Annotated in this window: 38 protein-coding genes and 2 tRNA genes; 27 read left to right on the top strand and 13 right to left on the bottom strand. The window is 64.6% G+C overall.

Annotated features, from left to right (window positions below; genetic code table 11):
* From B3H47_RS14715 to B3H47_RS14680, 8 genes are all read left to right on the top strand, one after another.
* Nucleotides 1-475 (top strand): DUF2202 domain-containing protein (locus B3H47_RS14715; protein WP_286987792.1); only part of this gene is annotated, 475 nt, incomplete at its 5' end.
* Between the two features lie 26 nt (nt 476-501).
* Complete coding sequence (locus B3H47_RS14710; protein ID WP_156052881.1) at nt 502-1,131, top strand: DUF2202 domain-containing protein; 630 nt, start codon at nt 502-504, stop codon at nt 1,129-1,131.
* Nucleotides 1,132-1,246: 115 nt separating this feature from the next.
* Complete coding sequence (locus B3H47_RS14705) at nt 1,247-1,855, top strand: TetR/AcrR family transcriptional regulator (protein ID WP_156052882.1); 609 nt, start codon at nt 1,247-1,249, stop codon at nt 1,853-1,855.
* On the top strand, nt 1,852-3,000 hold the full coding sequence (locus B3H47_RS14700) for an efflux RND transporter periplasmic adaptor subunit (RefSeq protein WP_286987791.1): 1,149 nt from the start codon (nt 1,852-1,854) through the stop codon (nt 2,998-3,000). Before B3H47_RS14705 ends, B3H47_RS14700 begins: the two co-directional genes overlap by 4 nt.
* Nucleotides 2,997-4,211, top strand: coding sequence for an ABC transporter permease (locus B3H47_RS14695; RefSeq protein WP_286987786.1), 1,215 nt, complete (start codon nt 2,997-2,999; stop codon nt 4,209-4,211). Before B3H47_RS14700 ends, B3H47_RS14695 begins: the two co-directional genes overlap by 4 nt.
* Before the next feature lie 2 nt (nt 4,212-4,213).
* Complete coding sequence (locus tag B3H47_RS14690) at nt 4,214-4,924, top strand: ABC transporter ATP-binding protein (RefSeq protein ID WP_286987784.1); 711 nt, start codon at nt 4,214-4,216, stop codon at nt 4,922-4,924.
* A gap of 23 nt (nt 4,925-4,947) precedes the next feature.
* Nucleotides 4,948-5,265: a DUF1971 domain-containing protein gene (locus tag B3H47_RS14685; protein WP_286987783.1), complete on the top strand. Its 318-nt coding sequence runs from the start codon at nt 4,948-4,950 to the stop codon at nt 5,263-5,265.
* A gap of 17 nt (nt 5,266-5,282) precedes the next feature.
* Nucleotides 5,283-6,821, top strand: coding sequence for an efflux transporter outer membrane subunit (locus B3H47_RS14680; RefSeq protein ID WP_286987782.1), 1,539 nt, complete (start codon nt 5,283-5,285; stop codon nt 6,819-6,821).
* On the opposite strand, the gene B3H47_RS14675 is transcribed toward B3H47_RS14680, so the two are convergent.
* From B3H47_RS14675 to B3H47_RS14665, 3 genes are read right to left on the bottom strand one after another with little or no spacing between them, the layout of a single operon-like run.
* Nucleotides 6,802-7,122 carry a c-type cytochrome gene (locus B3H47_RS14675; RefSeq protein ID WP_286987781.1) on the bottom strand — a complete coding sequence of 107 codons (321 nt, stop codon included), beginning with the start codon at nt 7,120-7,122 and terminating at the stop codon, nt 6,802-6,804. The two genes, B3H47_RS14680 and B3H47_RS14675, sit on opposite strands and share 20 nt — an antisense overlap.
* A gap of 30 nt (nt 7,123-7,152) precedes the next feature.
* Nucleotides 7,153-8,397, bottom strand: a complete 1,245-nt coding sequence (locus tag B3H47_RS14670) for a hypothetical protein (RefSeq protein ID WP_156052892.1) — start codon at nt 8,395-8,397, stop codon at nt 7,153-7,155.
* A gap of 4 nt (nt 8,398-8,401) precedes the next feature.
* On the bottom strand, nt 8,402-9,883 hold the full coding sequence (locus B3H47_RS14665) for a cytochrome ubiquinol oxidase subunit I (protein WP_013122793.1): 1,482 nt from the start codon (nt 9,881-9,883) through the stop codon (nt 8,402-8,404).
* Nucleotides 9,884-10,390: 507 nt separating this feature from the next.
* On the opposite strand from B3H47_RS14665, the gene B3H47_RS14660 reads away from it, so the two are divergent.
* Entirely contained in the window at nt 10,391-10,882 is a 492-nt protein-coding gene (locus tag B3H47_RS14660) for a hypothetical protein (protein WP_286987780.1), read from the top strand.
* 20 nt (nt 10,883-10,902) lie between these two features.
* Here the strand turns inward: B3H47_RS14660 and uvrC are convergent, their stop codons facing one another.
* The gene (gene uvrC, locus B3H47_RS14655; protein ID WP_286987779.1) at nt 10,903-12,846 is read right to left on the bottom strand and encodes an excinuclease ABC subunit UvrC; all 1,944 of its coding nucleotides are present in this window, start codon (nt 12,844-12,846) and stop codon (nt 10,903-10,905) included.
* 5 nt (nt 12,847-12,851) lie between these two features.
* Nucleotides 12,852-13,409: a uracil-DNA glycosylase gene (locus B3H47_RS14650; RefSeq protein ID WP_286987778.1), complete on the bottom strand. Its 558-nt coding sequence runs from the start codon at nt 13,407-13,409 to the stop codon at nt 12,852-12,854.
* A gap of 130 nt (nt 13,410-13,539) precedes the next feature.
* Between B3H47_RS14650 and earP the strand changes: the two genes are divergently transcribed.
* A complete protein-coding gene (gene earP, locus B3H47_RS14645; RefSeq protein ID WP_156052896.1) occupies nt 13,540-14,706 on the top strand; it encodes an elongation factor P maturation arginine rhamnosyltransferase EarP in 1,167 nt (388 codons plus the stop codon).
* A gap of 35 nt (nt 14,707-14,741) precedes the next feature.
* Nucleotides 14,742-15,296, top strand: coding sequence for an elongation factor P (efp, locus tag B3H47_RS14640; RefSeq protein WP_013105420.1), 555 nt, complete (start codon nt 14,742-14,744; stop codon nt 15,294-15,296).
* Nucleotides 15,297-15,371: 75 nt separating this feature from the next.
* On the opposite strand, the gene B3H47_RS14635 is transcribed toward efp, so the two are convergent.
* From B3H47_RS14635 to B3H47_RS14625, 3 genes are all read right to left on the bottom strand, one after another.
* On the bottom strand, nt 15,372-15,665 hold the full coding sequence (locus tag B3H47_RS14635) for a high-potential iron-sulfur protein (protein WP_286987776.1): 294 nt from the start codon (nt 15,663-15,665) through the stop codon (nt 15,372-15,374).
* Nucleotides 15,666-15,736: 71 nt separating this feature from the next.
* Nucleotides 15,737-16,192, bottom strand: coding sequence for a group I truncated hemoglobin (locus B3H47_RS14630; RefSeq protein ID WP_286987774.1), 456 nt, complete (start codon nt 16,190-16,192; stop codon nt 15,737-15,739).
* A gap of 27 nt (nt 16,193-16,219) precedes the next feature.
* Nucleotides 16,220-17,263, bottom strand: a complete 1,044-nt coding sequence (locus tag B3H47_RS14625; RefSeq protein ID WP_286987772.1) for a DUF3034 family protein — start codon at nt 17,261-17,263, stop codon at nt 16,220-16,222.
* A 214-nt stretch (nt 17,264-17,477) separates the two neighbouring features.
* Between B3H47_RS14625 and B3H47_RS14620 the strand changes: the two genes are divergently transcribed.
* The 11 genes from B3H47_RS14620 (at nt 17,478) to B3H47_RS14570 (ending at nt 35,021) form a co-directional block, all read left to right on the top strand.
* Entirely contained in the window at nt 17,478-17,987 is a 510-nt protein-coding gene (locus B3H47_RS14620; RefSeq protein WP_286987771.1) for a MaoC family dehydratase, read from the top strand.
* A 238-nt stretch (nt 17,988-18,225) separates the two neighbouring features.
* Nucleotides 18,226-19,716, top strand: a complete 1,491-nt coding sequence (gene zwf, locus B3H47_RS14615; RefSeq protein ID WP_286987770.1) for a glucose-6-phosphate dehydrogenase — start codon at nt 18,226-18,228, stop codon at nt 19,714-19,716.
* Nucleotides 19,717-19,719: 3 nt separating this feature from the next.
* Entirely contained in the window at nt 19,720-20,409 is a 690-nt protein-coding gene (pgl, locus tag B3H47_RS14610) for a 6-phosphogluconolactonase (RefSeq protein WP_286987794.1), read from the top strand.
* Between the two features lie 57 nt (nt 20,410-20,466).
* Nucleotides 20,467-21,981 carry a 4-alpha-glucanotransferase gene (gene malQ / locus B3H47_RS14605; protein WP_286987769.1) on the top strand — a complete coding sequence of 505 codons (1,515 nt, stop codon included), beginning with the start codon at nt 20,467-20,469 and terminating at the stop codon, nt 21,979-21,981.
* A gap of 14 nt (nt 21,982-21,995) precedes the next feature.
* Nucleotides 21,996-24,191 (top strand): 1,4-alpha-glucan branching protein GlgB, encoded by a 2,196-nt coding sequence (glgB, locus tag B3H47_RS14600; protein WP_286987766.1) that lies wholly within the window; start codon nt 21,996-21,998, stop codon nt 24,189-24,191.
* 4 nt (nt 24,192-24,195) lie between these two features.
* A complete protein-coding gene (gene glgX, locus B3H47_RS14595) occupies nt 24,196-26,385 on the top strand; it encodes a glycogen debranching protein GlgX (RefSeq protein ID WP_286987765.1) in 2,190 nt (729 codons plus the stop codon).
* Nucleotides 26,386-26,387: 2 nt separating this feature from the next.
* Nucleotides 26,388-28,019, top strand: coding sequence for an alpha-D-glucose phosphate-specific phosphoglucomutase (locus tag B3H47_RS14590; RefSeq protein WP_286987764.1), 1,632 nt, complete (start codon nt 26,388-26,390; stop codon nt 28,017-28,019).
* 50 nt (nt 28,020-28,069) lie between these two features.
* The gene (glgC, locus tag B3H47_RS14585; RefSeq protein ID WP_156052907.1) at nt 28,070-29,398 is read left to right on the top strand and encodes a glucose-1-phosphate adenylyltransferase; all 1,329 of its coding nucleotides are present in this window, start codon (nt 28,070-28,072) and stop codon (nt 29,396-29,398) included.
* Nucleotides 29,399-29,483: 85 nt separating this feature from the next.
* On the top strand, nt 29,484-30,965 hold the full coding sequence (glgA, locus tag B3H47_RS14580) for a glycogen synthase GlgA (RefSeq protein WP_286987793.1): 1,482 nt from the start codon (nt 29,484-29,486) through the stop codon (nt 30,963-30,965).
* Nucleotides 30,962-33,445 (top strand): glycogen/starch/alpha-glucan phosphorylase, encoded by a 2,484-nt coding sequence (locus B3H47_RS14575; RefSeq protein ID WP_286987763.1) that lies wholly within the window; start codon nt 30,962-30,964, stop codon nt 33,443-33,445. Before glgA ends, B3H47_RS14575 begins: the two co-directional genes overlap by 4 nt.
* Before the next feature lie 67 nt (nt 33,446-33,512).
* Nucleotides 33,513-35,021 (top strand): phosphoglucose isomerase, encoded by a 1,509-nt coding sequence (locus B3H47_RS14570; protein WP_013122775.1) that lies wholly within the window; start codon nt 33,513-33,515, stop codon nt 35,019-35,021.
* Between the two features lie 51 nt (nt 35,022-35,072).
* On the opposite strand, the gene B3H47_RS14565 is transcribed toward B3H47_RS14570, so the two are convergent.
* The 3 genes from B3H47_RS14565 to queG all read right to left on the bottom strand — a co-directional run bounded on the left by B3H47_RS14565 (nt 35,073) and on the right by queG (nt 36,452).
* Nucleotides 35,073-35,149 (bottom strand) — tRNA-Arg (locus B3H47_RS14565).
* Nucleotides 35,150-35,232: 83 nt separating this feature from the next.
* Nucleotides 35,233-35,309, bottom strand: a tRNA-Pro gene (locus B3H47_RS14560).
* A gap of 15 nt (nt 35,310-35,324) precedes the next feature.
* Nucleotides 35,325-36,452, bottom strand: a complete 1,128-nt coding sequence (gene queG / locus B3H47_RS14555; RefSeq protein ID WP_286987761.1) for a tRNA epoxyqueuosine(34) reductase QueG — start codon at nt 36,450-36,452, stop codon at nt 35,325-35,327.
* A 24-nt stretch (nt 36,453-36,476) separates the two neighbouring features.
* Between queG and tsaE the strand changes: the two genes are divergently transcribed.
* Nucleotides 36,477-37,001, top strand: coding sequence for a tRNA (adenosine(37)-N6)-threonylcarbamoyltransferase complex ATPase subunit type 1 TsaE (tsaE, locus tag B3H47_RS14550; RefSeq protein WP_286987759.1), 525 nt, complete (start codon nt 36,477-36,479; stop codon nt 36,999-37,001).
* A gap of 49 nt (nt 37,002-37,050) precedes the next feature.
* Nucleotides 37,051-38,445, top strand: a complete 1,395-nt coding sequence (locus tag B3H47_RS14545; RefSeq protein ID WP_286987757.1) for an N-acetylmuramoyl-L-alanine amidase — start codon at nt 37,051-37,053, stop codon at nt 38,443-38,445.
* 24 nt (nt 38,446-38,469) lie between these two features.
* On the opposite strand, the gene rraA is transcribed toward B3H47_RS14545, so the two are convergent.
* Nucleotides 38,470-38,979, bottom strand: a complete 510-nt coding sequence (gene rraA, locus B3H47_RS14540) for a ribonuclease E activity regulator RraA (protein WP_286987756.1) — start codon at nt 38,977-38,979, stop codon at nt 38,470-38,472.
* Between the two features lie 129 nt (nt 38,980-39,108).
* Here rraA and B3H47_RS14535 point away from each other — a divergent pair, with 129 nt between their 5' ends.
* From B3H47_RS14535 to galU, 3 genes are all read left to right on the top strand, one after another.
* Entirely contained in the window at nt 39,109-40,008 is a 900-nt protein-coding gene (locus B3H47_RS14535) for a polysaccharide deacetylase family protein (RefSeq protein ID WP_286987755.1), read from the top strand.
* Complete coding sequence (locus tag B3H47_RS14530) at nt 40,005-40,226, top strand: DUF1289 domain-containing protein (protein ID WP_276731404.1); 222 nt, start codon at nt 40,005-40,007, stop codon at nt 40,224-40,226. Before B3H47_RS14535 ends, B3H47_RS14530 begins: the two co-directional genes overlap by 4 nt.
* Before the next feature lie 114 nt (nt 40,227-40,340).
* The gene (gene galU, locus B3H47_RS14525; RefSeq protein WP_013106180.1) at nt 40,341-41,228 is read left to right on the top strand and encodes a UTP--glucose-1-phosphate uridylyltransferase GalU; all 888 of its coding nucleotides are present in this window, start codon (nt 40,341-40,343) and stop codon (nt 41,226-41,228) included.
* Between the two features lie 131 nt (nt 41,229-41,359).
* Here the strand turns inward: galU and B3H47_RS14520 are convergent, their stop codons facing one another.
* Entirely contained in the window at nt 41,360-41,629 is a 270-nt protein-coding gene (locus B3H47_RS14520) for a sulfurtransferase TusA family protein (RefSeq protein WP_156052935.1), read from the bottom strand.
* Between the last annotated feature and the right edge of the window lie 68 nt (nt 41,630-41,697).

Raw genomic sequence — 41,697 nt, 5'->3', positions numbered from 1 at the left:
GATGGGTTCGCAGGACGCTTACTATCAACTGCTCTACACGCAGTGGGGACAGAAGGTGTTCAGCAATATTGCGGCCAGCGAGCAGCAGCACATGGACGCCGTGGCGCTACTGCTGACGCGCTACAACCTGCCCGATCCTGCGGCCGCAACGGCAACCGGCGTGTTCCAAGATCCGCACGTGCAGGAGTTGTTCAACGCCCTGATGGCGCAAGGCCAGACTTCACTGATCGCCGCGCTCACCGTGGGGGCGACGATCGAAGACCTGGATATTCAGGACCTGCAGACGCGCATCGCCGCCACCGACAACGCCGACATCGCCCTGGTGTTCAACGAATTGATGAAGGGCTCGCGCAACCACATGCGCGCCTTCATCTCGCAGCTGACCAAGCAAGGCGTGACCTACACGCCGCAGTACATCACGCAGGCCGAGTTTGACGCCATCATCAACAGCCCGACAGAAACCGGCGCGATTTGATTCCTTCCATCACAGACTTCGAACCGATGAAAACCCCCACCTACTTTTCCAAAGCCATTCTCGCCCTGGGCGGCGCGCTGATGGTCACCGCGGCCTTTGCTGGCAATGGCCGCAGCGGCGGCGACAGCACCCGCACCCTCGACAACACTGAAGCCGCCAGCATCGTGTTCATGCGTGAAGAAGAAAAACTCGCCCGCGATGTCTATCAACTGCTCTACACCCAGTGGGGACGGCCCATTTTCAACAACATCGCGGCCAGCGAGCAGCAGCACATGGACGCCGTGGGCACTCTGATCACCCGCTATAAATTGCCCGACCCCGCCTCGCATACCGGCACGGGGGTGTTCGTCGATCCCGAGCTGCAGACCCTGTTCAACGCGCTGATGAGCCATGGGCAGACCTCGTTGAATGCAGCGCTGCAGGTCGGCGCCGCCATCGAGGATCTGGACATCAAAGACCTCAACGAGCGTATCGCGCAGACCGACAACCCAGACGTCAAGCTGGTTTACATGAATCTACTGAAGGGATCGCGCAATCATCTGCGCTCCTTCGTCTCGCAGTTGACCGCGGCAGGCGTCAGCTACACACCGCAGTACATCACGCAAGCCGAGTTTGACGCCATCATCAACAGCCCCAAGGAGACCGGCCGGGTCTGACCCGAGTCGCCTTCCCCGACAAAGCACACCGGGTGTCATCAGCATCGACCTGGGTGTGCTTTTCTGCGATGTGCGATGTTAGTATTCACTTACTTACTTTAATTCTGCGCTCAAATTGAATACTCGTCCCCCGCATCTGCCTGCCGAAGAACGCCGCGAGGCCACGGTCGAATCCGTCATCGAACTGGCCGCGCAACGTAATCCGAGCGACATCACGACCAGCGCCATCGCCCAGCACATGGGGCTGACGCAGGGCGCGCTGTTCCGTCACTTCCCCACCAAAGACGCCATCTGGGAAGCGGTGATGCAATGGGTCGCCACGCGGCTGATGGCTCGGGTCGATCGCGCCATCGCCAGCCACGACAGCGCGCTCGATGCGCTCGAGGCGGTATTCCTCACGCATGCCGCCTTCGTGGCCGAGCACCCGGGCGTGCCGCGCATGTTGTTCGGTGAACTCCAGCGCGCCGAGGACACGGCGGCAAAACGCGCGGCCCGCACGCTGCTGGCCGCCTACGGCAAGCGCGTACGCCAACTCATCGTCAAAGGACAACAGCGCGGCGAATTGAGCCAGGACATCGAGCCCGACGCGGCCGCCGCCATGTTCGTCGGGGCCATACAAGGTCTGGTGATGCAGACCCTGCTGTCTGGCGAACCACAACACATTCGCAGCGCGGCGCCCGGTGCGTTCGCGCTGTATCGCCGCTGTATCGGGAGCACAAAATGAATTTCTCCGCCCTCAATCGCCGCACCCTGCTGTTGCTGACGGTGCTGATTCCTCTCCTCTTGCTGCTGGGCTATGTGGCGCTGCGCACCGGCCCGCTGGCAGCGGTGCCCGTTACCGTGACCACGGTTGAAAGCCATGCGATCAACCCGGCGCTGTTCGGCATCGGCACGGTGCAGGCCCGGTATGCCACCCTGGTCGGCCCGACCGTGGCCGGACGGGTCAAAAGTCTTGATGTCCATGTCGGCGACCGGGTGCGTGCCGGCCAGGTGCTCGGCGAAATGGATCCGGTGGATCTGGACGAGCGCATCCGCTCGCAACGGGCGGCCTTGCTGAGCACCGAGGCGCAGTTGCGCCAGGCGCAGACCCAGCGCGATTTCGCCCGGACGCAGGCGACACGCTATGCCCAGTTGCTTGCCGCGCACGGCACCACCGAGGAACTGCTCGCCACCCGCCAGCAGGAGCTGCAGTCGGCCGAAGCCGCGCTACAGGCAGCGCAGGATGCGGTCGAGCGCGCCCGCGCCGACCTCGCCGCGCTGCAGGCCCAGCGCAGCAACCTCAAGCTGGTTGCGCCCACCGCCGGTCTGGTCAGCGCGCGCGACGCCGACCCCGGGTCGACGGTCGTCGCTGGCGCCCCGGTGGTCGAACTGATCGCGCCCGATAGCCTGTGGATCGACACCCGCTTCGACCAGCTCACGGCCACCGGCCTGGCCGCCGGTCTGCCGGCGCGCATCGTGCTGCGTTCGCGCTCGAACCAGACTCTGGCCGGACGGGTGCTGCGGGTCGATCCCGTGGCCGACGCGGTGACCGAGGAGACCCTGGCCAAGATCGTGTTCGACCGCTTGCCGCAGCCGTTGCCGCCGATCGGCGAGCTCGCCGAAGTCACCGTCGCCCTGCCCGCATTACCGGCGCGTCCGACCGTGCCCAACGCCAGCCTGCAGCGCGTGGACGACCAGCTCGGCGTGTGGCGCGTTCAGGCGGACAAGCTGGAGTTCGTGCCAGTCAAGGTGCTGGGCAGCGACCTCGACGGGCACGTCCAGGTCGAGGGACTGAACACCGGCGAGCGCGTGGTGGTCTACAGCCAGCGCGCACTCAGCGCGCGCAGCCATATCAGCATCGTCGACCGCATTCCCGGGGTGTCGCCATGATCAGCCTGGCCGGACGCGACATTCTGCATGCCTGGGGCAAGTTCGTGTTCACCGGCATCGGCCTGGGGCTGTTGATCGGCGTCACCCTGGTCATGGCCGGGGTGTACCGCGGCATGATCGACGATGCCATGGTGCTGCTCGACAACAGCGGCGCCGATCTGTGGGTGGTGCAGAAGGACACGCAAGGCCCTTACGCCGAATCGTCCAGTCTGTATGACGACACCTGGCGCGGCATCGCCGCCATGCCCGGCGTGGCCAGCGCCAACAACATCACCTACCTCACCATGCAGGTGCGCGCCACGAATCACGGCGAGCCGCGCGATGTGCGCGCCATGGTGGTGGGCATCGCCCCCGACGGCCCCGGCAGCGCGGGCTGGCCGCCGTATCTGGTGGCCGGACGGCAGATCACCCGCAGCCATTACGAGGCGGTGGCCGACATCGCCAGCGGCTTCAAACTGGGCGATACCCTGCAGATCCGCCGCAACCGCTACACCGTGGTCGGGCTGACGCGGCGCATGGTCTCTTCCAACGGCGACCCGATGGTGTTCATTCCGCTCAAGGACGCGCAGCAGGCGCAGTTCCTGAAGGACAACGAGGCCATCCTGCAGCAGCGCCGCCGTACCGCCGAGAACCCGGCGTTCAACCGCCCCGGTGTGCCCGGGCTGCTCGACGCCGTGATCGCCTCGCAAAGCACCAATAACTATGTCAATGCCGTGCTGGTGCGCATCAAGCCCGGCTATACCGCCGACGAAGTGGCCGCGCCCATCCGGCGCTGGAAACGCCTGACCGTGTTCACCCGCGCGCAGATGCAAGACATTCTGGTCAACAAGCTCATCGCCACGGCGGCCAAGCAGATCGGCATGTTCATGGTCATCCTGGCCATCGTCAGCGCCGCCATCGTCGCCTTCATCATCTATACGCTCACCATGGACAAGATCCGCGAAATCGCGGTGCTCAAGCTCATCGGCACGCGCAACCGCACCATCGCCGCGATGATCATGCAGCAGGCGCTGGCGCTGGGCCTGATCGGCTTCGCCGTGGGCAAGATCACCGCCACCTTCGCCGCGCCGCTGTTTCCCAAGTTCGTGCTGCTCATGCCGGGCGACTCCATCGCCGGGTTCTTCGCGGTGATGGTGATTTGCGCGCTGGCCAGCCTGGTGGCCATCCGCATGGCGCTCAAGGTCGACCCGGCCGAAGCGATCGGAGGTTGACCATGACAGGCAGAGGCATCCGCATCGAAGGACTGAAAAAGCGCTACGGCAGCGGCGACACCGCGGTGGACGCGCTCAAGGGCGTGGACATGGAGGTCGCGCCGGGCGAGGTGGTCGGGCTGGTCGGCCCCTCGGGCTCGGGCAAGAGCACCCTGCTGAAGTGTCTAGGCGCGGTGATCGAGCCGACCGCCGGGCGCATGACTCTGGGCAACGAGGTGATCTACGACGACGGCTGGAAGATTCGCGACCTGCGCGCCCTGCGCCGCGACAAGATCGGCTTCGTGTTCCAGGCGCCGTATCTCATTCCTTTCCTCGACGTCACCGACAACGTCGCGCTGCTGCCCATGCTCGCTGGCGAACCCAACAGCGAAGCGCGCCAGCGTGCGCTGGAACTGCTCACCGCGCTCGACGTGCAGCACCGCGCCAAGGCCATGCCCTCGCAGCTCTCCGGCGGCGAGCAGCAGCGCGTGGCCATCGCCCGCGGCCTGGTCAACCGTCCGCCGGTGATCCTCGCCGATGAGCCCACTGCGCCGCTCGACAGCGTGCGCGCGCTGGCGGTGATCCGCATCCTGGGCGACATGGCCAAGCGCTACCAGACCGCCATCATCGTCGTCACCCACGATGAAAAGATCATCCCCACCTTCAAGCGCATCTATCACATCCGCGACGGCGTGACCCACGAGGAAGCCGGCGAAGGACGGGGCTTCGACTGAACCGCATAGGAAGGAGTTCTCCCATGTTGAAAAACCTACCCGCAGATGTGCGCCCCTACCGCCGCACGCCCGAGTTCACCGAATCCACGATACCCAAGGGCCTGCTCAAGGAACACACCACCAAACCCGGCGTCTGGGGCGTGATCCACGTCACCCAGGGCTTGCTGGAATACCGCATTCTCGCAACCGTGCCCGAACGACATCTGCTCACGCCCGACAAACCCGGCATCGTCGAGCCGACCGTACCGCATGAGGTGGCCCCCATCGGCCCGGTGCGCTTTTATGTCGAGTTTCATGCCCATCCCGATGTGACCCAACCCCCTGCCGAAAGCCCTGCATGATGCGTACCGCGCCTTTGATGCCTTTGATTCCCCACGCTCCGCGGCCCTGGCCGCTCATCATCGTCTGCGCCTTGCTGGCAGGCTGCGCCGCTGGGCCGGATTTCAAAACGCCGCCAGCTCCACAGGCCAGGTCGTACACCAGTGGTAAGCCGCCCGCCCGCACGGCTTCGACGCCCGGCGAACTGGGTGGCGCGCAGCAGTTCATCGCGGGCCAAACCGTGGCCGCAACGTGGTGGAAGGCATTTGCTTCATCCAAGCTCGACGCCCTGGTCGTGCAGTCTCTGCAGCACAGCCCGACCATCGCCGCGGCGCAGTCCACGCTACGACAGGCGCGCGAAACCTATGCCGCGCAAAGCGGCTCCACCCTTTATCCGCAGGTCAGCGCCACGCTCGGCGCGCAGACCTTGCAAAACAACAGCGCGGCCATGGGGCTACCCGGCGGGGAGCGGCGCTACGACTTGTACAACGCGGGGGTTGGCGTGAGCTACGCCTTTGATCTTTCCGGCGGCAACCGTCGCGCGCTCGAAGCACTGGCGGCACAGACCGAATGGCGGCGTTACCAGCTCGATTCTGCGCAACTCAGTCTGGCTGGAGCCGTGGTCGCCACGGCCGTGAAGCAGGCACTGCTGGCCGCTCAGATCGACGCACTGCAGAAAATGCTGGCAGCGCAGCAGGAGCAGCTTGAAATCACCCGCGCGCGCGAACGTCTCGGCGTGGCCACGGCCTCGGACATCGCCACGCTGCAAACCCAGATGGAACAAACCCGCGCCAGCATCGCCCCGCTGCGCAACAGCGCTGACCAGGCGGTCCATCTGCTGGCCGTGCTCAGCGGGCAAGAACCCGGCACGGCGAAGAATCCGCGTTTCACCTTGGACGACTTCAACTTGCCCGGCGATTTACCGCTGAGTCTGCCGTCCGAGCTGGTGCGTCAGCGGCCCGACATCCTCGCGGCCGAAGCCTTGCTGCACGCCGCCAGCGCGCAGATCGGCGTAACGGTGTCCAAACAATACCCGCAGCTCACCCTGAGTGCGAACATGGGCAGCCAGGCGCTGACCGCGGCCAGTCTGTTCGGCAGTGGTTCATTGATCTGGGGAGTGGCCGGGCAGTTGGCCCAGCCTTTGTTCAAACCCGGGCTGAAGGCAGAGGCACGCGCCGCAGAAGCCGGCTTTGATGCCGCGGCCGCCAACTACCGCGAAACTGTGCTGCAAGGCTTGCGGCAAGTGGCTGATGTGCTGCGCTCGCTGGAACACGACGCCCAAGCCTTGCAGGCACAGAGCGCAGCCGTTGCCTCGGCGCAAACTTCGCTGCAACTGGTGGAGCAGCAATACGCGCTGGGCAAAGCCAGCGCGCTGCAACTACTCACCGCGCAGCAGCAGCGACAACAGACCCGCATCGGTCTGATCGCCGCGCAGGCTGCGCGCCTGAACGACACCGCCCTGCTCTATCAGGCGCTGGGCGGCGGGCTGCAGCTACAGAAGCAGGCGCGGGTGCAAACGCAGACCCATGCGCCTGCGCCTGCCGCATCGTCTGCTGGGCTTACTTCTTCCCCGGTTTGATGTCGGCGAAGTACATTGCCACTTCGTCGATATCGTTGTTGCTCAAGGACTTGGCCATCGGCCCCATGACATCATTGGGACGCTTGCCGTCGCGGAATTCCCTGAGGGTCTGAACCAGATAGTCTTTGTTCTGGCCCGCCAGGTTGGGATAGGTCGGCAGGATGGCATGACCATCAACGCCGTGGCAGGCAAAGCACACGCCGAATTTGGCGCTGATCGCGGCCGACGGTGCGGCCTGGGCCATGCCGACGGTGAACAAGACGCCCGCGACGGTCAGGGAGAGAGATTTCAAAAGAGTCATGATGGAGAGTTCCAAATTCAGGGGCGCACATCAAAGGATGTTGCGCACATAGGCCCACACGCCAATGGCGAAGAATGAGGCCATCCAGGTCCAGTTGATCCAGACCGCCACATCGCCCAGACGGGATACGGTGCGATCTGCGGTGTAAAGCCCTTTGACCTTGCCGGCTTTCCACAGCATGGTGGTGTAGAACGCCACGAGAGAGCCGCCCACCCCGACAAAAGTGGCGAAGAACCAGACCACCGCGCCCCACTCGTAGTGCGGTTTCGAGGCGAGGTCGTAATGGAATGGAGCCAGATACGCCACGCGCAGCGCCTCGCGGTCCACCGAGACAACCAGGGCCATCAAGGCGTAAAACGCCATGGCTGAATACGCCTGCAGGGCGGATCCCCCCACGGGCACTTGCCGCGCGTAAAGCACCACGCCGACGATCAGCAGCAGGGTGAGCCAGAACAGCGGCTGGGTGAACACCTGCATGTAGGCAGGTAGCCCCCAGGCCCAGAGCAGGCCGGTGATGAGTTGCAGCGCCACACCCCAGTAAGCGGTCTTCACACCGATACGGTGCGCCAGGTCCAGATAGTCACTGGGAAAGTCGTCTCGGGCGCGGAAATAGCGTGCGTAGCCCAGCAGAAACACCCCGGTCATGGTCAGCGACATGACGATGAAGAACGCGAAGCGCGGCAGCTCGAAGGCGTGAATGCCCATGCCGTTCATCACCGGCACGCCCTGCGGGGCGTACCACTGCATCCACTTCTGCGGAAACAGCCCCTGATACGACAGCACATGCATGATGAAGCCGTCGAAAATCAGCAGGGAGAGCGCGCCGGTGGCCCACCACACGGTGGTGTCCGGGGCTTGGGCGGCATGCGACACGTCGTGGTTCTTGAAATAGAACACGAACCACATGGTGTAGCCAATCCCCAGGGTGAAGATGAAAAAGATCACCCAGAATGCCGACAGCACATTGCTGGTGTACCAGGACGGGTCATAAATCGTCTGGGTGAACAGCAGCGGCGCCACACCCAGCACGATGGCCATCGACACGGCGATCTTGGCCACCCCGGTCATCGCCACCGACAGCCGCGCCCAGGCGGGCTGCTGGCGGCGCATGAAAGCGATGATGGCCAGCAGTCCCGAGCCGAGAGACAGGTTGACGAAGGCGATGTGAAACGACCAGGTCAGCACATTGAGATACTGGAAAATCCACGCAGGCGCTGGCAGACCAGCCGGGTCCTGCAAGGCGTGCAGCATGGCGGAAACGGAAGCGTTATCCATGATGTCAGTCCTTTGCTTGGGTAGGTTGCTGGTCAGCGGCCTGCGCCACTGCGGTGCGCAGCGGCGCCGCAACGGGCGCACGAGCGATCAGACGACCCTCGGCGTCCACCGTGCCGGCATTGACGGCAGCCAGGAAGGTGGCGAGGGCCTTTTGCTCGTCGCCGGGCAGATCGATCTTGGGCATGTAAGGCACGGTGCCATGAGCGAGCGGCCCGGCAAGGAAGCCCTGGATCATCGCCACGTCCGTCGTGCCGTGCAGCAGCTTGGGCAACGGGCGCAGCGGACCGTCCTTGTTGATCGAGTGGCAGTTGGCGCAGGACATCACCGCCAGCAATCGCCCGGCCTCCATCTGGTTCTGCGGTGTGATCACCCTCAGATCGGCCGGCACGAAGGCTGCCGCCTTGAGCAGACCCTCTTTGGCGATGATGGGCACTTCGTCCTTGATGCCCAGGCCCGGCACGTCGCGCCCGATGGTCTGGTTGGAGTACATATATTGCCCCACCACCCAGGGTTTGCGCAGGGTTTCGCGGGTGCGTTCTTCCGGCCAGATTCCCGCGACCAGCAGGATGACCACCATGGCTGCAGCCAAGGGCACGCGCACCGCTTGCGGCTTGAGATAGATCCAGAGCAGATAGGCGCCAATCAGCAGCGACGTGACCATCAGCGGCACGAAGGTGGTGACGCGGACATCGACATAACCAAACCAATGCGGCATCCGGTCCTTGAGGATGACCAGCGCATTGGGCGGCAGCGTGGCGACGTACCACATGAATGACAGCGCCCCGCCGATCAGACCGGTGAGACCGAGTCTGGCTACAGTCTGCCCCACGTCTCGCCGCAGCGGATCCCCTTTGGGGATGGCGGCGACGATGATGCTACCCACCACTGCGGCCGAGGTGAGCATCAGGAAGCCCCGATCGGCAAGCTGCGCGGCAAAGTTCAGGTTGTAGAACGCATCGAACACCGAGCCGGTGAGATACCAGCGGTCGCTGCCCGGCCACATCATGAACGACAGGATGCCGATGATCAGCACCAGCGTGGCCACAGAACTCACCACGAATGTCCAGGTGATTTTCAGGTGCGTTTTCGGATCGATCTTGCCGATGGTGTAGACCAGCGCGTAAACCCCGATCACCTCCACGGTGAAAAACACCCACTCGGTGGCCCAGGCCCAGACGAAATTGTGGATCAGCGCGGAAATGCCGCGCGGGCTGGCAACCGTGGTGGAATACCAGATGCCCGGACCGGTGACCGAGCCCCAGATGTACGAGAACACCAGCAGAAACATGCCGTACTTCTTGATGTACTGCATGATTTCCGGCTTGTTCTCGCGCACCGACCGGCTCTCCAGCAGGGCAAACAACACAGCGGCGCCAACCGAGGTGTTGGACGCCAGCACATGAATCGTGCCGATGATGCCCATCACCCAGGCCGTGCCAATTTGGGGCACGTACCACGTCGGGTAAATGCCAAGCAACTCAGACATACAAACTCCTTCAAGCAATGTGTCGACGGTGGATCACGGTCTTGACGCCGCTGGCCGTCAGGTCTCTATCCGTACATCAGTATTCGCTGATATAGATCAGGGAACAAGATGACAAAACGCCGCTGGGAAAACCCTGAATGCCCGGCCGAAATGACCCCGATTGACGCCGCCGCTAATCCACACGCGACGGTTCACCACACTGGAGTTCAGGCTTCAGCAACGCACCCTCCTGATGCAGGCAGGGCGAAGCCTAGACGGGTTGCGTGCCGTAGCGGCGGCAGCACAAAACGGGCGCTTGATCTATATCAATTCGGAATTCGGGATGGGGGGGGAATTTCAACCGCAACGGATATCCCCAAGGCGCTTTTACCGTATCGATGAACAAACCTGCGGCCCTTTGCCGCACAACTCCGGTTTTTGTGTGAGATCAACAGACAATCTGATACATCTAATTACATTCATGTTTACGTGCTGCCTTTTGCAGCAACAGAGTCATAGGAGATTGCAATGCTGACTTCCACCCAACAACGCTTCAAGCGCAGCGCCGCCGCGTTCTTTCTCTGTTCCTTACTCGGCTTCGTCGCCCCGATGCAGTCCGCCCGAGCCGAACGCCCCGCCTATGACCTGGGCGAGCCGGTCATCGCGCTGGTTCCCATCATCAAACAGCACGAAAAAGCGCTCAAGCTCGATGCCGCCCAGCAAGAGCAGTTTGCCCAATGGCTCAAGACGGCACCCGCCAAACGCCAGGCCGCTGAAGACAAGCTGGCCAACACCCGCCTGCAACTGCGCGCTGCGCTGTTGGATGGCATGGGAGACACCCCCGAGCGTCAAGCCCTGATCGAAGAGATCGGCAAGCAGGAAGCCGCGCTGGTGGCCATGCGCGCGGGCTGCGTGGACAGGATGCGCACTCTGCTGAACCCCGAGCAGTTCAAGGAAGTCGTCGCTTTGTACAAGGCCTCGCTGCACAAAACGCACGCGACCCAGTCAGCAGCCCGATAAGTCACGATGCGCTCACTTTTTTAGTGCAGCGCCTTGTAAAGCAGGTGGGCGAGTTCGCGGGAGATGCCGTCCACCGTCATCAGGTCGTCTTCGCTGGCGGCCTCGACGCCGCGAATGCCGCCAAACCGCGCCAACAGCTTGGCGCGGCGCTTGGGGCCGATGCCGGGAATGTCTTCGAGCCGCGAACCGCCCGTGCGCACCTTGGCGCGCGCCGCTCGCATGCCGGTGATGGCAAAGCGGTGCGCCTCGTCGCGGATTTGCGCCACCAGCATGAGGGCGGCGCTATCGGCCGGTAGCGTCAGCTTGGGGCGGCCGTCGGCAAACACCAGTTCCTCCAGACCGACCTTGCGGCCCTCGCCTTTTTCCACGCCAACGATCACGCTGAGATCCAGACCGAGCTCGGTGAACACCTCGCGCGCCATGGTCACCTGCCCGCGACCGCCATCGACCAGCACCAGATCGGGCAGGCGTGCATCGCTAGGCGTTTCGCCGTCGGCAGCAAGCGCCCCTTGGGCCTGCGCCTCGGCAACGCGCTTGTAACGTCGGGTGAGCACCTGGCGCATCGCGGCGTAGTCGTCGCCCGGCGTGATGTCGTTGATGCGAAACCGCCGGTATTGCGACGGCTGCATGGCGTGTTCGGCGTATACCACGCAAGACGCCTGCGTGGCCTCGCCCGCGGTATGGCTGATGTCGAAGCATTCCGCGCGCAAGCCTTCGGCCTGTTCGGCGTCCAGGCCAAGCGCCTGCGCCAAGGCAAAGGTGCGCTCGCGCTGCGAGCCTTCTTCTGCGAGCAAGCGTGTCAGCGCGATCTGCGCGCCTTTTTGTGCCATCTCCAGCCAGTCGCGCCGCTGACCGCGCGGCTGCGTGATCTGCTGCATGCGATGCCCAGCGTGTTCGCCCAGGGCATCGAGCAATTCCGGCTCGACGGGCAAGTCGCACACCAGAACCGGCGGCGGCGCCATCTGCAGGTAGTGCTGCGCGACAAAAGCCTGCAGCACCCGCTGCGCGGCCTGGCCGGGAGCGCCCTGTTCGGGGGCGACGCCATCCGCCAGGTCGTCGCCCAATTCCAACGCCGCCTGAACCTGGCTGGGGAAGTAGGCCCGGTCGCCCAGATGCCGACCGCCGCGCACCATGGCGAGGTTGACGCAGGCCCGACCTCCCCTGAGCGCCACGGCCAGAATGTCCACGTCTTCGGCGCTGCCCACTTCCATGCTTTGCTGCTGCAGTACGCCTGAAAGCGCGGCGATCTGGTCGCGCAGCACAGCGGCCTCCTCGAAACGCAGCGCGTCGGAGAGCGACTGCATCTGCAACTGCAGATCGCCCATCACCACCCCGTGATCGCCGCGCAAAAAGCGCACCGCGTGCTGCACGTCGCGCGCATAGTCCGCCGCGCTGATCTTGCCCACGCAGGGCGCCGTGCAGCGGTGGATCTGGTGCAGCAGGCAGGGCCGACTTCGGTTGGAAAACACCGTGTCCTCGCAAGTGCGCAACTGAAACACCTTTTGCAGCACCGCGATGCTTTCCTTCACCGACCAGGCATTTGGATAGGGACCGAAATACTGCTGCTTGCGGTCGGTCGCACCGCGGTAATACGCCACGCGCGGGTATTCGTGCGCCGTGGTGATCTGCAAATACGGGTAAGACTTGTCGTCGCGGAACAGAATGTTGTAGCGCGGATGCTGCGTCTTGATCAGGTTGTTTTCGAGCAGCAGCGCCTCGGCCTCGGTGCGGGTGACCGTGGTGTCGAGCCGATGAATGCGCGACACCATCAGCCCGATGCGCGTGCCGCCGTGATCTTTCTGGAAGTAGCTCGACACGCGCTTGCGCAGATCGCGCGCCTTGCCCACGTAGAGCAAACTGCCATCGGCCGCGAAGTAGCGATAAACGCCGGGCAGATGCGGCAACGCCGCGACCTGCGCCAGCAGCGCCGCGCTGTGCTCCGGTTGGGGGGAATCGGATGCCATGAGTCTCAGTTCACAAGGTGCAAGGCCTGCTCGAACACCGCGCGAAACATCGGGGCGGTCAAGCGGCCGGTGTTCTGGTTGTAGCGGCTGCAGTGGTAGCTGTCGATCAGCATATAGTCGCCCAAGCGATGCTCTGCGGCATGGGCGAAGCGGGCCGATGTCGCTTTGCGCCCCAGCGCCATGAGCACCGCGTCGTGCGCTACCTTGCCCAGAGCGACGATCACCCGCAGATTCGGCATGGCCGTGATCTCTGCGGCGATGAATCGATTGCAGGTGCGAATCTCCGCGGGCAAGGGTTTGTTTTCAGGCGGCAGACATTTCACCGCGTTGCTGATGCGACAGCCGTGCAGTTGCAGGCCGTCGTCGGCCCGCAGCGTCGAGGGGTGATCGCCGATCCGCACGGGTACGGGCCGCGAGGCCAGACCCAGTTCGGTGAGCGTGCCGAACAGCAGCGGCCCGGCGCCATCTCCCGTGAACGGGCGCCCCGAGGCATTGGCCCCCTTCAGGCCTGGCGCTAGGCCCGCGATGAGCAGCGGCGCATCCAGCGGGCCCAAAGGCGGCACAGGCAGACAGGCAAAATCGGAATGATCTTGTTTGACTTGGTGTAAAAAGGCCGCTAGTCGTGGGCACAGACGACAATGCGGATCATAAAAAAGTGAGCTCGAAAGCGGTGCGTCGTCACCTTGCATATTCATGAAAGTCCAACATCGGTGGGATTTGTTTTGCCATGTCGTCGATAACCTCGGCGATATCGGCGTGACTTGGCGACTTGCTCGGCAACTCGCCGCGGAGCACCAGCAACAGGTGCGATTATTCCTGGACGACTTCAAGGCGTTCGCCCATATTGCGCCGCAGGTTCAGCTCCGTGCTGCGGAGCAGACCCTGGCCGGGGTGCAGATTGTGCCTTGGGCCCGGCAGGCCCAGGCCACGCCGGGCGATGTGGTCGTCGAAATGTTCGGCTGCCACCTCAGCGACGCCTTCATTGCGCAGATCGGCAAGGCCTCGCCCCAGCCCGTCTGGCTGAACCTCGAACACCTCAGCGCAGAAAAGTGGGTCGATTTGCATCACCTCAAACCTTCGCCGCAAAGCGGCGGGCTGATGAAGTATTTCTACTACCCCGGCTTTACCGACAAATCCGGCGGTCTGCTGCGCGAATCCAATCTGATCTCGCAGCGCGACAACTGGCAGATGCAGCCCTCGGCCAAACGCATCGCCCTGCGCGCCCTCGGCCTGCCGCCCCCGCCCGACCATGCGCTCACCGTGCTGCTGTTCAGCTATGCCCGCCAGCGGCTCGATGGCTGGCTGCACACCATGGCCGCTTCCGAGCGTCCGGTCGCGCTCTGGGTCTGTCCCGGCCCGGTGATGACGGCCATCAACACCTGGCTGGACATGACGCTGCAAACCGGCCAGATCACCTCGCGCGGCAGCCTGAGCATCTACGCCCTGCCTTACATCCCGCAGCAACGCTTCGACGAACTGCTCTGGGCGGCCGACGTTTGCATCGTGCGGGGAGAAGATTCCTTCGTCCGCGCGCAATGGGCAGCCAAGCCCTTCGTCTGGCACATCTACCCACAGGAAGACAGCGCCCACGACCGCAAGCTGGATGCCTTCCTCGATCTCTACCTCAATGAAGCCGACAGCGAACTGCGCGACACCGTGGTGCATTTCTGGACCGCCTGGAACCGGGGCCTCGACCTGGCGCCCGCCTGGATGGAGTTTGTGAGCAGCCTGCCCGCCTTGCAGCGCCATGCGCTCAAGTGGTCTCGCAGCCTGCAAACCCAAGCCGATCTGGCCAGTCAACTGGTCGATGAAGTGCAGCAACTCGCCAGCAATCGGCCCTCCCTTGCACCCGCCCGGTAGAATGAGCGTTTATTTGAAACCCCACAGACTGTTCAATGAAGATCGCACAAGAAATCCGCGCCGGTAATGTCATCATGGTTGGCGACAACCCGATGGTGGTGCAAAAGACCGAATACAGCCGCGGTGGCCGCAATGCCGCCACGGTGAAAATGAAACTGAAGAACCTGCTCACCAGCGGCGGCACCGAAGTGGTTTACAAGGCCGACGACAAGATCGACTCGGTCACGCTGGAGCGCAAAGAGTGCACTTACTCTTACTTCGCCGACCCGATGTACGTCTTCATGGACGCCGACTACAACCAATACGAAGTCGAAAAAGACAATATGGGCGACAGCCTGAACTACCTCGAAGACGGCATGTCGGTCGAAGTGGTGTTCTACGACGGCAAGGCCATCTCGGTTGAAATGCCCACGACCGTGGTGCGCGAAATCATCTACACCGAACCCGCCATCAAGGGCGACACTTCCGGCAAGGTGCTCAAGCCCGCCAAACTCGCCACCGGCTATGAGGTGCCCGTCCCCATTTTTGTCGCCACCGGCGACAAGATCGAGATCGACACCCGCACCGGCGAATACCGCAGCCGCGTCTGACGCCAGATCGAGCCGATCGGCTCACATTGACAAAGCCGCCCGAGGGCGGCTTTGTTGTTTCAATCCAGCCCTAACTTAAGAGGAGAACCGCTGGCACCAGCCGTTCGGAAAGATGGTTCCCGCAACCAGTCGGCAAGACCCGCTGGCCGTGGCCGATGAGCCCGGAATGAAGTAGGCGCAGTTGCTGCACTGCTGGCCGCTGTGCGGCATGTCCTGATAGTGCACGGCCGCCTTGCTCAGCATGCCGTCGTCGGCCTGTGCCGGCACGATGGCCGCAGAGCCGACCACCGCGAGCAGCAGGCCGCCTCGGAGCAACAGACTGCGCCGTTGGGGGTTGGTCAGGGAAAGTGGCGATTTCGGGTTATGCATGAGTGATCTCCTGTGACGCGATACCGAAGCGGAGGCCCGCGAGCCTCCGCAAAACCAGACGACCCTGCGCCTTATTGATGGACGACGTGAGGCTCCATCGGCGCCAGAATCGCCAACAACTGGTTCTGCAGCCCCAGGGGCACGTGATTGCTGTCCATGGACTTCTGCAGATCTTCGACCAAGGCATTGAAATCGGCCGTGCTCAGATTCATGCCTTTGTGCGCCTGCCGCATATTCAGCCCGGTGTACTTACACGGGCCGCCGGTGCCTTCGCACACCTGAGTGACCAGTTCCATCTGCAGATGCGGAATATTGGTCTTGGCGAAGAAATGGTTGATGCGATTGTCTGCGGCGATGTTGACGATCATGTCGTGCACGACCTTGGTGATGGCCGGTTTGCCGCCGAGTTGTTCATACAGCGTCTGACCTGAGGTCATCTGAGCATGCGCCAGCGCCGGAAATGCCAGCGCGCAAGTCAAAGCGACGCTGCCGAGATGGCGTGCCATAGGGAAAGATTGCAGTTTCATGGATGTTTCTCCTGAGAGGGTTGGGAATCAGAACGTGCCGTTGAGCGAGAGGTAGAAGCCCTTGTTGCTGGCCTGGAACGGCAAGGGGCCGAGATCGGCATAAGCCGCAGTCAACGACAGGCTCTTGTTCGGGAAGTAGGCGATGAACACGTCTTTCATCGTGCCGGGCGAACCGATGGCCGTGGCGCTGGAATTGATCGGGTACTTCATGTTGTCGGGCTGCTGTCGGAACTCGCCGCCCACGGCCACATCCGGGCGTAAGAACACCGCCGCCGAGCCCTCGAGTTCGGCGTGGTAGCGGTCGTTGCTCTTGGTTCCCAGCGCCCCGGCGATGCCGTTGTTGGCATTGGTGCCGAAGCCCAGCAGACCCATGGCGTTGGCCTTGGTGCCGCGCAAGGTCAGGTTGACCAGCGTGACGCGATGGAACAATCCGTTGAGAAAAACCTTGGTCGCAGCGACGTAGAAATCGGTGCCCGAATCGCTGGCCGCACCGAAAAATTTCGGAATACCGATAGGGCCCAGCCCGGAGAAGTTGCTGTCGAAATCGTTGTTCTTCTTGTATTTGATGCCCACGGATACCTGCGGGTAGGGCGTGTAGAGCACATCACCAAACAGCCGGGCCTTCAGCCCCAGCACGTCCATGCTGATGGTCTGGTTGCCCAGATTGATACTCGGCGCCACGCCGCCGCTGTTGACCACGCCGAGCCCACCGGGCTGATTGCCCAGCACGCCCAGACTGGACAGGCCACCCAGATTGACGTTGAGGTTCTCGTGGGCCACAGAGATCTCGAAGCGGTTGTGAATGCCCACAGCCGCGCCCAGGGTGGTCAGCCCATAGTTCGGCACGGTGACGTAAGTGCCGGTGACCGAGCCGCCGACCTCGTCGCCCGTGTCATAACCGGCAATCACCGCCCAGGGAGTGATACCGCCCCCCGTGGAGCCGCCCACCTCGGTGACCCCGCTGGTCGCCAGCAGTCGACTGCCCTGCGCATGCGCTGCGCTCATTCCCCAGACCCCCAGCCCTGCCACGGCTGTGGCCGCGAGGGTTCTCTTCCAACGATGTGCACTCATGGTCTCGCTCCTTATGGTCAGACGTTCCATCCCACGCGCGTGAAATGACCGCAGCCTCAAGCCGACCCCTGCCGGTTTTCGTCTGCGATATGAGCGATACGCCGCGTCGGAGGCGGTGGATTCAGAAAACTCGAACAAAACACCGAGGGAGATGTAACTCTTTGAATCTTTATCCCGCGCTGCATCACTTTTGGAGTGCGTTTAGCATCAAGCTATGAACACTTCGCCCATCCCACCCGAGTCCGACGTACTGTTTTGGGAAGACTTTCCCGCAGGGGCCGTGCGCGACTGCGGCAGCACCCTGGTCAGCCGTGAAGCCGTGCTCGACTTCGCCCGCCAGTTCGACCCGCAACCTTTCCACGTCGACGATGAAGCGGCCAAAATCTCGCTTTTCGGCGGGCTCGCCGCCAGCGGCTGGCATACCTGCAGCATGGCGATGCGGCTGATGTGCGACGCCTACCTGCTGCGTTCGACCAGCCTGGGCTCGCCCGGCATCGACGAATTGCGCTGGTTGAAGCCCGTCCACCCGGGCGATCGGCTGCGCCTGCGCATGACGGTGCTGGCCGCGCGCCCCATGCGCAGCAAGCCCGATGTCGGGCTGGTGCAGTCGCAATGGGAGCTTTTCAATCAACACGATGATTGCGTGCTGAGCATGAAGGGCTGGGGCATGTTCAAACGGCGCGCACCGAGCGCCGAGGGCCCAGAGGCTGGCGCGCAACCCTGATCGTCAGGCGAGCGCGCTGGAGTAGGCCGCAGCGTCACCGCGCTGCGTGGCAGCCAGATGGCCGGAAAATTGCTTGCGGATTCGGCCCCGGCAAGTTGCTGACATACGAGCGACCTACCATTCGACCCGCGCTTGGCGCATACGGTTTCAATGATGTGCGTCAATTTTTCGTGGCCAGGCGGGTTTTTCAGCCCTATGTCGGCCGCGCTTCTCCCTACACTGAATCTGGATTTTTCTCATGGCCACTCCGACACCGACAGAACACACTATGGGCGCTACTCCCTCTTTCGACATGGTGTTGTTCGGTGGCACCGGCGATTTGGCCATGCGCAAGCTGCTGCCCGCGCTGTATCAGGCGCACCAATCCGGCACCTTGCATCCGGCCGGGCGCATCGTCGCCCTCGGCCGGGGCGCACTGACGCTGGATGACTATCTGGCGCAGGTGCGCACCCAATCGGGCCCGCACCTCAAGGCGGATTTCAGCTCTCCGGTCTGGGCGACCTTCGCCGCCCGCATCACCTACCTCAAGCTCGACGCCGCCCACCCGGCCGATTTCGACGCCCTGGCCGAACTGCTGGGCAAAGGCGGCGAGCGAGTCACGGTCTGCTACCTCGCTACCGCGCCGTCCCTGTTTGCCGACATCTGCGCGCAACTCGCCCGCGTCGGGCTCAATCATCCCGACGTGCGCGTGGTGCTGGAGAAACCCCTGGGCCACGACCTGGACTCTTCCGACGCCATCAACGCGGCGGTAGCTCAGTCCTTTGCCGAGAGCCAGCTCTACCGCATCGACCACTATCTGGGCAAGGAGTCGGTGCAAAACCTCATGGCCATGCGCTTTGGCAACGTGCTGTTCGAGCCGCTGTGGCGCCGCGAGTGGGTGGACAACGTGCAGATCACCATCGCCGAAGACCTGGGCGTGGAGGGGCGCGGCGAGTTTTACGACAAAACCGGCGCGCTGCGCGACATGGTGCAGAACCACTTGCTGCAACTGCTATGCATGGTGGCCATGGAGCCGCCGGCCAGTTTGCAGGCCGATGCCATTCGCGACGAGAAGCTCAAGGTGCTGCAGGCGCTCAAGCCCTTCACCGAATCCGACGTGGCCATCCGGACGGTACGCGGACAATACCGCGCCGGCGCCATCGACGGCAAACCCGTGACGGGCTATCTGCAAGAGGCCGACATCGATCCGGCCAGCCGCACCGAAACCTTCGTGGCGATCAAGGCCGAGGTCGTCAACTGGCGCTGGGCCGGGGTGCCCTTCTTTTTGCGCACCGGCAAGCGGCTGCAGGAACGGTTGGCGGAAATTGTCATCAACTTCCGCGCGGTGCCGCTGTCGCTGTTTGGCGGCCCGGTCGGGCTGCAGGGGGCCAACCGCCTGGTCATCCGGCTGCAGCCCGATGAGAGCATCAGCCTGCATTTTCTCGCCAAGGAACCCGGCGACGGCATGCGGCTGCACCCCACCCAGCTCGATCTGGATTTCGAGTCCACCGCGCAAAAGCGCCGCGCCGATGCCTATGAGCGGCTGCTGCTCGACGTAATCCGCGGCCAGCTGGGGCTGTTCATGCGCCGCGACGAACTCACCGCCGCCTGGCGCTGGGTGGAGCCCATTCTGGACTGCTGGGAACGCAATGGCGAGGCGCCCAAGACCTACACCGCGGGCACTTGGGGGCCGGCCGCCTCCAGCGCCCTGCTCTCGCGCGATGGCGCTTCATGGCATGAGGAACTGTGAGTGATGCTGCACCTCTGCACCACCCCGCAGGAGCAAATCGACCGACTGGTGCGCGTTCTAACCGACGCGCTGGCGCAGGACATCGCCCAGCGAGGACGGGCCGTGCTGGCGGTCTCGGGCGGGCGCTCGCCCATTGCCTTGTTTCAAGCGCTGGCGCGGGCGCCGATCGACTGGCCGCGCGTCACCCTCACTCTGGTCGATGAGCGGCTGGTGCCGCCCGGCCACGCCGACAGCAACGCCGCCCTGGTGCGCGCCCATTTGCTGGCGGGCGCCGCCGCGCAGGCCCGGTTCCTGCCCCTGGTCGATGATGCTTCCGATCTGGCCGGATGCGTGGACCGTGCCAACGCGCAATTCCGCGATCTCGCGCAACCCCTCACCGCCGCGCTGCTGGGCATGGGCGATGACGGCCACACCGCCTCGCTGTTTCCCGGCGCGGCCGAACTGCCCCTCGGGCTTAGCCCAGACTATGCCCTTCCCTACCTGGCCGTGACGCCTCCGCACGCCGCGCACACGCGCATCAGCCTGAGCCTGGCCGCGCTGCTCGGCGCGGGTCGGCTGCTGCTGTCGATTTCGGGCGAGACCAAACGCGCCGTCTATGCACGCGCCAGCGAACCGCCGCCCACTCCGCATCTGCCCATTGGCTACCTCATCCAGCAGTCCCAAACACCGTTCGACGCCTATTGGGCGCCCTGATTCCGTCTGCCTGATGGGCGCCCTGATTCCGTCTGCCTGATTCTGTCCCCCTGACTCATGACGCCCACCCCCCGTTTTCCCCGCTCCAGCGGCGTGCTGCTGCACCTCACCAGTCTGCCCAGCCCGCACGGCAGCGGCGATCTCGGGCCCGCGGCCTACCACTTCATCGACTGGCTGCATGCCGCCGGACAGTCGGTCTGGCAATTCCTGCCGCTGGGCGGCATCGGTCTGGGCGGCTCGCCTTATATGAGCAGTTCGGCCTTTGCCGGCAATGTGCTGCTGATCGACCTCACCGAGCTGCACCGGCGCGGCTGGCTGGAAGCCGACGATCTCGTCGCGCAAGACGGGCTGTCGGACGAACGCGTGCAGTTCGACCGCGTCATCCCGTATCGCATGGAACGTCTGCGCCGGGCCGCAGCACGGTTCGAGACGACCGCCACGCCGCAGGAGCGCGCCGATCTGGCCGCCTTCCAGGCCGCGCAAGCCGTCTGGCTCAACGACTACGCGTTGTTCATGGCGCTGTCCGAGCACTACGGCGGGCGCTTGTGGAACACCTGGGACGTCGCGCTGGCGCAACGTCAGCCCGAAGCGCTGCAGCAAGCGCGGGCTCGGCACGCCGAGCGCGTCGCCTTCTGGACCTTCGCCCAATGGTGCTTTTTCCGCCAATGGGCCGCGCTGCGCGCCTACGCCCACGACAAAGGCGTGCGGCTGATGGGCGACATGCCGATTTTCATTTCGCTCAACAGCGCCGATGTGTGGGCCCGGCCCGACCTGTTCCAGCTCGACGCCAACGGCCATCCCACCGTCGTGGCCGGGGTGCCGCCCGACTATTTTTCCGCCACCGGTCAGCGCTGGGGCAACCCGCATTACCGCTGGGCGGCGCACGAGGCCGAAGGGTTTGCCTGGTGGATCGCACGGCTGCGCGCCACCTTCGAGCTGGTGGACTGGGTGCGCGTCGATCATTTCCGCGGTTTCGAGAGCTGCTGGGAAATCCCCGCCGACGAGCCCACGGCCATCGGCGGCCGCTGGGTGCAGGCGCCCGGCGTGGCGCTGTTCGAGGCGGTGTCCAAAGCTCTCGGGCCCCTGCCCATCATTGCCGAAGATCTGGGCGTCATCACCCCCGAAGTCACCGCCCTGCGCCAGCGCTTCGGCTTTCCCGGCATGCGCATCCTGCACTTCGCCTGGGGGCAGAACGATGGCGGCGACAACGCCTACCTGCCGCACAACTACACCCACGACACCGTGGTCTATCCCGGCACCCACGACAACGACACCTCTGAGGGCTGGTGGGCGACTGCGCCTGAAGCGGTGCGCCACCATCTGCGCGAATACCTCGCCTGCGATGGCGGCGACATCGCCTGGACGCTGATCCGCGCCGCCAGCGCCAGCGTGGCCGACATCGCCCTGTTCGCCTTGCAGGACGTGCTGCGTCTGGATGGCACGCAGCGCATGAACACGCCGGGCACGGCGCAGGGCAACTGGACCTGGCGCTTCACCTGGGATCAGGTACAACCGGGGCATGCGGCTGGCCTGCTGCGTTTCGGCCAGCTCTACAACCGCCTACCCGCCTGAACTGGAACCTCGCCATGCTGACCGAACACGACATCGCCGACCTCGCCGCAGGCCACCACGCCGACCCTTTTGGCGTGCTCGGCATGCATTTGCGCGGCGCCACGCTGTGGGTGAACGCCGTACTGCCCGGCGCGCTGGGCGTGGAAGCCATCGAGCGCGCCAGCGGCGAGTCGGTCGCCGCGCTGGAGCGGCAGCACGAGACCGCGGTATTCAGCGCCCGCATGGGCCACCGCCGCAAGCCCTTCGACTATCTGCTGCGAGTGACCTGGCCGCCCTTGCAGCCGGGCGACCCGAACTGGGTGACCGACCTCGAAGACCCCTACCGCTTTCCGCAAGTGCTGGGCGAGACCGACGCCTGGCTGCTGGCCGAAGGCACCCATCTGCGTCCCTACGAATGTCTGGGCGCACATCCGGGCGAGATGCTCGGCGTGGCTGGCACGCGCTTTGCCGTGTGGGCGCCCAACGCGCGGCGCGTTTCGGTGATCGGCGATTTCAACGGCTGGGACGGCCGCCGCCACCCCATGCGGCTGCGGCGCGAATGCGGCGTGTGGGAAATCTTCCTCCCCGGCGTGAGCCAGGGCGCGCTATACAAATTCGAGATCCTCACCCAGCACGGCGAACTGCTGCAAAAGGCCGATCCGCTGGCCTTCCGCGCCGAACTGCGACCCAACACCGCCAGCATCGTGCAAGGTCTGCCGCCCCTGCATTCGCCACGCCCCGGCATGGCGCAGGCCAATGGATTCGAGGCGCCCATCAGCATTTACGAGGTGCATCTGGGCTCGTGGCGCAAGGTGGAGGGCTGGCGCTGGCTGAGCTACCGCGAACTGGCCGAAACCCTGGTGCCCTATGCCCGCGACCTGGGCTTCACCCATCTGGAGCTGCTGCCGGTCAGCGAACATCCCTTCGACGGCTCCTGGGGCTATCAGCCCATCAGCCTGTATGCGCCCACCGCGCGCTTCGGCACGCCCGAAGACTTTCAGTTTTTCGTCGATGCCGCGCACGAAGCCGGACTGGGCGTGATTCTCGACTGGGTGCCGGCACACTTTCCATCCGACCCGCATGGTCTGGCCAACTTCGACGGCACACATCTGTACGAATACGCCGACCCGAAAGAAGGCTTCCACCACGACTGGAACACCCTGATCTACAACTTCGGCCGCACCGAAGTGCGCAACTATCTGGTGGCCAACGCCCTGTACTGGCTGGAGCGCTTCAACATCGACGGCCTGCGCGTGGACGCCGTGGCCTCCATGCTCTACCGCGACTACAGCCGCCCGGCCGGTCAGTGGGTGCCCAACAAGTTCGGCGGACGCGAGAACCTCGAAGCCATCGACTTTCTGCGCCGCATGAACCACACCGTCGGCGTGCAGCGGCCGGGCGCCATCACCCTCGCGGAAGAATCCACCGCCTTTCCCGGCGTCAGCCGCCCGCCGAGTGACGATCTGCAAAGCGGCGGCCTGGGCTTTCACTACAAGTGGAATATGGGCTGGATGCACGACAGCCTGAGCTACATCCGCCGCGATCCGGTGCACCGCAAGTACCACCACAACGAGCTGACCTTCAGCATGATGTACGCCTATGACGAGAACTTCGTGCTGCCGCTCTCGCACGACGAAGTGGTGCATGGCAAAGGCTCGCTGCTCGCCAAGATGCCCGGCGACCGCTGGCAACAGTTCGCCAACCTGCGCGCCTATCTCGGCTATATGTTCAGTCATCCTGGCAAGAAGCTGCTGTTCATGGGCGACGAATTCGCGCAGGCTTCGGAATGGCAGTCCGACTACAGCCTCGACTGGGACGCACTGCTGCACGCGCCCAACCAGGGCGTGCAACGTCTGGTGCGCGACCTCAACCTCACCTACCGCGCCCACCCGGCGCTGCATCAGCTCGACCATCACCCGGGCGGCTTCGCCTGGATCACCTATGACGACGCTTCCCAATCGGTGCTGGCCTACGAGCGCGGCGCCAGCGAGGGCAGCCGCTTCGTCGTGCTGTGCAACTTCACCCCCACCCCGCGGCACGCCTACCGCATCGGCGTGCCGCAAGGCGGGCGCTGGGAGGCGCTGATCAATACCGACGATGCGGTGTACGACGGCTCCGGCTTGCCGCTGGCCCTGCGCGAAGCCGAGGCCCAGCCCTCGCATGGCCGCCCGTTCTCGCTGCAACTCACCCTGCCGCCGCTGGCTTGCGTCATTCTGCGGCCCGCCGCCTGATGCCATGAGCGCGCAACGCCGCCGGGCAAAACACCCCGTCAAATCGTCCCCCCTCGGGCTGCAAGCCGCACGGGTTGCGACCCTGGGCGCGCAACTGCAGTCCGACGGCGTGCACTTCGCCCTGGCAGCGCCGCATGCGCAGGCGGTGGAGCTTTGCCTGTTCGCCGCAGACGGGCAGACCGAAGTCGCCCGCCTGCCCATGCCCACGTTGCGTGATGGCATCTGGCAAGGCGTGCTAGCCGCAGAATCCGGCGGCGTCGAAGGGCTGATCTACGGCTGGCGGGTGCACGGCCCCTGGTCGCCCAAAGAAGGCCACCGCTTCAACCCGGCCAAGCTGCTGCTCGACCCTTGCGCGCGCGAAGTCGTCGGCCGCTACGACGGCAGCGACGTCCACCTCGGCCACGATCCGGCCCACCCCGACCGTCCCGACCCGCGCGACAACGCCGCCACCGCACTCAAGGCCCGCGTGGTCGCCGACTTGCCCCCTTTGGCCCAGCCCCGCCCCGTCATCGACCCGGCGCAGCGGGTGATTTACGAATTGCACGTCAAGGGTTTCACCGCGCAGCACCCCGACGTGCCCCCCGCCCTGCGCGGCAGCTACGCCGGGCTGGCGCATCCGGCCAGCATTGATTACCTCAAGGCGCTGGGCGTCACCACGGTCAGCCTGCTGCCCATCGCCTTTCGCGCCGACGAAGCCCGGCTGCTGCAGATGGGCCTGAGCAATTACTGGGGCTACACCCCCATTGCCTGGGCCGCGCCCGAAACCCGGCTGTGGAGCGGCGCCGAGGGCAGCACGCCGCGCAGCGAACTGCGCGCCCTGGTCGAGGCCCTGCACGGCGCCGGGCTGGAGGTGATTCTCGACGTGGTCTACAACCACACCGCCGAGCTCGACCCGCACAGCGGCCCCACCCTGTCGATGCGCGGCATCGACAACGCGCTCTACTACCACCGCAACCCGCAAGAGCCCGAGCGCACGCTCGACTGGACGGGCTGCGGCAACAGTGTCAACCTCAACGAGCCTCTGGTGCTGCGCGTGGCCCTGGACAGCCTGCGCCGCTGGGTGAGCGAGTTCGGCGTGGACGGCTTTCGCTTCGATCTGGCCAGTACCCTGGCGCGCGGCACGGCGCGGGTGCAATACGACTTCCAGCCCGACGGCGCTTTTCTCAGCGCGGTGGCGCAAGACCCGCTGCTGTGCAACTGTCTGCTCGTCGCCGAGCCCTGGGATCTGGGGCTGGGCGGTTATCGCCTGGGCGGCTTTCCGCCCGGCTGGCTGGAGTGGAACGACCGCTTCCGCGACACCCAACGCGGCTTCTGGCTGCGGCATCAAAACGCGCCGGGCGAGTTCGCCACCCGGCTGGCGGGGTCGAGCGATGTGTTCAACCCCGCACTACGCGGGGCGCACAGCAGCGTGAACTTCATCACCGCGCACGACGGCTTCACCCTGCGCGACCTGGTCAGCTACGCCCACCGCCACAACCAGGCCAACGGCGAAGACAACCGCGACGGCCACGGCCACAACCTCAGCATCAACAACGGCGTCGAAGGGCTCACGCAATCGGCCGACATCCTCGCCGCCCGTGCCCGGCAAAGCCGCGCCCTGCTGGCGGTGCTGCTACTCGCACTCGGCACCCCCATGCTGCTGGCGGGCGACGAACTCGGTCACACCCAGCGCGGCAACAACAACGCCTACTGCCAGGACAACCCGATCTCCTGGATCGACTGGGCGACGGCCGATGCGTCTTTGCGCGACTTCGTGCGCGGCGCGCTGGCCTTGCGGCGCAGCCTCCCGCTGCTGCAAAGCCACGCCTGGTGGGCCCCGGTGGCCACCGCATCCCAGCCCGGCGCGGTGTGGTACCGGGCCGACGGCCACCCGATGGAACAGGCCGACTGGACGCTCGACGACCACGGCGCGCTGATGGTGCTGTTGTGCGCTGCAAAGACACCTATGCAGGGCGTGGCCCCGCAGCAGGTTCTGATTCTGATCAATGCCGAGGGACAAGAAGCCTCTTTCACCCTCAGGCCGGGGGCGTGGCTGCTTAGACTGTCCACAGACAATGGTTTTGTCGCTTTGCCCGGCGACAATCAGGCTCAGGACAAAGCCCAGCGGCTGCAAGCTCGGCAAACGCTGCCGCCCACCAGCCTGTGGATCGCCACGCTGGAGGGCGCCGCGCCGCACACCCCAGGAGACCTTTGAGCATGAAACTCGTCACCCGCCCTGCCACGCCGTTCGAAGGCCAGCGCCCCGGCACTTCCGGGTTGCGCAAAAAAGTCAGCGTGTTCCAGCAACCCGGCTATCTCGAAAACTTTGTGCAGGCCTTGTTCAACGTACTGGGGGACGCCAGCGGCAAGACCCTGGTCGTGGGCGGCGACGGGCGCTACTACAACCGCATCGCCATCCAGACCATTCTGCGCATGGCCGCGGCGCACGGCTACGCGCGGGTGCTGGTGGGGCAAGGAGGATTGCTGTCCACCCCGGCGATGAGCGCGGTCATTCGCCGCCGGGCGGCCAGCGGCGGCATCGTGCTGTCGGCCAGCCACAACCCCGGCGGGCCGCAAGGCGACTTCGGCATCAAATACAACATCGCCAACGGCGGCCCCGCGCCCGAGTCGGTCACCGAGGCCATCTACCTGCGTTCGCGCGAGGTGTATGAAATCCGCACGGTTGACAGCCCCGACCTGCCGCTGGACGCTCTCGGCACCCACACCCTGCTGGGCACGCAGATCGAGATCATCGACCCGGTAGCCGACTATTGCGCGGTGCAGCGCGAGCTGTTCGATTTCGACGCCATTCGCGCCCTGTTCGCCCGCGGCTTCCGCCTGCGGCTGGACACCATGTGGGCGGTGGGCGGCCCCTATGCCAAAGCCCTGCTCGAAGGCGAGCTCGGCGCACCCAAGGGCACCGTGGTCAACGCCGAACCGCGCGAAGACTTCGGCGATCTGCACCCCGACCCCAACCCGGTCAACGCCACCGACCTGATCGATCACATGGCCGCCGCCGACGCCCCCGACATGGGCGCCGCCACCGACGGCGATGCCGACCGCAACATGATCGTCGGCCGCAACTTCGTGGTCTCGCCTTCCGACAGCCTCGCGGTGCTGGCGGCGCACGCCACACGCGTTCCGGGCTATTCCAGCGGGCTGGCTGGTGTGGCGCGCTCCATGCCCACCTCGACCGCGGTCGATCGCGTCGCCGCAGCCCTGGGCATCGCCTGCTACGAGACCCCCACCGGCTGGAAGTTTTTCGGCAACCTGCTCGATGCCGGCAAAGTCACGCTCTGCGGGGAAGAAAGCTACGGCACCGGCTCGAATCACATCCGCGAAAAGGACGGCCTGTGGGCCGTGCTGTTCTGGCTCAATCTCGTCGCGGTTACCGGCAAATCGGTGGAACAACTGGTGCGCGAACTATGGGCCGAGCATGGCCGCTGCGTGTATTCGCGCCACGATTACGAGGGCATCCCCACCGAACAGGCCGACGCGCTGATGCGCGACTTGCGCGCCGCCCTGCCCGGCCTTCCTGGCCAGGTTCTCGCAGGCGAGCCCGTGGCCCTGGCCGACGACTTCGCCTACACCGACCCCACCGACGGCAGCGTCAGCAGCAAACAAGGCGTGCGCATCATTCTGCAAAGCGGCTCGCGCGTGGTGTTCCGCCTCTCGGGCACGGGCACCGAAGGCGCCACGTTGCGCATCTACCTCGAGCGCCATGAGCCCGACCCCGCGCGCCACGACCTGCCCGCGCAACAGGCGCTCGCCCCACTCATCGCCTTGGCCGAGCAAGTGGCCCGGGTGCGCCACTGGACGGGCATGGACACCCCCAGCGTGATGACCTGACACTCAGTTTGCCTTAGAGCTTCACCCCTAAAACACACAGGAGACCTGCCATGAATCAGAACAGCCCCTTGAGCCCGATGAACATGCAAGATCGCCAGATGCAGCCGCACATGCTGGTGCGCCGCTCCATCGCCCTGGTGCTGGCCGGCGGGCGCGGCTCGCGGCTCAAGCAACTCACCGACAAGCGCGCCAAGCCCGCGGTGTATTTCGGCGGCAAGTTCCGCATCATCGATTTCGCCCTGTCCAACTGCGTCAATTCGGGCATCCGCCGCATCGGCGTGATCACCCAATACAAATCGCACTCGCTGCTGCGCCACTTGCAGCGCGGCTGGAGCTTTTTGCGCGCCGAGCTCAACGAAATGGTCGATCTGCTCCCCGCGCAGCAACGGGTGGACGAAGAACACTGGTACCGCGGCACGGGAGATGCGGTCTATCAGAACATCGACATCATCCAGTCGAGCAAGCCCGAATATGTGGTGATTCTGGCCGGCGATCATGTTTACAAGATGGACTACTCCATCATGCTGCAAGACCACGCCACCAGCGGCGCGCAGGTCACCGTGGGCTGCATCGAAGTGCCGCGCAGCGAGGCCAGCGCCTTCGGCGTCATGTCCATCGACGCCAGCCGCAAAATCGTCGAGTTCATCGAAAAACCCGCCGATCCTCCCGCCATGCCCGGCAACGAGCAGATGTCACTGGCCAGCATGGGCATCTACATCTTCAACGCCAGCGCGCTCTACCGCATGCTGGACGAAGACATGGCCGACCCCGCCTCCTCGCACGACTTCGGCAAGGACATCATCCCCAAAGCGGTGCGCGCAGGCCTGGCGCACGCGCATCCCTTTTCCATGTCGTGCGTACAGGGCGGGCAGCAAAGCCAGCCCTACTGGCGCGACGTCGGCACGCTCGACGCCTTCTGGGCCGCCAACCTCGACCTCGCCTCCGTCACCCCCGAGCTCAATCTCTACGACACCGAATGGCCGATCTGGACCAGCCAGCGCCAGCTTCCTCCGGCCAAGTTCGTGCAAGACCACAACGGCAGCCACGGCAAGACCATCAACATGATGGTCTCGGGCGGGTGCATTCTCTCGGGCTCCTCGGTCAGCAACTCGGTGTTGTTCTCCAATGTGCGGGTGCACTCGTTCTGCACCATCAACGAGTGCGTGCTATTGCCCGATGTGCTCATCAACCGCTCCTGCCGCCTGAACAAAGTGATACTCGACCGCGGCTGCGTGCTGCCCGAGGGCATGGTGATCGGCGAAGACCCGGAACTCGACGCCAAACGCTTCGAACGCACGAGCAACGGCGTGGTGCTGGTGACCAAAAAAATGCTGCGGGCGCTGGGCGAGACCGAGCTAAACGAGGAAGACGATGACTGAACCTAGCCCCCAAGCTGCGGCTTCGCCTGCGCTGCCCCCCGAGGGGGCGCACCCCGCCTTGGGGCGGCCCGGCGGCGGGGTGGCCCTGCGCGTGCTGCAGGTCAGCGCCGAAATCTTCCCCCTGCTCAAGACCGGCGGCCTGGCCGACATCGCCGGCGCCCTGCCCGCGGCGCTGGCCACGGCCGGTTGCGACACGCGCGTGCTGCTGCCCGGTTTTCCCGCCATCCGCGCCGGTCTGGCGAGCGGCGAAACGATCGGCCAGTTCGCCCTGCCCTGGGGCGAGACCGTCGGCGTGCTGCTCGGCACGCTGCCCGCCGTGCCAGGCGCCGAGGGCCGCCCGGTACACGCCTATGTGCTCGACGCGCCCAGCCTGTACGACCGCCCGGGCAATCCCTACGAAGACGCGCAGCGCCGTCCGTATGCCGACAATCATCGTCGTTTTGCCGCGCTGGGCTGGGCGGCAGCGCGGCTGGCGCACGGCCTCGATGCCGCCTGGGCGCCGCACCTCGTGCACGGCCACGACTGGCACGCCGGCCTTGCGGCAGCCTGCCTGAAATTCAGCGCGGGCAAGCCGGTGCCGTGTATCTATACCGTGCACAACCTGGCCTACCAGGGCATTTTTCCGGCAGACGTGATGGGCGATCTCGGCCTGCCTTCCGCCGCGTTTCAAGTCGATGGTCTGGAATTTCATGGCCAAGTCTCGTTCATGAAGGCCGGTCTGTTCTATGCCGACAAGATCACCACGGTCAGCCCCAGCTATGCGCGCGAAATCCAGACGCCCGAACAGGGCTTCGGCCTCGACGGGCTGCTGCGCACTCGGCGCAACGACCTCAGCGGCATTCTCAACGCGGTCGATGCGGCCGTGTGGAATCCCGCGACCGACGCCCATATCCCGCGACACTACAGCGCCGAAAGTCTCGCGGGCAAGTCGCGCTGCAAAGCCGCCTTGCAAGAAGAAGCCGGTCTGACTCTCAGCAAAGACACTCCCCTGTTCACCGTGGTCAGCCGCCTGACCGAGCAGAAGGGCCTCAACCTCGTACTCGCCGCCATCGACACCCTGGTTGAAGGCGGCGGGCAGTTGCTGGTCTTGGGCAGCGGCGACCACGAACTGGAAACGGCCTTCGGCCACGCGGCGCAGCGTCATGCGGGCACCGTGGCCCTACGCGTCGGCTACGACGAAGCCTTTGCCCACCGCATTTTTGCCGGCAGCGACATCACCCTCGTGCCGTCCCGCTTCGAGCCCTGCGGCCTCACCCAGATGTACGGCCTGCTCTACGGCAGCCTGCCGCTGGTGCGCGCCGTGGGCGGTCTGGCCGACACCGTGGTCGACGCCGATCTCGCCACCCTCGACGACGGCACGGCCACGGGCATTGTTTTTGCCAACTTTTCCGAGGCGGATTACCGCCACGCGGTGCGGCGTGCGCTGGCCCTCTATCGCCAGCCGCGCGCCTGGTCGCGGGTGCGGCAAACCGGCATGCATCAAGACTTCAGCTGGACGCAGGCGGCCCGACAATACCGTGTGGTCTACCAGGCTGCCCTCCCGAATTTTTCCCACGCTCTCCCATGACCCCTGAACCTAAACCGCCCATTCCCGAAGCCGCGAACGTTCCCTTCGTCCACGACACCCCGCCGCACGACGTGGCGGCGCTCAAACGCGCCATCTCCAACAAGCTGATGTTCCAGATCGGCAAAGACCCGCGTTCGGCGCAGCCGGTCGACTGGCTGCACGCCGCGTCTTACGCCGTGCGCGACCTGATGGTGGAGCGCTGGTTCGACACCACCCACGCCCGCAACGAACAAGACGCCAAGCAGGTCTATTACCTGTCGATGGAATTTCTCATCGGCCGCGCCTTCACCAATGCCCTGCTCGCCATGGAAATCACCGAGCCGCTGCGCCAGGCGCTGCGCGAACTGGGTGTGGACATGAACGCCATCGCCGATCTGGAGCCCGACGCTGCTTTAGGCAACGGCGGTCTGGGCCGCCTGGCCGCCTGCTTTCTCGACAGCATGGCCACGCTGGGCATTCCCGGCTACGGCTACGGCATTCGCTACGACTACGGCATGTTCCGCCAGACCATCGTCGATGGCCGCCAGGTGGAGACGCCCGACTACTGGCTGACCGACGGCAATCCCTGGGAGTTCCCCCGCCCCGAAGTGGTGTACCGCGTGCAGTTCGGCGGTCACGTGATCAAGGAGGGCGACCGCGCCCGCTGGGTGGACACCCACGATGTCGAGGCCATGGCCTACGACACCATCATTCCCGGCTACGACACCACCACGACCAACACCCTTCGTCTGTGGTCGGCCAAGGCCACCAAAGAGATCGATCTGGGCGCCTTCAACCGCGGCGACTACTTCGGCGCCGTCGAGCAGAAAAACCATTCCGAAAACGTCTCACGCGTGCTCTACCCCGACGACTCGACCGACGCCGGACGCGAGCTGCGGCTGCATCAGGAATACTTTTTCTGCAGCGCCAGCGTGCAAGATTTGATGCGCCGCTACCTGCAGACGCACACCGGCTTCGACCAGTTCGCCGACAAGGTGTCCATCCACCTCAACGACACCCACCCGGTGCTCGCCATTCCCGAGTTGATGCGCCTGTTTCTCGACGTCCATCACCTGCCCTTCAACGATGCCTGGCGCATCTGTCAGGGCGTGTTCTCCTACACCAACCACACCCTGATGTCGGAGGCGCTCGAAACTTGGCCGATCGACATGCTGGGCCGCGTATTGCCCCGCCACCTGCAGATCATTCTCGACATCAACGCCTACTTCCTCACCCGGCTAACGCAGAAGCACGGGCACGATGTGAACCTCATGCGGCACGTCTCTCTGGTCAACGAATCGGGCACGCGTTCAGTGCGCATGGCTTATCTTGCCGTGCTCGCCAGCCATTCGGTCAATGGCGTCTCCAAGCTGCACTCCGAACTGATGCAGCAGTCCATCTTTGCCGACTTCGCCAAGCTCTGGCCCGCCCGCTTCAACAACAAGACCAACGGCATCACCCAGCGTCGCTGGCTGGCGCTGGCCAATCCGCCGCTGGCCGCGCTGCTCGACAAAACCATCGGCGCCCACTGGCGGCGCGACCTGTCCGAACTGGCCAAGCTGCGCCCGCTGCTGGGCAGCTCAGACCTCGTCAAAGAGTTCCAGGGCGCCAAACGCAGCAACAAGGCGCGATTCGCCGCGTGGCTGAAAACCCATCACGGCGTGACCATCCCGGTCGATGCGCTGTACGACGTGCAGGTCAAACGCATCCATGAATACAAGCGCCAGCTGCTCAATGTGCTGCACGTCATCACCCGCTACCTGCGCATCCTCGAACAGCCGGGCAGCGTCACCGTGCCGCGCGTCGTCATTTTTTCGGGCAAGGCGGCCTCGGCCTATCACATGGCCAAGCTCATCATCCAGCTCATCAACGATGTCGCCAAAACCATCAACAACGATGAGCGCGTGGGCGATCTGCTCAAAGTCGTGTTCGTACCCAACTACAGCGTGAGTGCGGCCGAAGTCATCATTCCAGCGGCCGACCTATCCGAGCAAATTTCCACCGCGGGCACCGAGGCTTCGGGCACCGGCAATATGAAACTGGCGCTCAACGGCGCGCTGACCATCGGCACGCTCGACGGTGCCAATGTCGAAATCCAGGAAAACGTCGGCGCCGACAACATTTTCATCTTCGGCCTGACCGCAGGCGAAGTGACCGATCTGCGCATGACCGGCTACCAGCCCAACGCCATCGTCGGCGCCAACCCCGAGCTGGCGCGCGTGCTCAAAACCCTGCGCGACGGCCGCTTCAGTCCGGAAGAACCGCATCGCTATCAAAGCATCTACGACCTTCTGGTCAACTGGGGTGACCACTACATGCTGCTGGCCGACTACGCCAGCTATATCGCCACGCAGAGCAAGGTCGATGTGCTCTACCGCAATCCCGATGAGTGGGCGAAAAAAGCGCTGGCCAATGTGGCCGGCATGGGCCCGTTCTCCTCCGACCGCACCATTGCCGAATACGCCGAGCAGATCTGGCACGCCAAGCCCTTGCTAAGCTAAGCCCCGTCAGCTCACCCCTGCGTCCATCGATCGATTTTCGTCCGACTCAATCCGCCCGCCGAACCTCATGCCCACACCCAAGACCATCGACACCGCCGGCCTGCGGCTGGAGTTCACCCGCCACGGCGAGCAGGCGCTCGCCACCGCGCTCAAAACCCTCGCCGCCCTGCCCAACAAGGCGCAAGACCTGGTGAGCAAGACGGTACTCAACGGCAGCGAAAACCGTCCCGCTTGGCATGTGCTGTCCCGGCTGGGCGCCAAGGGGCTGGATGCGCCCTCGCAGGCCGCTGCCGACTTTCTGCAAGCCGAGTTCACCCGCATGGCCGACTGGGTGGACCAACGGGTGGAAGAAGCCGGAGCGGAAGGGCTCGACATCATTCATCTCGGGGCTGGCGGCTCTGAAACCCCCATGCTCGCGCTGCACACCGCCCTCTCGGTGCTGCAGACTCCGCGTTGCCGGGTGCACTGGGTCGCCAACCTCGACGGCGCCACCATCGACGCCGCGTTGGCGGCGGCCAAGCCCGAGCGCAGCTGGATCATCATCAACAGCAAGTCATTCCGCACCCAGGAAGTCATGCGCAACGCCGACATCGCCCTGCGCTGGTTGGGCGACGGCATCGGCACTGACAAGGCCCGCCAACGCCTGGTCGCGCTCACCGCCAACGCTGAGCTGGCGCTGCAGCGCTTCGGCTTGCCTGCGAATCAGATCTTCCGCTCGTTGCCCGAGATCGGCGGACGCTTCTCGCTGTGGAGTGCCCACGGCATGGTGTTGCTGCTCGCCTTCGGCCGTGAAACCGTGACCCAGCTTCACGCCGGCGCGCACGATATGGACCAGCACTTCCTCAGCACCCCGTTGGAAAGCAGCGCCCCGGGGCTGATGGCTGGCTTGTCGCACGCCTATCGCGTGCGCTTTGGCCTGCCCCTGCTGTCCATCGGGCTGTATGGCGATGCGTTCTCGCGCATGCCGCTGTACCTGCAACAACTGCTGATGGAATCGCTGGGCAAATCCACCAGCGCCGACGGCATGCAGCCCGTCCACGTCAGCGGCCCTGCGGTCATCAGCGGCGTGGGCACCCCGGTGCAGCACACCTATTTTCAACTGCTGCACCAGGCCGCCGTTCCCGTCTTCCACGAAATCGTCGCCGTAGCCCATCCCTGGCACCGCCACCTGCGCGAGCACATGGCGCTGCTGGCCAACGCGCTGGGCCAGGCCGACGCGCTGTGGAACGGCAAAGACGCCTCAAGCTGGCAAACCGAACTCATGGCCCAAGGCATGTCGCCCGAAGCCGCCGCCCGCGCCGCGCATCACCGCGCCTGCCCCGGTGGACGCCCGTCCACCTTCATCTGGATGGAGCGCTTGAGCGCCTACCACCTTGGCGCCCTGCTGGCCCTGTATGAACATCGCACCGTCGTGGAGGGCTGGCTCTACGGCATTAACCCTTTCGACCAATGGGGCGTGGAACTCGGCAAGACCCTGGCCACCAAGATCGAAAACGCCCTGCTGTCACAAAACGCCCAAGGCCTCAGCCCCGAAACCGCCGCCTCGCTCGACTACCTGCGCACGCACAGCAACTGATCGCCACCACGTGCGCTGCTCCCGAGCAAGTTGAGTATCCGGTCTGAAAAGTGGCCTGCCCGACTGGATTCGAACCAGTGGCCTACGGCTTAGAAGGCCGTTGCTCTATCCAGCTGAGCTACGGGCAGATGGATCAGGATCGGCACTGATGTCTTGGGTCGAAACTCCTGAAATAGCTTCGCCAAAATCCCGGCGGGTGACCTCTGTCGGGTGGTCGGGGCGAGAGGATTCGAACCTCCGACCCTCTGCTCCCAAAGCAGATGCGCTACCAGACTGCGCTACGCCCCGACGAAGCTCGCCATTCTACCGGGTGATTTCCCTCGGGTCTGTCTCAGCCTGGGCCAAAGCCCAGCGGACATGCTCTTGCAGCAGCGCTCTGGCATGCGGGAGTGCGCTGTGCAGTGCTTGGATAGCTGCCTGGCGCCAGGCCGTCTCGTGATTGCCTCGTAGGCCGTTGCCCAAGGCAACGGCGAGGTTGCGCTGCCAGCGCTCGAAGCCGATGCGGCGAATCGGGCTGCCCTCGGTGCGCTGCTCGAACTGCGCTTCGCTCCAATTCCACAGGTCGAGCAGCTGGGCCTGGTCAAAACCGTGGCGGGGATCGAAATCGGGCAAGGAGCTGCGCTGGGCATAACGATTCCAGGGGCAGATCAGCTGGCAGTCGTCGCATCCGTAGATGCGGTTGCCGATCAGCGGACGCAGTTCCAGGGGAATCGGCCCTGCGTGTTCGATGGTCAGGTAGGAAATGCAGCGCCGCGCATCGAGTTGTTCCGGGCCAAGAATGGCCTGCGTCGGGCAGATGTCGATGCATTTGCGGCAGGTGCCGCAGTGGGCGCTCGCGGGGGCATCTACCGGGAGGGGCAGACCGATGAATATTTCTCCCAGAAAAAACATCGATCCGCTGTCGCGCTGCAGCAGCAGGGTGTGTTTGCCGCGCCAACCGAGCCCGGCGCGCGCCGCCAGCTCCACTTCCAGCACGGGGGCGGAGTCGGTGAACACGCGCACCACGCCCGGGTCGATCTGGGCGGCGATGTAATCGGCCAGTTGTTGCAGCTTGCGCCTGAGCACCTTGTGATAGTCGCGTCCCCGGGCGTAGACGGAGATCGTGGCCGCTTCGGGTTGCGCCAGCCTTTGCCATTCCGCATCGCGCCAGTCGGCCGGGCTTGCGCGCGGGAGATAGTCCAGGCGGGCAGTGATGACGCGTAGCGTGCCGGGCACCAATTCGGTGGGCCGGGCGCGCTTGAGGCCATGTCGCTGCATGTAGTCCATGCTGCCGTGGTGTCCAGCGGCCAGCCAGTCGAGCAGGGGCGCCTCGGCCGAGCGCAGATCGACCCCGGTGATGCCGATTTGCGAAAATCCCAGCGCACGCCCCTGCTGTTTGATGTCTTGCGCCAGCACGCGCAGACGCTCGGGCGATGTGCTGAGTTGCTCCATCCGCGCCATTCTAGAAATCTCCCCATGCCCCCTGCCGCCTTGCCCCTGCTGCTTGCCAATGAACACGACACTGAAGCGCTGGCGCAAGCCGTGGCTTTGGCGTGGGCGCAACACCCGACGCCCCGCCTGCTGATCACCCTCGACGGCGATCTCGGCGCAGGGAAAACCACTTTTGCACGCGCTTTTTTGCGTGCATTGGGCGTGCAAGGGCGCATCAAAAGTCCCAGTTTCAGCCTGCTGGAAGAGTACACCCTCGACATTCCGGACCTACAATTCAAGGGAACTCTTCGGACCTCGGCCTATCACATTGATCTTTATCGCTTTTCAGACCCGCAAGAGTGGGACGATTCTGGACTGCGCGATGTCGTGGCCGGGCCGGGGGTCAGTCTGGTTGAGTGGCCACAGCGCGCGCAGGATTTGCTGCCCGCTGCCGACTTGAGCGTGCACCTCGAACCGCTGGGAGAGCAGCGCCGGTGCACGTTGCAAGCCGGGACTGAACTGGGACAGCGTTTGTTTCGCGCCTTGCCGGAAGGTTTGAAGTCCGGTTGATGCCGTGGGTGGGCTGCTGCTCCCCCGGTTTTTGAGCAGGAGCCTGAACATGATGACCCCACCGCGTCGGCGTTTTCTCGTGCAATCGTCCAGCCTCGTGCTGCTGCTGACGGCCCCCATGATTGCGCGGGGCGCTACCTTGATGTCCATCCGCGTCTGGCCGGCGCCCGAATACACCCGGCTGACGCTGGAGTCGGACGGCCCCCTGAGCGCAACCCACCAGGTCTTGAGCGATCCGCCGCGACTCGTGGTGGACATTCAGGGCCTGCAGCTCGACAACCAGTTGCGCGATCTGGCGGGCAAAGTGAAGGCGGACGATCCCTTCATCAAAGACGTGCGTGTGGGCCAGTTCAAACCCGACGTGGTGCGCCTGGTCATCGATTTGAAGCAGGCGGTCAAACCGCAGGTCTTCAGCCTGCTGCCGGTTGCGGCCTATCAAAACCGGCTGGTCTTCGATCTTTATCCCGCCCATTCAAGTGACCGGCTGATGGCGTTCATGCAGCAGCAAGAAGCGCTCGACCGCGAACGCCAGCTCGGCGCCGGTTCCACCGCGCCGCCGCAAACCCTCGCTCAGGCCCAGCCGCAACAGTCCGATTCGCTTGGCGACTGGATCCGCCAGCACCGCACTGAACTCGACAGCCCGCAAGCCGGGCAACCGCAGCAGTTCGCCCGCGCCGATACGCCGCCCCCGGCGCAACGCCCCGACCCCGTGCGCCGCGACCGCCGCAACTTTCGCAGCGTGCTGCTGGCGATCGACCCCGGCCATGGCGGCGAAGACCCTGGCGCCACGGGCCCCAGCGGGGTGCACGAAAAGGATGTGGTGCTGCTCATCGCCCGCCACCTGCGCGACCTAGCCATGAACACACCGCACATGCAAGTGATGATGACACGCGACAGCGACTACTTCGTGCCGCTGTGGACGCGGGTGGAGAAGGCGCAATCGGCCAATGCCGACCTGTTCACCTCCATCCATGCCGACGGCTGGTTCACGCCCGAGGCGCGCGGCGCTTCGGTGTATTGCCTGTCCGATGGCGGCGCGTCCAGCGTGGAGGCGCGGCTGATGGCCCAACGCGAGAACGCGGCCGACGCCATTGGCGGCATCGACATCAACTCGCGCAGCTATCAAGTGGCCAAGGTGCTGCTCGACATGTCCACCACCGCCAAAATCAATGCCAGCCTGAAAATGGCCCGACCCACGCTGGGCAAAATGGGAGAGCTGGTGCATCTGCATTCCAAGCAAGTGCAGCAGGCAGGGTTCGCCGTGCTGAAGTCGCCCACCATTCCCTCGATGCTGGTGGAAACCGCCTTCATCAGCAACCCGGAAGAAGAGGCGCGGCTACAGACCCCGGCCTATCGCAAGCAAATCGCGCGCGCTATTTTTGAAGGCCTGCGCGCCTACCTCGATACCAATCCGCCCCTGGCCCGCCGTCGCATTTTGACCTGAAGCTGCTCCACGGCGCCCGTGATTTCAGAGCGCCAGCCCGAGCTGCTCGCGGCTGATGATCACGCCGTCTTCATCGGCGTAGAGCCATTCCCCAGGACGCACGATCACGTCCTGAATCGTCACCGCGACATCGACCCTGCCTTTACCGTGTTTCTCCGGTGGAGCGGGCATGGGCGCCAGTGCCAGCACGCCGATAGGTACCTGCAGAATTTCATGCACATCGCGCACGCAACCGTTGACCAGCACCCCGGCCCAGCCGTTCTGGCTGGCCAGCGCAGCGAGGTTGCCACCCAGCAGCGCGCGTTTCATCGAGGCGGCACCATCCACCACCAGCACCCGGGCCATGCCGGCCGACTCTAGGGTGGCGCGTACCAGGGCGTTGTCGTCGTGACACTGCACCGTGGCGATCTTGCCGCGAAAACGGCTGATCTTGCCGAAGGAGCGGAAAATCGGCGGCAGCACCCGCAGCGCATCGGTGTGCAGGGCGTCGCGGTGCGCATCGCACAGATCACAGGTTGAAAACAAGGCGTGCATGTCCATTCCTCCAGATGCATTCTTAATGTCTGCAAACATTGAAGCAGACCCGCTTTGCGCGAGGGCTGTGTCAGGTCAAGTCCTCTACGATGTGGCTCTCAAAGGCCAGCCCTGTTTCTATCTGATTCCATGCCCATTCTTGCGCTCAAAATCGATGTCGATACCCTGCGGGGCACGCTCGAAGGCGTACCTGCCCTGCTGCGCCTGCTCGACAAACATCAACTCCGCGCCACCTTTTTATTCAGCCTCGGGCCAGATCACACCGGGCGCGCGCTCAAGCGGGTGTTTCGCCCCGGCTTCCTCGCCAAGGTTCAGCGCACATCGGTGACCAGCCACTATGGCCTGAAAACCTTGCTGTACGGCACACTGCTGCCCGGCCCGGACATCGGCCGACGCGCCGCAGGTCCCATGCGAGACGCCGACCGCGCCGGCCATGAAACCGGCGTGCACACCTGGGATCACATCCTCTGGCAAGACTACGTGGTGCGCAAAAATGCCGACTGGACCCGCCGTCAGCTTCAGCTCGCTGCCAACCGCTATGGCGACATCTTCGGCCGCCCCCCGCAAGTGCACGGCGCCGCCGGCTGGCAGATGAACGACGCGGCCTATTTGCTGGAGCAGGAACTCGGTTTCACCCTGGCTTCGGACGGTCGGGGCACCCACCCCTTTTTGCCGGTGGTGCAGGGACGCACACTTTCCGTTCCCCAGTTGCCAACCACCCTGCCGACGCTCGACGAGCTGATCGGCGTGAACGGCTTGAATGAACACAACGTGGCCGATCACCTTCTGCGCCTGAGCACCGATGGGCGCGACCATGTCTACACCCTGCACGCCGAGCTGGAAGGCGGCCGTCTTGCTCCCGTGTTCGACCGTCTGCTGCAAGGCTGGAAGGCGGCTGGCTTGCATTGCACCTCGATGCGCGGTTATGCCGACTCGCTGAACCTGGCCTCATTGCCACACCATGCGGTCAGTCTGGGCAGCATTGCCGGGCGCAGCGGCACCCTCGCCTTGCAAGGTGCGGCCGTATGACGCGCACTTCGGTCGCTTCAGCGGGTCAACCCGACGATACGAGCGAGCCCGACACCCCCTGCGTCGGCGTGTGCTCCACCGGGTTCGACGATGTTTGCCGCGGTTGCCTGCGTACCGCGGCGGAGGTCGGTCGCTGGGTGGAGATGAGCCCGGCGGAAAAGCGCGCGGTCTGGGCGCGCATTCTGGCCGAGGGCTATGTCCCGCGACGGCGTGATTGAGTTCTCCCGCCAGATGGAGTCCAACACCGCATTCCCGGTGGATGACTGCGCCGCAGCATCAATCATTCCCTTGTTAGTATCGATCTCATTTTCGACCCCACCGTCATACTCTCCATGCCCCCGACCATCACCAAAGCCGTCTTCCCCGTTGCCGGTCTCGGCACGCGTTTTCTGCCCGCGACCAAAGCCACTCCGAAAGAGATGATGCCCGTGGTCGACAAGCCGCTCATTCAATATGCGGTCGAAGAGGCCTATGCGGCGGGCATCACCGAAATGATTTTTGTCACCGGCCGCCACAAGCGCGCCATCGAGGATCATTTCGACACCGCCTACGAACTGGAGCATCAACTTGAAGAAGCGGGCAAACAGGCCATGCTCGACGTGGTGCGCAGCGTCAAACCCGACAACGTGCAATGCGTGTTCGTGCGCCAGCCCGTGGCCAACGGCCTGGGCGCGGCGGTGCTGTGCGCCGAGCGTCTGGTGGGCGACGAGCCGTTTGCCGTCATCCTCGCCGATGACTTGCTCGTCGGCGAGCCGCCCGTCATGGCGCAAATGGTCGAGATTCACAGCCGCCATGGCCGCAGCGTCCTCGCCACCGAAGAAGTGCCGCGCGAGCACACCAAACGCTACGGCATCGTCAGCGGGCAGGAAATCACACCCGGGCTGACCTCGCTGTCGGGCATCGTCGAAAAACCCGCTCCAGACGTCGCGCCCAGCACCCAGGCGGTCGTGGGTCGCTACATCCTCAGCCCCCGCGTGTTTCATCATCTGCGCAACGGCAAGCCCGGCGCCGGAGGCGAAATTCAGCTCACCGACGGCATCTCCGCGCTGCTGCACGAAGAAGCGGTGTACGCCTATCGCTACAGCGGCCGCCGTTTCGACTGCGGGAGCAAGCTCGGCTATCTCGAAGCCACGGTGCAACTGGGCATGTCTCACCCCGAGACCGGACCGGAATTCAGCGCCTATATCAACAATTTGTGCGCAGGCCACGCAGCAAGCTAAAGCTTGCCTAGGAGTCGGGCTCGGGGCTTGGGTAAAAATGGCGCTGCCGCACCCTGGCCGGTGGGCGGACCAAGGCCCTTCGATGCCCTATCGAATACGGGAAGCGCCCTTCGTGGGTGTGTGCGGCACCTTCAGCGCCGCCGCAGCAGGTGGTGGTATTCGCCGCCCTCGGTCTTCTGATCGACTAGGGCGTTGCCGGTCTGACGAGCGAAGGCCTGAAAGTCTTTCACCGAACCGACGTCGGTGGAGACGATGCGCAGCACCTGGCCGCTTTGCATCTGGGCGAGTGCTTTCTTGGCCTTGAGGATGGGCAGCGGGCAGTTCAGTCCGCGCGTATCCAGGTCGACATCAATCACAGGTTGCTCCACACGAATCTCCAGGTTTTGGCGCGATGAGTGCATTTTAGGGGCGCATTGCACGGCCGCACGCGCCTGCCGACAATGGGGGTGTTCGTGCCGAACGAAAATTG

Origin of the sequence: Thiomonas sp. UBA7699, from assembly GCF_002482605.1 — a bacterium.
In the GTDB taxonomy this organism is placed as follows: Bacteria; Pseudomonadota; Gammaproteobacteria; order Burkholderiales; family Burkholderiaceae_C; genus Thiomonas; species Thiomonas arsenitoxydans.
Note: the sequence above shows the minus strand (reverse complement) of the source record. Positions and strands in the feature narration are given on the sequence as shown.

Coding starts and splice junctions, on each gene's coding strand:
- B3H47_RS14670 (WP_156052892.1), bottom strand. CDS start 8,397: ATGGATAACGCTTCCGTTTCCGCCATGCTGCACGCCTTGCAGGACCCG.
- galU (WP_013106180.1), top strand. CDS start 40,341: ATGCCCCCGACCATCACCAAAGCCGTCTTCCCCGTTGCCGGTCTCGGC.
- glgX (WP_286987765.1), top strand. CDS start 24,196: ATGAGCGCGCAACGCCGCCGGGCAAAACACCCCGTCAAATCGTCCCCC.
- B3H47_RS14535 (WP_286987755.1), top strand. CDS start 39,109: ATGCCCATTCTTGCGCTCAAAATCGATGTCGATACCCTGCGGGGCACG.
- B3H47_RS14680 (WP_286987782.1), top strand. CDS start 5,283: ATGCCTTTGATTCCCCACGCTCCGCGGCCCTGGCCGCTCATCATCGTC.
- B3H47_RS14545 (WP_286987757.1), top strand. CDS start 37,051: ATGATGACCCCACCGCGTCGGCGTTTTCTCGTGCAATCGTCCAGCCTC.
- B3H47_RS14625 (WP_286987772.1), bottom strand. CDS start 17,263: ATGAGTGCACATCGTTGGAAGAGAACCCTCGCGGCCACAGCCGTGGCA.
- tsaE (WP_286987759.1), top strand. CDS start 36,477: ATGCCCCCTGCCGCCTTGCCCCTGCTGCTTGCCAATGAACACGACACT.
- rraA (WP_286987756.1), bottom strand. CDS start 38,979: ATGCACGCCTTGTTTTCAACCTGTGATCTGTGCGATGCGCACCGCGAC.
- glgB (WP_286987766.1), top strand. CDS start 21,996: ATGCTGACCGAACACGACATCGCCGACCTCGCCGCAGGCCACCACGCC.
- malQ (WP_286987769.1), top strand. CDS start 20,467: ATGACGCCCACCCCCCGTTTTCCCCGCTCCAGCGGCGTGCTGCTGCAC.
- earP (WP_156052896.1), top strand. CDS start 13,540: ATGAAAGTCCAACATCGGTGGGATTTGTTTTGCCATGTCGTCGATAAC.
- B3H47_RS14695 (WP_286987786.1), top strand. CDS start 2,997: ATGATCAGCCTGGCCGGACGCGACATTCTGCATGCCTGGGGCAAGTTC.
- B3H47_RS14590 (WP_286987764.1), top strand. CDS start 26,388: ATGAAACTCGTCACCCGCCCTGCCACGCCGTTCGAAGGCCAGCGCCCC.
- B3H47_RS14690 (WP_286987784.1), top strand. CDS start 4,214: ATGACAGGCAGAGGCATCCGCATCGAAGGACTGAAAAAGCGCTACGGC.
- B3H47_RS14630 (WP_286987774.1), bottom strand. CDS start 16,192: ATGAAACTGCAATCTTTCCCTATGGCACGCCATCTCGGCAGCGTCGCT.
- B3H47_RS14665 (WP_013122793.1), bottom strand. CDS start 9,883: ATGTCTGAGTTGCTTGGCATTTACCCGACGTGGTACGTGCCCCAAATT.
- B3H47_RS14530 (WP_276731404.1), top strand. CDS start 40,005: ATGACGCGCACTTCGGTCGCTTCAGCGGGTCAACCCGACGATACGAGC.
- B3H47_RS14660 (WP_286987780.1), top strand. CDS start 10,391: ATGCTGACTTCCACCCAACAACGCTTCAAGCGCAGCGCCGCCGCGTTC.
- uvrC (WP_286987779.1), bottom strand. CDS start 12,846: ATGGCATCCGATTCCCCCCAACCGGAGCACAGCGCGGCGCTGCTGGCG.
- pgl (WP_286987794.1), top strand. CDS start 19,720: ATGCTGCACCTCTGCACCACCCCGCAGGAGCAAATCGACCGACTGGTG.
- glgC (WP_156052907.1), top strand. CDS start 28,070: ATGAATCAGAACAGCCCCTTGAGCCCGATGAACATGCAAGATCGCCAG.
- B3H47_RS14675 (WP_286987781.1), bottom strand. CDS start 7,122: ATGACTCTTTTGAAATCTCTCTCCCTGACCGTCGCGGGCGTCTTGTTC.
- efp (WP_013105420.1), top strand. CDS start 14,742: ATGAAGATCGCACAAGAAATCCGCGCCGGTAATGTCATCATGGTTGGC.
- B3H47_RS14710 (WP_156052881.1), top strand. CDS start 502: ATGAAAACCCCCACCTACTTTTCCAAAGCCATTCTCGCCCTGGGCGGC.
- B3H47_RS14570 (WP_013122775.1), top strand. CDS start 33,513: ATGCCCACACCCAAGACCATCGACACCGCCGGCCTGCGGCTGGAGTTC.
- B3H47_RS14620 (WP_286987771.1), top strand. CDS start 17,478: ATGAACACTTCGCCCATCCCACCCGAGTCCGACGTACTGTTTTGGGAA.
- B3H47_RS14575 (WP_286987763.1), top strand. CDS start 30,962: ATGACCCCTGAACCTAAACCGCCCATTCCCGAAGCCGCGAACGTTCCC.
- B3H47_RS14520 (WP_156052935.1), bottom strand. CDS start 41,629: ATGCACTCATCGCGCCAAAACCTGGAGATTCGTGTGGAGCAACCTGTG.
- B3H47_RS14685 (WP_286987783.1), top strand. CDS start 4,948: ATGTTGAAAAACCTACCCGCAGATGTGCGCCCCTACCGCCGCACGCCC.
- zwf (WP_286987770.1), top strand. CDS start 18,226: ATGGCCACTCCGACACCGACAGAACACACTATGGGCGCTACTCCCTCT.
- B3H47_RS14700 (WP_286987791.1), top strand. CDS start 1,852: ATGAATTTCTCCGCCCTCAATCGCCGCACCCTGCTGTTGCTGACGGTG.
- queG (WP_286987761.1), bottom strand. CDS start 36,452: ATGGAGCAACTCAGCACATCGCCCGAGCGTCTGCGCGTGCTGGCGCAA.
- B3H47_RS14635 (WP_286987776.1), bottom strand. CDS start 15,665: ATGCATAACCCGAAATCGCCACTTTCCCTGACCAACCCCCAACGGCGC.